Genomic DNA, 54,587 nt, shown 5'->3' with positions numbered 1-54,587 from the left:
CCATTAAATAAAAAGAAGATAAAAAACAGTATAAAAAAGAATACGAAATGAATTAAGCAAATACGTAATAATATTTATCCTATGGTATTTTATTTATGTTAGATAAATTTAAAATATAAAAAATTAAAATAAAAACTCGGCTGAATGTGACCACATTCAGCCGAATATGGACTATTTCCAGTCGGGATTATTCTCGAACTGTTGCTTCAACAGCGCCTTCATATCGTCGTTCGGTTTACCCAGCCACTGATATTTGGCGTATTTCTTCGGATGATCAACCGCTTCCGGCTTATCTGCCACCTCGACGCGCACGGCCCAGGCCTGTGATTTGTCTTCCTTAAACGCCACTATCATAAAGTTGTTGGCGCAATCATGCGGCTTGCACAAATTGCCCACCAGATAGTTCTGCCCCTTCCAGCTCAGGCTCTGTGCCGGGGTTGAGGTGCCCACCCCCTTGCGCGCCCAACCCGGCAGGCGAGCCTGGCCTTTCACCATATTCTGCCAGCTGGTCTGGTAACCCGGCTGCTGGATCACGTCAGAGGTAGTGACGATCTGCTGAGCGAAACCGCCCACGCTGAAGCTGAGTAACGCGCCGAAGATGGCGCCGCGAAGTGCGTTTTGTCCTGTCATGGCCTTCTCCCTAGAAAAATCGGTTGTACCCGGCCCAAGCCGGGTCTAGAACTAGTCAGACCACAAGGGTAGCAAAAAGTTGACTCACCACCAGGCATGAAAATGATGTACCGGCCCGATGCCGTGCCCCACTTCCAGCGTATCGGCCTGCAGCAGTGCCTGTTGCAAATAGTCCTTGGCGGCAGCGACCGTCCCGGCCCAGTCGTTGTGACGCGGCCGCAGCGCCGCCAGGGCGGCAGACAGCGTACAGCCGGTGCCATGAGTATGTCGCGTTGCCACGCGCGGTGCGGTAAACCGCTGCTCCTGCTCGGCCGTAAACAACCAATCCGGACTTTCGCTTTCGCTAAGGTGGCCCCCTTTCATCAACACCGCCTGACACCCCATCGCCAAAAGCGCCCGACCCTGCTCGCGCATCTGAAGCTCATTTTCTGCCGGGGCGCATGCCAGCAGCGCCGCCGCCTCAGGCAAGTTCGGCGTGATGATCGACACCAACGGCAACAGCTCGCGACGGATCGAGTCCACCGCTTCCGGCGCCAGCAGAGGATCGCCGCTTTTCGCCAGCATTACGGTATCCAGCACCACAAACGACGGCCGGTAATGGCGCAAACGCTCCGCCACCGCTTGCACGATATCGGCATTAGCCAACATGCCAATCTTGGTGCTGTCGATGCGCAGGTCGCTGAAGACGGAATCCAGCTGAGCGGCGACAAAGGCCGGATCTATGTTGTAGACCGACTGCACGCCACGGGTGTTTTGCGCCACCAGCGCGGTAATCACCGAGGCGCCATAGGCCCCCAACGCAGAAAAAGCTTTTAGATCGGCCTGAATGCCGGCGCCGCCGCTCGGATCGGTCCCGGCAATAGTCAGTGCGTTAATCCGTTTCATTGCAGTTCCTCCGGACGCAGCTGGTAAAGGGCGTCAAGGAATGCCGGGGTGAAACTGCCCGGTCCGGCGGCACGGCGCGTGGCCCGTTCACCGCAAAGCGACATCACCCGGCAGGCGGTTGCCACGTTATCCAGCCGATCGCCCGGCAGGCTGCAGAATGCCGCCACCACCGCCGAAAGTGCGCAGCCGGTACCGACCACGCGCGTCATCAGTACATCGCCGCCTGGGACCGCCCAGTCATGCTGACCGTCGGTGATGTAATCGACAACGCCGGTTACCGCTACCACGGCCCCGCTGTTTAGCGCCAATTCACGCGCCGCCGGCAATGCCGCCAGCGAGTCGTCTGCGCTGTCGACGCCACGTCCGTTAGCCTGCAGACCGCTCAGCGCCATGATTTCAGAAGCGTTGCCGCGGATCGCCGCCGGCCTCTCGCCCAGCAGACGATGGGCAAAGGCAGTGCGATAGACCAACCCGCCGACCGCTACCGGATCCAGCGTCCAGGGAGTTTGTGCCAGGTTGGCGGCTTCCACCGCGGCCAGCATGGATTCGGCGCGTGATGCATTGAGGGTGCCGATGTTGATCAGCAACGCATCCGCCAGTCGGCTGAACTGCGCCGCTTCGGTCGGTTCCACCACCATCGCCGGCGAAGCGCCGAGCGCCAACAGGACGTTAGCCGTCAGTTCCTGCACCACTTCGTTGGTCAGGCAATGGATCAGGGGCGATTGGCGTTTAAATTGAGTCAAACAGGCCGCGGCGCGAGCACCGGGTAAAACATCAGGTCGAGCGAGCATATTCCTCCCAACCGGCGTTCAAGAAGGCGGGTACCGGTTGGGGCACCGAGACTTCCCTACGCTGGCATAATCCAGATCAGGTAATACGGGTAAAATCTCAGCCACCACGCATCGCGCAGGGCACCCCGAGTCAAGACGGCCATTATTGGGGTTGCCGCCGGTGAGGTCAATCGCGCTATAGTGTCAAAAAATAAAAAGGAGGTGCCATGCAGATAAGAAAATACCAAGAGGCCGATCGCCCCTTCCTGCGCACCCTGTATCTGGCTTCGCGTAAAGCGGCGTTTCCGTGGCGTGATACCGAAGATTACCGGCTGGAAGATTTCGATCGCTCAACGCTGGGCGAGGACATCTGGGTGGCAGTAGATCAGGGAAAACGGCTGGGGTTTGTGTCGATTTATCGGCAGGACAACTTTATTCACAACCTGTATGTTGATCCGCATCTGCCACCGCTCGGCGTTGGCAGCGCACTGCTACAAGCCGCGGAACAGACCTTCACCGCCACCGGTTCGCTGAAATGCCTGGTGAAGAATGAGAAGGCGCTGGCGTTTTACCACAAGCACGGCTGGCGAACCATCACCACCGGCAATGACGGCGGTGAAGAATATTATCTGCTGTATTCTCCGGCCAAGTAAGGGCACGGCGCTAACCGTGCCCGTCCATTAATGCCCCCGGCTCAGGCGACAGAGGCTGCCGGGGTCAGTTTTGCGCGTGCGCGGATATTTCTGACCAACAGCCCCGACACTATGATCCCGGCACAGGCAAACGCGCCCATCAGCCCGAAGACGATCTTGTAGCCGGTCAGCCCAGGGAAAGCGTCGAGAATATGGCCGTACAGGCTAAAACAGAACATCGCCGGGGCATAACCGATAAAGCTGCCCAGTGCCATAGCCGCACCGGTATGTTCTTCGTCAATGCCGGCTTCACCGATGGGGGCAAAGAACACCGCCCGTTGGGTAAAGACCACCGCACCAAATCCCAGCGTACAGGCCATGCCCAAGTAAACCGGCATTTGCTCATGCGGTAACAGGATTAATAACGCCAGCGCAATGGCGCTAATAATGAAGGTATAAAATAAATATTTGCTGGGAGACTTTAATACTTTATCGGCAATAAGACCACCGATCGGCCCCCCAACCATTTTTAGGCAGTACTGATTAATGATCCCGTAAGCGCCCACCAGTGCAATCGGCAGCGCATAGACATGGCTAAGGAAAGGAATAAAGAACGTCAATCCGCAATACACTGCGTAAACACAGAAAACGCTGAAGGCAATCAGCCATACCGTTTTGTTTTTTAATACGCTGCCCATGCCCGGTTTTTTATTGACGGGGGCTTCTTCTTTCGCGGGTAATTTTTCCTCTGGGCTTTCTTTCATCACCAACAGAATAATAATCCCTACGCTGATGGCGATGGCCGAATAAAACAATATGCCGGCCTTAAACCCCAGGTAGCCACTGCCAAAAGCGGTAAACAGCGCCAGCGCAGAAAAGGCCACCACCGTATCGACAACCCCGCGCCCGGTTTCAAAAAAGCCGAACAACCGCCCCTGCTGAGTATTATCCCCCAGCATACTCACCGACTTGAGCAGCACCGGCCAATTCAGCATGTCGCAGGTTACGCCGAACAGCGCCCAGACAAACAGTATGCCCCAGTACCCCGGCATGCTGGAAAGATAGATGCCGAGCAGGCCAGTAGCAATCAGCGAAAACGACATGGTAAAACGTCGCGGCAGGCGATCGGAAAAATAGATTGATAAGAAGAAGCCAATGGTCGTCACAATCGAGTTAACCGACATGGCATTGCCTATTTCACCGTTACTCAAGTGAAAATACTGTTGCATCGGAACATAAAAAGCATCTTTAAGAGAAGGCAATTTATAGATTGTCCCTCCACATAAAACCAACAAGCTAAATAATGCCCATCTTTTTTTAGTTAACATAGTCCCCTCACAGCCGATAATTAATAAGCGGTGTTGTTTCCCCGTTGACGAGGCGAGCGTGCATCCACATCAACGAGAATGTGTTTTTTATAGGTTTATTTTTATATTATGCCGGGGTTAACAGTTCCCGGGCTTGTTGCATTAAACTTTCGATAATGGCGCGAACGTAGTGAATTTGATTTAAAGCATCCTGGGATTCTTTCTTTAATCGCTCTTCCAATCCCTGTGCCGGTAACGCTGTTTCACTCATTTCTCGCCATGGAATGGGAGGATTATCCCCTTCGTCGCTGAAACGAAACGGCGGTGCGTAATAATCCACCTCCTCTTCCAACCCATAGGCGGTGACCTGCGGTTGCTCTTCACCCAGACAGATCAGCCCCAATAACAGTTCTCTAAATGGCAAATCTCCCTGTCCGGAAATACAGGCACGATGCCCCATGCCCTTGTTCTCTCGCACAATAATTGCGTCCTTGATGTGCACCTGAGTGATTTCCCCACTCATTGCCGCCAGTGCCGGCAGCGGCTCTTCATTGGCGTTAATCATGTTGGCGAAATCAAACAGCAGGGAAAGTTGAGGGAAATCTGCCGCCCGGACCAGGCCGACCAATTCATGGCTCTTGAGATCTTCGTGCTGTTCCAAAGTAAAGCTCAGGCCACTGTGCTGATAACGTTGCTTAATGTACTGAATATCCGCACCGATACGCGCCAGCACTTCCTGCAATGCTCCCTGATAACGCGGATAAAAACGCACCGAACTGGCCCCGCATTTCAGCGCGATATTCACCGCCTGATCGATAGTTTGCGAGTCGGAGGCGCTGGTTTCGATATGAATATCCAATCCATAGCGACGAGCCTGTTCGCCAAACCGGCGCAATCGGGCATCATCAGCATGACAAAGCGCCTGACTTTCCCCATCCAGCACATGTACCTTAACCCCTCGCAACCGCTGCTGATGGGCGATGCTCAGCAAATCCTCGGGCAGGATCTTCTCCATACGCATATTGAGGTGAAAGGCGTACGCATGCAGGTAAAGGGGCAAGCTCTGCGCCCGTAGAAGGACTTTCTCCGCCGTTAAGCGATCCATGATATTCACCTATAAGTTAATAAAGAAATCTACCGACTCGAAGCGCCAGTGTTCGATATCCACCTGCACGATCCGGCGTTCGGCATCGGCACGATGCTTTTCGACCAAAATCGCAGGCGTGCTGGCGTTTCCGCCCATCATCTTGCAGGCCTCACCGGATAATCGAGTCGGTTTAAAGGCCAAGTGGCGGGTTCGTGTGGCAGTGTCATAAGCCTGTTCCCAGACCTCGGCAAATGAGTTCTCCCCCAGGCGTTCGATAAAGCCGGGCGCCACTCGCGGACTGATAAAGGTTTCGTGATAAAACACGATGTGATTGTCCAGCGCCCCCCAGCCAGAGATCTTGTAGATCTCGCTCCCCGCGTCGACCTGTAATAACTCTTTGATAAACTCCGGAGCTGCCAATACGCACTCTTTGGTCATATAACCCCAGGAGGGACAACGACCCTGCTCGATAGCCGCCTGTTTGAAACTGGTGGAGGAATTGGGGTTGTAGTTAAAACGCGGCAATGCCGCAAACCAACCCCGACGATCCTTGCGGAAGATCCTCGACTCGCTTTCCAGGAACAACAGCGCCTGACGTAACGTCATGCGCTTGATGTTCAGCAATTCTCCCAGTTCTCGCTCCGAGGGAAGCTTGTCACCCGGGGCTATTGCCCCCTGGCTCAGCCAGTTATTCAACCTGGCCTTTGCCAATTCAACGGTTGAGCTGTTTTCCATATCCACACCTAATTGGTTTAAACCAGATTACACAACAGTATCGCGGGGAATTATGACAAACAATGGGGGCATTGGATTTTATGTGTGACTTCGGTCTCAGAACAGAAGGGATCTGCCAATCTCGGGCAAGATCCCCCTCAGGTCATTTCTTTCTAAGGATTCAGCAATGGGCCGGCAGAATCAAACAGAGCGTCATTTTCCCGACGCCGTCGGCATCGCACGCAACGTCAGCCCCCAGAACACCAGGGCAATAAAGCTGACGCCCGCCCCCAGCCAGCACACTCCCTGCCACCCCGCCAGGGCGAATACGTGAGTGCTGACAAAAGCGCCGAGCCCGCTGCCAATGGCATAAAACAGCATGTAGACGCCTACTAACCGGCTATGCGCCTGCGGATGTGCGCTGAAAATCAGGCTCTGATTCAACACATGAATGGCTTGGCCTGCCAAATCAAGCAATACAATGCCGATAATCAACCACCCCAGGCCATAGCCCAGCATGCCGAGCGGCAGCCAGGCCAGCACCAACAGCAGCAGGCAGATGCCGCTCGCCAACTGCGCCAAGCCGCGGTCCGCCAGGTGCCCTGCTCGCACCGCAGCCAGCGCCCCTACCGCGCCCACCAGACCAAAGGCGCCAATCACCGAATGCGAAAAGTTGAACGGTGCCTGACTCAGCGGCAGCACCAATGCGCTCCAGAAAATACTGAACGCCGCAAACATCAGCAGCGCCAGCATGCCGCGAATTTGCAACGTGCGATCGCACAGCAACAGCGTCAGCATCGAACGCAACAAGGCGGTGTAGCCAAGCGTTGAAGGCGGTGTGTTCGGTGCAGGCAGCAAACGTGCCAGTATCGGCAGCAACACCAGCGTCACGCCGGCGGAAAAAAAATACACCGTACGCCAGCCTCCTGCGTCTGCCAGCGCGCCGGACAGGGTTCTCGCCAATAACAGACCCAGCACCACGCCGCCCTGCGCCGCTCCCACAACCCGACCACGCTCATGCGGTGCCGCCAGCGTGGCGGCAAAAGCGATGAGTCCCTGTGTCATCGCGGTACCCAATAACCCCACCAGCAACATGCCGATCAGCATAAGCAGGCTGCTGTTTGCCCAACCGACCATACACAATGCGGCAATCAACAACAGTTGCTGAACCGCTAACAGCCGATGGCGATTAATGCGATCCCCCAGCGGTACCACCAACAACAGCGCCAATGCGCAACCAAGCTGGGTAGCGGTGATCACCATCCCCACCGACGCCACGCTGATAGCAAATTCCTGGGCTATGGCATCCAACAACGGCTGGGCGTAATACACATTGGCCACGCTAAAAGCGCTGGCACCGGCCAGCAACAACACCAGCGAAGCCGGCAGCCGCCGCTGCCGCTGCGCCTGAGATACGCAGATCGGATCCAGTGTTTTGTCACTCATCGCTCACTCCAAAGTGGTTTCATTATTAAACTCAATGGACATTACGCGCAGAGGTTTTATAATGCAACCAGATCGTGCAACAGGAGGGATAACGTGAAACGTAAAAGCCTGGAAGATGCGCCGTGCCCCGTGGCACGCACGTTGGATGTGATTGGCGACTGGTGGTCACTGTTGATTGTGCGCGACGCTTTCGACGGCGTACGCCGCTTCAGTGAATTTCAAAAGGGGCTGGGGATGGCGAAAAATATTCTCTCCACCCGTCTGCGTACCCTGGTGGCACAGGGCATTCTGGAGGTCGCGCCGGCTTCGGACGGTAGCGCTTATCAGGAGTATATTCTCACCGATAAGGGCCGAGCCCTGTTCCCGGTGATTGTCGGCTTGCGCCAATGGGGGGAAGACCATCTGTTTGCCGATCAAGAGGCACATTCAACACTGGTCGAAAGCGACAGCGGCCAACCGATCCCACGCATGACGCCGACCGGAAGCACCGGGCAAACGCTCACCCCTCTGAATACTCAGGTGATCAAGGTGGGTGAGGAGTAAATCACATTAGTAGGACCTTATAGCCGCCGCGTCAGATGGTTAGCAGGAACGCGGCTTTGGTGCAAAACTGCAAGAATGGTAATTTCGCTGTTTGCTGTAGAGTAATAAATCATATGGCTAACGTAGGGAAAGCTATAAACACCGGTCCCTAAATCCTCGACTCGATGCTGCCCAATGCCTGGCATTTCCGCCAGGTTGGTTAACACTTGGCGCAGTCTTACAAGGTAATCTCTGGATTGCTGTATGCCCCAGTTGCTCAGTGTGTAATCGCGAATCTCCCGGATATCGCTTTGCGCCTCACCGGTCAGTCGGTAACTGGCCATTTATCCTTTATCCTGCTCCAGCAGTTCAGAGAAAAACGTATCGCCATCAACGGTATTGCCGATAGCCATATCATGCTGGGAACGCTGAATCTTCATTTGTAGCAGTTGGAGTTTCATCGCTTCAATTTGCTCGTAATCTTCGGCAGACACCACAACCGCAACGGGCTTGCCATTACGGCTGATCTGTACCGGTTCACGCTGAGCCTTAAGCAACAAATCGCCAAACTGGGTTTTGGCTTCATTAGCTGTCAGAATATGCATTTTCATTACCTTTCGACTGAATCGTTCGATTCGCTCATTCTATTCCTTGAACAAAAATTATTCACTCGATTTTACTGGGGGGCGATCTTTTTGTTTACGCATTACCCCATATGCCCCTTCGCAAGGCCTTAATGGTTACTGTATAGTCCCCGTTTTACGGGGAAACCATGCTGACTCAACCATCCATTCGCCTTAACAAATACATTAGCGACAGCGGCATCTGTTCACGCCGCTGCGCCGATCGTCATATCCAACAGGGCAACGTTTTCATCAACGGCAGGTTAGCCGCCTTGGCGGCGCAGGTATTTGTCGGGGACGTGGTGCAAGTTAACGGCCAGCGGATTGAGCCACGCGATGCGCAAGATTTGGTGCTTATCGCGCTGAACAAGCCGGTGGGCGTCATCACCAGCATGGGAAAGCACGTGCAAAATAACATCGGTGATTTCGTCAATCACAGCAAACGCACCTTTCCTATAGGCCGTCTGGACAAAGATTCCCAAGGGCTGATTTTCCTGACCAATCACGGCGAACTGGTCAATAAGATCCTGCGGGCCGGCAATAACCACGAAAAAGAGTATCTGGTTACCGTCGATAAACCGCTGACCGACGCGTTTATTCAAGGAATGAGCGCGGGTGTTCCCATCCTGGATACGGTAACGAAAAAATGCCGGGTGGAGAAAGTTGCGCCGCAGGTGTTTCGCATCACGCTGGTTCAGGGCCTTAACCGCCAAATCCGCCGTATGAGCAAATACTTTGGTTATCAAGTCACCAAACTTGAGCGTGTGCGCATTATGAATGTCGATCTGACAGGATTGCCGCTGGGCGAATGGCGAGATTTGACCAGTGACGAAAAGAGCGAGCTGTTTAAGCTGATTGAGCACTCATCTTGCGAGGATGTTCGCCAGCCCGATTTGCAAGCGCCAGATGTCAGCGAAAGTCTCGATAAGGAGTGAACGTTTTCTGGAGCAGAGATATCGCCAGGCAACCAGATAAAACTGCATGTTGCCCAACGACATCTCAATACCAAAGGCCCTTTTCCTCAGTGAATCAGAATGACCATCGGATGTTGGCATTGACCGAATTGACCTGGGTATCAGAACCGTACTGCCCCTGATAACCAAGATCTAACGAGGTGGAACGCGACAGTTTCACGCTCACCCCCACGTCTGCCACCAGCAGATTGTCATCTACAGCCTGCCCCTGCGTGATAAACGCATCGCTACCGGCAAACGCCATGCGCGATGACGTGTTTTTATCGCCGTAAGCATGCTGCCAGCCTAATGAACCGTAAAGGCTGACGTTTTTCGGCAGCTCGGTAGAACCCCGTACGCCCAGCGTCGAATAGAACGTATTCATCGTTTCATTACGGACGCTCAGCGCCGCCGCACCGCCTTTCTCCTGGAAGTTATCGGTATGCAAACGGATATAACTCAGGTTGACGAACGGTTCGATATTCGCGTCCAACTGGCCAAAACGGTAACCCGCTTCGGTGAACGCCAACAGTGAGTCTGCGTCATAGTCCGCCTTGAGCCGATCCGAGTAATTGCCGAAATTAACGTTGCGCTCATTTTCGAGTCGGTGCCAGGTATAGCCCAGCGCTCCGCGCAGGGAGAAAGCATCCTGCTGCCCTGCGGCATACAGACCCAGGTGGTAATTATCGCTGTCGGAACTGGAGCGACGGCTATCGACATCATAGTCGCCGCGGCTATAGCCCACGTATCCCCCAACGCGGATACTGTGGTCAGCGAGCTTACGATCGGCGCCCAACAGGAAACCGCTGGTGTGGCCGTCCAATTTTCCAACGTTGTCGTTACCGCTGTTTCTCATCCAGGAGCCGAACGTCTGCCCCCAAACGCCGTTGTTTTCAGCCTGAGCCGGTTGAACCAACGTCATTGCCAACGGTGGAACCGGTAATGCATCGTTATCAAATATGCGAAGCATGCGCTGATTCAACACGTTGAGCAGCATGTTATTGCCGGCGATCAAATTAGACTGGATGGAAGGGTAAACCTCGCCAGACAGTTGATTGAACGCATCACGCGCTTCCGGCGCGCTCAATAACAGCAGGGAGTTATACAGAGCCAGCGAAGGACCGCTTTGCGCTAACGTCGAGAGCGCACCGGCGGTATTCCACTGGTTACTGGTTTGCGTGACCGTCTGGAAAATACCGGGCTTGCCGCCTTCACCTGGGTTGCCGCCTTCACCTGGGTTGCCGCCTTCGCCTGGGTTGCCACCTTCACCTGGGTTGCCGCCCTCGCCTGGGTTACCGCCTTCGCCCGGATTGCCACCTTCGCCTGGGTTACCACCTTCGCCCGGATTGCCACCTTCGCCCGGATTGCCACCTTCGCCTGGGTTGCCGCCCTCGCCTGGGTTACCGCCCTTTTGCGCAATCGTCAGATCCACGGCGTTGGTGCTGTGGTTAAGTGCGACATCCAAAAATGCAGATTTTGAGACGGCTTCAGCGAACCGACCGTCAATCCCGCCGTCCGAGGTCAAAATGCGATAGCTTTGGCCGGTTTGATAGCTGGTTTGCGGATCCAACGCGGTCACCTGCACCTTGGCCAGATCGCTGATGGTGGTTTTGCCTGCAACGACCAGTTTGTCGCTGCTGCCATCACCGGCGATATCGACATCGTAGAAGGATTCACCCAGGAAATTCAGATAACGTTTCAGCGTCAGGGTGCCGATGTTGCCGTCGCCAGGGGAAATGTGGCCGCCGGACTGAATTTCAGTCTGCCCCAAGGTACCGTTACCGCCCAGCGTCCCGCCGGCTTTGATTGACGCGGCGCTGCTGTAACCCAGACCATTGCTGACGTCGGAGCCGGCAGTGGCGTTAAGGATCAGCGTGCCGCCATTCTCGGCGCTCAGCGTCTGCACATCGAAAACGTTGTCTTCTTGCTGCGTATTGATGTCGCTGGCAATGGTGATTTTCCCGCCGCGTGCGGTCACATTCGCCTGGAGTTGAGTCAGGTCGCCGCTCAGCGTCGTCTGACCGGCCGTGTTGATGACTTCGCCTTCGCCGACCATCTTGTTGCGGAAGTCGTAGTTATCTGAATTGTGATTAAAGTAAACGTAGCTGCCGAACAACCCGCCACGCAGATTGACCACCGTTTGGGCATCGACAATCCCCGCACCACCCGCCGCGCCGAGCGTAGGTTCGGTCAAGCCGGTGCCGGTATCCATATTGCCGCGGCTGCCGATAACCAACGCGCCGCGGTTAGAGCCTGATCCGGTATCCCCCAGCCGCAGCTCATTGCTGCCGGCAGAGAATGAGCCGCCATCAACAACCGACAGCACCCCGTTGCCATAATCCCCCACGTTGACATTGCCCGCACTGGTAAAGCGCGAACCGTTGCCGGCGATATAAAGCTCTGCGGTTTTTCTTGAGCCTGAAACACCGGCGATCTCCGCGCTACCGACGTTGACCGCGCCGCCGTTCAGCACGTCCACATCGCCATTGGCGGTGAGCGACTGGGTGATATTCCACAGAGAGTTATTGCCGGTTATCGTGGCTTTGGGGTTTAGCTTGTCAGCCTCGTCGGGACGGAAACCGCTGTCGATTCTGGCGGCGGCCGTGGTGGTCACTACCCCGCCATCTTCAATCAGCAAGGTTGAACGTGCGCCCTGTCCGAAGCCGAGACCGAGTCTTTCACTGATCACCTGGGAACCGGCCCCTTTGACATTAAGATGGCTGTCGTATCCCCCGGTGGTGCCGACGATAATCTCTTCCGCCGTCGCCAATCCCCCCTCTTCAACCCTTAACGTCCCCAGCCCCAGATTCAGACTGCCGTGCATAACGGATTGGTCATTGATCGCGTTTAATACGGCGTTCGGCCCTTTGACCGTGACCAAGCTTTCGTATATCTGACCATTAGCACGACGGCCGATATTGACGTTATAGGCATTGATTTGGCCATTATCGATCAACAGGTTTCCACTTTGATTACGGCCGACGTAAACATCCCCAGTGTAAGTCAAAGATTCTGTAATACGTGATTCACCATCAAAAATAGCATCATCGGCACGTGCCACGTCGGCGGGGCCAATCAATATCAACGGTGCGGAAAAAAGTGCGAGGTAAACTTTCGAAAGCGGTTTTCTTACCGCTAAGTCATGCGATGTTTTATCTTTCATGTTTTCTCTCCGGCCCAATTATCTTGATGCCATCAAAGTTATTATTTATATGAAAAACTCAATGCATTAGAGGATGCGCGGCGCGTTTGCGAGAACACAGGCTGATTTGTCATCGAGACACTAGCTTATTGCCCCCCAGCGCTAACGTCTCGATGCCAAAATTATGGGGACTGCGGATCGGTATTGATCATCCACCCTCGCTAAACGCGTCAGGTGAATTATTTATGCGTAACGACCGGGGTACAGCTTGGTGTGCTTAACGACGGGGCTGAACCTAAAATACCCGGCATCATCATCGAGGAGCAGTCAAAGATTCGTCCTTTCTCCGTGGTGGCACGGTAAGAAAGTTTTTGCCCGCCAAGGGCGTCAGGTTGGGCACCATTAACATTGGTGACGGTAATTTCATCCGATGAACCCAAGCCCAGCATTTTGGCCGTTTCCGCCTGCAACAGCGGTATTGCCTGATCGGTTTTCAAGGTGGAACAGCCAGCTACCAGAAGCGTAACAGTTAATGCGATAAGTGGTTTTCTCATAAATTGTCCTTTGTAACCAAACAGATCCAAATGCTGAATGGCTTTATGTTTTACCTTATCAAAATCCCTGAATAATATATTTCCCTTTCCTAACCGAAAAAACCCTCCTAAAGTAGGGAGGGTTGAAAATAACAAGTCATCAGACCAATCTGATAGGTTTTAGCAAAAGGAGATACCCTTGGGGCAGGATTATGCGTTGGTCGTTGATGACCATCCGTTGGTGGCAAGTGGCATCGCCAATTTCCTGAATACGCACTGTCGATTTAAACATGCCTACGTGATGACAAACGAGGAGAGTTGTTATCGGCACATTCTGGAAAATGGCGCCCCGCGTTTAATCGTCATCGACTTTTGGTTATCCGACGGCACGGCATTAAAATTACTCAAAGAGATCAGACAGCTTTACCCACAGGTAAGATTATTAGTGGTCAGCGGTGATGAGAACAACGAAATAGGGCAAAAGGTACGTGATGCCGGGGGGCATGGTTTCGTGCTGAAAAATGAGCCGCCAGAATTATTCGCCAAAGCCGTTGCTGCGCTGCTGGAAAATAAAAGCTGGTTCCCTATGGATAATTCTTTGGATGCCTCCACTGCCAAAACCCCTCTCCAAAATTTTAATTTAACGCCGAGACAAATTGACGTTTTGACCATGATGATGCGCGGCTTTCCTAATAAGAGAATAGCCACTCAGCTTGCTATTTCCGAACCCACGGTCAAAGAACACATCAGCAATATCCTTAAAAAAATAGGCGTAAACAGTCGGGTAGAAGCCATTACGTTACTGCATGGCAGGCAGGGGCCATCCGAATGAAACTAATTCAATCTTTACAAGATGATGGCATTTCGCCACGCGCACAAATCCGATTATTGAACAATACGTTTATTCGTTTGGTCTTTAGTTTCAGCGCCGTGCCCTGCGTCGGCATCCCCTTTGCCATTTGGATATATTTACTGAGGGAACCGCTGTGGCCGATCATCATCTGGATTGCGCTGTATTTATGCTGCGCTTTGGCTATTCGGTTATGGCACCGCAGATACCAACGTGAAGCTGAAAAAGAGGATGCTGGCGTTATTCTTAATCGCTGGCTCCCCCGAATTAACAAAGTCGCTTTCGTGCATGGAGTAGGCATATCCTCATTATATTTAATAACGCCACAAATAAATAATTTCGATTTCTTCCTGTTATTAAATATCAGCATCGCGGCCATCGTCGCGGCAAACGCGACCCATTTGACGCCCATCATCAGTACCTTTACCCTTTTCTTCTTTGCCTGCTGGGGCATGCTTAACATTGGCATCATCTGGCGTTTAAACGATGTCATGCTCATTGTGTTGATGCTCAACCTGCTTTACGGGTTCGCCATCTATCGCCACGCATTGAGTTCTCATAAGTTTTTTATTCAGCAAGCCCGTCTCGAAGAGAAGAGCTCCCGCCTTGCGGAGCAATTCCGCCAGGCCAAAGAGGAGGCGGAACAGGCCCTGCTCGATAAAAACCAGTTTCTGACCACCGCCAGCCACGACTTACGCCAGCCGGTACATGCCATGGGCTTCCTGATCGAGGCCATCATCCATAAAAATCGCGATGCCTCTTTAACCCCCCAGCTGTTGGATCTACAGCAGAGCGTGCGCTCCGTGCACCTGATGTTCAATTCTTTGCTCGATCTGAGCAAGATAGAGTCCGGCAACGTCAGCACCGCCACCACCCATGTCGACATTGGAATCCTGCTTGACTCGGTGATTACCCTGTTCCGTGAAGAAGCGAACAGCCGGGGATTATCCTTGCGGACATGGCGCCCCAAGCGACGCATTGCCGTGATGGGCGATCAGTTGCTCATCCGACAGTCGCTGATTAACCTGATACAAAATGCGCTACGCTACACCCAAAAAGGCGGTGTGTTGATCGCCATCCGTCCCCAAAAGGGAGCATGTCTGATCGAAGTCTGGGACACCGGCGTGGGCATCGCCGACGAAGAAAAAGGCAAAATCTTTTCCCCCTACTATCGCCCTGAACTGGCGTGGAAAATCGATAGCGCCGGTCACGGGTTAGGCCTTGCGGTAGTGGCCCGCTGCGCCAAATTGATGAAGGTGAAATACGGCATGCGCTCCGTGGAAGGTAAAGGATCGCATTTCTGGATGCGTTTTGCCCTCTATACCGGGGAAGTGAAAGCGCCAGAAAACCTCAACGCCTATAGCCACAGCCTGATCCCTACCCGCTATGAGTCATTGAGCGGCGCCTGCCTGGTGGTGGACGATGATCCGCTGGTCACCTCCGCCTGGTCCAGCTTGATGAGTACCTGGGGGATCACGGTGCGTTGCGCCGCCTCCGCCGAGGAGGCTTTTGCGATTATCGACGAAGGCTTTACCCCCTTCGCCGTACTTTGCGATCAACGGCTCCGCTCCGGCGAAAGCGGCTTCGATATATTGAAAGCGCTGTTCGAACGCCTGCCGGACACCAGCGGCGCCATGGTCAGCGGGGAATTCAACTCCCCCATTCTGCAAGAGGCCGAACAGGAAGGTTATCTGGTGTTAAGAAAGCCGCTGGAACCCGCAAAATTGCACGCCTTGCTTTCGCAGTGGTCATCCTGCTAGCCGGCACCTGGCCTGTTCGGGGTTTTACTCTGCCGGCGCTCCATTTCCGGCATCGGCAAGATTCAGACTGCCGCTTAAGCGCCAAGATTGCGCAACAGGCCTTCGAGGTGGCGCTCACCCATTTTGGTTTGAGCGCCCGCCTTAAGCCCACCCCGAATGAGTCTCTCCGCTGCAGGGCGTTCAAAAAGTCCCGCCCAGGCCTGATGCTCACGATAAAAACCTTCCCGCAGATCTGCCGCTGGCATCGCCTGCTTGGCCGCCGCGATAACCCCTTCGGGCAGTGCCGCAATGTTGTCCGCCAGGCGTGCGACAAACTCGTCGAGTTCGGACGCGGGCAAGGCGCGGTTAATCCAGCCATAGCATTCTGCGGTGGCGGCATCGATAAGATCGGCCCCCAGAACCACTTCAAGTGCGCGGCCACGCGTCATGCGATCCGTCAAATATTGCGTCGCGCCCCCTCCAGGCGTAATGCCCATCAAGGCTTCGCATTGAGCCAGCCCTGCCCGCCCTTCGGCGGCAAAGGCCATATCCGCCGCCGCAACGAATTCTGCGCCGCCCCCACGCGCCAGTCCGGCAAGCTTAACGATAGTGACCTGGGGTTGGCTGCGCAGCAGCTCGCCGAATGCCTGGAAGGGGTTGAGCCCTTCCGGCGCATTGCGCGCCAGATCGTCGAAAGCATGTGGTTCATCGATTAAGGTCATGTCGACATGAGCAATGAAGAACTCCGGATCCGCACTCTGGAAAACCAACACGCGAGTGTCCGGGTCGTCACGCACGGCAAGCAGTAAGCGGCTGATCTCCGACATCAAAGCCACATCAAGAACGTTGACCGGCGGATTATTGAGGGTGATCGTCAAGACCCCCTTTGCGTGAGACAAGCTGAGTTTGCTGAAATCGGTATCTTTCATGTCAATGTCCTTGTTTGCCTGGGATATCGGTGCTGGATTTTCGCGCCGTCGATCGAATGGTATACTTTGCATACCTGGCGTCAATTACGCACTTGAAGCATCCCAGGGATGCTGGAGGATACCGATGGAGACGAATGAAACTGTCTACCGTGCCGACTGCCCGAGCCGAATTATTCTCGATCAGATCGCGGACAAATGGTCAATGATGGTGCTGGAGGTGCTGCGTGAACCAAGACGCTTCAATGCGATCAAGCGTCGCCTTGATGGCGTCACTCAACGTGTGCTCACCCAAACGCTGCGCAAGCTGGAGCGTAACGGCATGGTGAACCGCAAGGTTTTGGATGGGCGGGTGCTCGGCGTCGAGTATTCGCTGACGCCGCTAGGCCAGTCATTGCAAGGGCCGTTCACTATCTTGTTTGACTGGACGATGGGAAATATGGAGGCGATTCAGGCCTGCCAGCGCAGCTATGATGAACAAAGCCAACAGCTTGAAAAGTGAGGCTACAGCCTCACTTTTCCTTGTTGTGAATGGCTGCGTACATCCAGTAATCTCGAGCCTGCCCGCGTACCCGGCGATATTGCCTTATCAGGCCTTCGCGTTGCATACCTACCCGCTCCAGCACGGCAATCGACAATAGGTTGCTCTCCAGGACCGTGGCCTGCACGCGCTGAAGGCCCAGAGCCGTATGCGCCCAATGTATAACGGCTCTCGCGGCCGCCGTCGCCAAACCTCGGCCACAGTGGCGCGGGTCAAGATCGTAAGCAATTTCAGCCCGGCCGTGATCGCGGGATATTTCGTTCAGCCCCACCGTCCCGAGCAAACTGTCATTCGCGTCCACGATAGCCCAACGAATCGCATCCCTGCCTTTGGCATAATCGGCGACGAGCTTCTCCAAATCCGTCGGCCCGACATCACCCCAACTGGTATGTTCCGTGACGCCAGGCTCACTCAAATACGCCGACCAGGCGTGAACATCATCCGGTCTCAGTGGCCTTAAAGACGCTTCGAGCTCGTCAGGTAATGCTATTCGTATTGGCAATGCCGTCACAGAACCTCCGTCGACCCTTGCAAAATCGGGCGGTGGGCTAACCACCGATACAAGGATATAAAGTACTGAGGTTTGCCGGCGTTGTGAACATATGAAAGATTATCTTTCCCAACCCAAACCGTAGAAATGAGTGAGTGGGAAGCGGTCAAAGATGGCGTGATATTCCCGAGATCAGCGTTCGGGAAAGCAGAGAAGTCGGGTCGGCCCACTCCATCAACACATCGAAGTGGTTGCAATGCGGCACCTCCAGCAGATCCGTTTCCGCACCGGCCGCCTTATACAATGAGGCATAGGCCGCAGACTGGCGTTTGAAACCGGGAGGATCGCCTCCAGCCCAGGCAACGGTGATGGGGCATCCCGGCGCAGGGATATGACGCATCGGGCTGTAATCGGCCACGCTGTCATCGGAGAGTGCCAGCCATTCCTGTGCGCGCGTCTTCATCAAGGGTGCAAGTTCAAAAAGCCCGCTAATGGGAAAAGCGAACTTCACCAGATCGTTCGGTACACCAAAGGCTGCATGCCAGCCAGGGGCTAGCAGGGTTGCCAGCAAATGGGCTCCTGCAGAACTGCCGCCTAACGAGATCCGATCCGGATCCAGCCCAAACTCATGTCCTCGCCGCCAAATGAACGCCACGGCACTGCGTACGGCATGGACAATGTCACCGATGCCGGCTGCCGGCGCGAGTGGATAATCTATAGCCACCGTGGCAATGCCATTTTCCGCCAATGTGCCCGCCATCATCGCGGAATCGTCTTTCGACAGCGCCCGCCAGTACCCCCCGTGAATAAAAATGAAAACGGGCAGCAGCGACCCATTCCCATTCCCCCTTGGCCCGTATATATCCAGAGCCTGGCCGCTCTCCTTACAATAGGTGACATCAAAATGGCGGCTATAGGAGGATTTCATCTTTTCGGACTGCGAGCGATAACGCGCCATTTCTCTGGCGAATCCTTCAACGCCCACCGTAGCGCGGGCATCGTAATCCTCATTGAGGCGTGTCGGATCCATAAATACTTCGTCTGCCAAAAGCGTCATTTTTCAACCTCCCTGATGAACACCGCCATTTCCCAAACGGCTCTGGCGTCAAAAACATGATAGATCCGCCCCTGTTCCCGGAACGGAACCAAAGATAGGCGTTGATGATCACGCCAAAGAGCCCGTAGGCAGGCTCAACGCCGTTTTCATACGCTCTGCGCCGATCTGCGCGCAGCGCCCGGTGATACGCAAAACGGCCGATCGAACGTCGTCCGGCCACAGGTTCATATGCCCCATGCGTTCCGCCGTGTCCTGCGTATGTTCGGTCAGCGGCCGTTCCTGCGCCTCCCAGACCGCCAGTGCCGCCGGGATATTCCGGTTATTTTCCAGACTGACCGCCAGCCCTAGGGCATTCATCAGAGCACAACCTCCCCCTTGGCCGAGGTAAGGCGGCATCGCATGGGCAGCATCACCGAGGATTGCTACCTGCCCTTTGCTCCAGGCTTTGAGCTTCAGCACCTCAAACGCATCCCAACGGCCGGCATCGCCAAAACGTGCGATCAGGCCGGAAAGGTGTGGGAAGGATTTGCACCAAAGTGCCGGGGCAATCGGCAGCTGATAGGCATCCACATCGTCCTCAGCGCAACACAACGCAACATACAGATCGGTCGCGCTGGCGGGCGTATAAAGTATCCGCCTTGTCCCCGAAAAGTACTCAATGTAGTTCGAACGATCTGCAGACGGTACGTCATCGTCATCGCGCTTCAACATCATTCTGACCGCGCCATAGTGCAGCGGCTTGCGGTACATCAGCAGGTCCAGCGACTCTCTGACGCGCGAATTGATACCGTCAGCGCCAATCACCAAATCTGCTGACAACGCCCGTTTGTCCGCCAGCAACAGCTTGCCGTCCGGTGTCGCCCCCACCGCCGCAGAATCACTGACGATTTCGGCCCCGGCGCGGCGAGCAGCATTGAGCAAAGACAGCAGTAACTGCTCACGCAGGATGGTAACCAGACGTGGGGCGCCACCGCTGTTGATCGGAATATCCTCCATGGTCACGTTGCAGCGATCGCGGGTCTGGAACAGGGCCCCTTCATGTGCCCCCACCATGGCCTCGTCATAGGCGCCAATCGCCTCGAGCACACGCAGCCCATTACTCCAGATATAGATGCCCGCACCAAAGGTGCGCAGGTGAGGTGAACGCTCGTGCACCCTTACGCTCCACCCACGCTGGGCTAACGCCGCCGCTGCCGTAAGCCCGGCGATGCCTGCCCCAGCAATTTCTGCATGCAGTTGCTTCATACCCTCTCCTCAGCCCTGTTTGTTTTTGATCGTTACCCGTCGTTAAGAACCCGCCTGTACCGCAAACAGATCCTTTCTCCTGGTCATGCAGAACAACGCCAAAGCGGCAATGAACGCGGGAAGCGCCATCCAAAAGAAAAAATTCTGCAAATCGCCCACCGCGGCATAAAGCCAAGAACCGAGATAAGCCCCGAGGATAGAACCAATATGACCCACGCCGATCCCCCATGACACTCCGGTCGCCCGCGCCATGGTGGGATACAGGCCCGCGCTCAAAATACTGATGTTGTTCAGTGCGCCGGTCAGCGTGAGCCCCACAAGAAATACGCAAACCAGCAAACCGGTCGAACTGCCAAGCTGGCTGCCGGTAACCAGCAACGCGAAGGAGGCCAAAAGCGCTAAAGGCGGGAGAATTCTGGCGATACCGATACGATCGATGAGCACAGCGGTGATTATGCCGCCGACAACGCCCCCCAAAGGCAGCATTGCGGCGACATATAAAGCAGTGTGAGCGTCAAAACCGCTACCGCGGAGTACCGTTGGCAGCCAATTGCTCAGCAGGTAAAACGAGAACAAGCAGCAGAAAAAGGTCAGCCAGAGTAGAAGCGTACGCTCGGTTCGCCCCTCAGAAAACAGAGCAACCACGGGCGATAGCTTCTGGCTTTTTTCTCCGGGCTTTCTGTCCATGCCGTCGGTAAAGACCACGGACTGCCAATTCTTCTGGCCACCAATCCGCTCGACGATCCGCAGTAATTTAGCCCGCTGTTGCGGCCTGTTGGCCAGGAAACAGATAGACTCTGGGAGCATGAAATACAGCACTGGCAACATCACCAAGGGGGCGATACTGCCCACAAACAGCAGGCCTCTCCAGCCCAGCACCGGCAGCAGTAAGTCGGCCACCCAACCGCCGAGCGCCATGCCCAGAGTAAAGCCGGAAAAGCTCAGGGTGACCAGCAGCATACGCCAGCGAACGGGCGAATATTCTGACACCAGGGTAATACAACCGGGCAATACGCCGCCTAACCCCATGCCGGTCAGCAAACGCAGTGCCACAAGCACGGCAATCGATGAGGAAAAGGCATAACCCAGGGTGCCTAAAGCGACGATAACCGAGCAGATCAGCAGCACCGTTTTGCGGCCATAACGATCCGCCGCAGGGCCGCAAATGAAACTGCCGAGTAGCATGCCGAACAGACCCGCGGCGAAAGCAGGCCCCAACTCGGCGCGATCTATCCCCCATTCTTGAGCCAATTCCGGCGCAATATAGCCCATCGCGCTGGCATCCAGACCATTAATCATCAATACAATAAAACACAAGACCAGCGTCATTATCTGCAAACCGCCAAGCGGGCTTTGATCGACAATGTCGGTGACGGATTGTTTGTTCATGGCAAAAATCCTCTTTTCTTGTTCTTTTATTAGCTTGCATCATGAAACGCACGCCACCACCGGCTGGAAAACTCGGGGTTAACCGGTAGATGAAATGGTATCAACATACTGATTAGTAATGAGTTACCTTCTGTCAGTTCCGGAGCTTATGCATAACCCTGGGCTTTACTGGGCAGCCTGCAGGGGCAGTTTTTTCCAGAGAACAAGGATTGATCGAGTATAGGGCTGGGCTGATATCAGGGAATAATCAAAAAAGGGATCTTTGGTATAACCAAAATGAATACAGGGAGGCGCGCAAAGGGAATATTTTGTGGGCATCGGAAAAAAGAAAACCCCCGCACAGTCTGCCTGTAGCGAGGGTTTTAAATCATCACCGATAGTCAGTGATCAGCCGTTTATCATTCCCACTCGATGGTAGCCGGTGGCTTACCGCTGATGTCATAAACCACGCGGGAAATGCCGTTGACTTCGTTGATGATGCGGTTGGAGACGCGGCCGAGGAAATCGTACGGCAGGTGCGCCCAATGTGCGGTCATAAAGTCGATGGTTTCCACTGCGCGCAGTGAAACAACCCAGTCGTATTTACGGCCATCGCCCATCACGCCAACTGAACGCACCGGCAGGAACACGGTGAATGCCTGGCTGACTTTGTTGTACAGATCGGCTTTGTGCAGCTCTTCGATGAAGATCGCATCGGCACGGCGCAGCAGGTCGCAGTACTCTTTCTTCACTTCGCCCAGTACGCGAACGCCCAAACCTGGGCCCGGGAACGGGTGACGGTAAAGCATGTCGTACGGCAGGCCCAGTTCCAGACCGATTTTGCGCACTTCGTCTTTGAACAGCTCTTTCAGCGGCTCGACCAGGCCCAGCTTCATCTCTTTCGGCAGGCCACCCACGTTATGGTGCGATTTGATCACGTGCGCTTTGCCGGTGGCGGAAGCGGCGGATTCGATCACGTCCGGGTAGATGGTGCCCTGCGCCAGCCATTTCACGTCGGTTTGCTTGCAGGCTTCTTCGTCGAACAGTTCAACAAACACGCGGCCGATGATCTTACGCTTGGCTTCCGGCTCATCAACGCCGGCCAACGCGCTCAGGAAGCGATCTTCCGCCGCCACGTGAACGATGTTCAGGCCGAAGTGGTCGCCAAACATTTCCAGCACCTGATCGGCTTCGTTCAGACGCAGCAGGCCGTTATCGACGAACACGCAGGTCAGGCGTTTGCCGATGGCGCGATGCAGCAGCATTGCGGTCACGGAAGAGTCGACACCGCCGGACAGGCCGAGGATCACGTGATCTTCGCCCACCTGCTCACGAATGCGCTCTACTGCATCTTCGATGATGGTCGCCGGGGTCCACAGGGCTTCACACTGGCAGATATCCAGCACGAAACGCTCCAGCATGCGCTGGCCCTGACGGGTGTGGGTCACCTCCGGGTGGAACTGCACGCCGTAGAAGCGTTTTTCTTCGTTGGCCATAATGGCAAACGGGCAGGTATCGGTGCTGGCAACGGTCACGAAGTCGGACGGGATAGCGGTCACTTTGTCGCCGTGGCTCATCCACACGTCCAGCAGCGGTTTGCCGGTTGGGCTCAGCGCGTCTTCGATGCCGCGAACCAGTGCGCTGTCGGTAGTGATTTCCACCTGCGCGTAACCGAACTCACGCTCGTTGGAACCTTGCACATGGCCGCCCAGCTGCATTGCCATGGTCTGCATGCCGTAGCATACGCCCAGCACAGGTACACCGGCGGTGAACACGTATTCTGGCGCACGCGGGCTGTTGGTTTCGGTGGTGCTTTCCGGGCCGCCGGACAGGATGATGCCGCTCGGATTGAATTCGCGGATTTGCTCTTCGCTAACGTCCCAGGCCCACAGCTCGCAGTAAACGCCGATTTCGCGCACGCGGCGGGCGACCAGTTGAGTGTATTGCGAACCAAAGTCCAGAATCAGAATGCGATGCTTATGGATATTTTTTGTCATGTGAGGCGAATTCCAGCAACAGAGAAAAAGAGCGAAAAAAGTGTTTTCGGGGTGAGGCTTCGGCCCCACCCCGGCCTCTCCCGCAGGAGAGGATAAAGCATTAACCCATGCGGTAGTTCGGTGACTCTTTGGTGATGGTCACGTCGTGCACGTGGCTTTCCTGGATACCGGCGCCGCTGATACGAACAAATTCAGCCTTGGTACGCAGGTCGTCGATGGTGGCGCAGCCGGTCAGGCCCATGCAAGAACGCAGGCCGCCCATTTGCTGGTGCACGATCGCTTTCAGCATGCCTTTGTAAGCCACGCGGCCTTCGATACCTTCCGGCACCAGTTTGTCGGCGGCGTTATCGGTCTGGAAGTAACGGTCGGAAGAGCCTTTGGACATCGCGCCCAGTGAGCCCATACCGCGGTAGGATTTGAACGAACGGCCCTGATACAGCTCGATTTCGCCCGGTGATTCTTCGGTACCCGCCAGCATGGAGCCGACCATTACGCAGGATGCGCCGGCCGCGATAGCTTTGGCGATGTCACCGGAGAAGCGAATGCCGCCGTCGGCGATGACCGGAATGCCTGTCCCTTCCAGCGCTTCAACCGCATCGGCGATGGCCGTGATCTGCGGTACGCCTACGCCGGTCACGATGCGAGTAGTACAGATGGAGCCAGGGCCGATACCCACTTTGACCGCGCTGACGCCGGCGTCAGCCAGCGCTTTGGCACCGGCTGCGGTAGCCACGTTGCCGCCCACGATCTGCAGATCCGGGTATTTGGCGCGCGTTTCGCGAATGCGCTGCAATACGCCTTCGGAATGGCCGTGAGAGGAGTCGATCAGCAGCACGTCAACGCCGGCGGCGACCAGCGCATCAACGCGCTCTTCGTTACCTGCGCCTGCACCCACCGCAGCGCCAACGCGCAGACGGCCATGCTCGTCTTTACAGGCGTTTGGCTTGCGTTCCGCTTTCTGGAAGTCTTTTACGGTGATCATGCCCAGCAGATGGAAGCTGTCGTCCACTACCAGCGCTTTCTCAACGCGTTTTTCGTGCATTTTCTGCAGCACGACTTCACGCGCTTCGCCTTCTTTCACCGTAACCAGACGCTCTTTCGGCGTCATCACGGCAGTAACAGGCTGGTTCAGATCGGTGACGAAGCGGACGTCGCGGCCGGTGATGATACCGACCAGTTCGTTCTCTTCGGTGACCACAGGGTAACCGGCGAAGCCGTTACGTGCGGTCAGCTCTTTCACTTCTTTCAGGGTAGTGGCGGGGGTTACGGCTTGTGGATCGGTCACCACGCCGCTTTCATGTTTTTTCACGCGGCGGACTTCTTCTGCCTGACGCTCGATAGACATGTTCTTGTGAATGAAGCCCAAACCGCCTTCCTGCGCCAGCGCGATGGCCAGGCCGGATTCGGTAACGGTATCCATGGCTGCGGACAGCATAGGGATATTCAGGCGGATATTTTTGGTCAGTTGGGTGCCGAGCTCAGCGGTATTAGGCAGAACCGTAGAGTGAGCTGGAACCAGGAGAACGTCGTCAAACGTCAGTGCTTCTTTTGCGATACGTAGCATGGGCAATATCTCACCAGAGTGGGCTGTGAAAAAGATAAAATATTGCCGCGGCATTATACAGAGCGTAATCGGTTGCCTCCAGCACTTTCTCACAAAAACTCTTGATTACCTTTTTCAGCCATGTAGTATCGACCAATTAAGTGCTTGTTTTGAAATTTGATCTGGGTCACATGTCGATACCTGCTTCGCCTTCCATTTTTACCGTAAGCCGCCTGAATCAGACGGTTCGACAGCTGCTGGAAATGGAAATGGGCCAGATTTGGCTCTCCGCCGAGATCTCCAACTTCTCCCAGCCGTCTTCCGGCCATTGGTATTTCACGCTGAAAGACGACCGCGCGCAGGTGCGTTGCGCGATGTTCCGCAACACTAACCGCCGCACCACCTTCCGCCCGCAAAATGGCCAACAGGTGCTGGTTCGCGCCAGCATCACGCTGTATGAGCCGCGCGGCGACTATCAGCTGATCGCAGAAAGCATGCAGCCTGCCGGCGACGGCCTGTTGCAACAGCAGTTCGATCAGTTGAAACAACGGCTGAGCGCCGAAGGCCTGTTCGACCAACAGTTCAAACAGCCGCTGCCCAGCCCGGCCAAACGCGTCGGGGTCATTACCTCCGCCAGCGGCGCGGCGCTGCACGATGTGCTGCAGGTGCTGCAACGGCGCGATCCTTCGTTGCCCATCGTTATCTACCCTACTTCGGTGCAGGGCGCGGAAGCCCCCCTGCAGATTGTGCGCGCCATCGAAACGGCCAACCGCCGTGACGAGTGCGACGTGCTGATCGTCGGCCGTGGCGGGGGTTCGCTGGAAGACCTGTGGAGCTTTAACGACGAACGCGTTGCGCGGGCGATTTTCGCCAGCCGCATTCCGATTGTCAGCGCCGTCGGCCACGAAACCGACGTCACCATTGCCGACTTTGTCGCCGATCTGCGTGCGCCAACCCCTTCTGCCGCTGCCGAACTGGTCAGTCGCAATCAGTTGGAACTGCTGCGTCAGTTGCAATCACAGCAACAGCGGATGGAAATGGCGATGGACTACTACCTGGCGCAGCGCCAGCAGCAGTTCACCCGCATCAACCACCGTTTGCAGCAGCAGCACCCGCACCTGCGTCTGGCGCGCCAACAAACGCTGTTGTTCAAACTGCAGCGCCGGTTGGAAGACGGCATGCAAAACCAACTGCGTCTGTCTTCGCGTCGCAGCGAGCGGGCTCAGCAACGGCTGGCGCAGATGCAACCGCAGGCGCGTATTCACCGCTACCAACAACGCGTGCAGCAACAGGAATACCGTTTGCAGCAGGCATGGGATCGCCAGCTTAACGGCCTGCGTCAACGTTTTGGCGTCGCCTGCAGCCAGCTCGAGGCCGTCAGCCCGCTGGCAACGCTGGCCCGTGGCTACAGCGTGACGCAAACCCCGCGCGGCGAACTGCTGAAAACCACCAAACAGGCCCAGGTTGGTGAACTGCTGAAAACCCGCCTGCAGGATGGCTGGGTGGAAAGCGAGGTGAAAACCATCACCGTCGCCAAAAAGCCTCGCAAGAAACGCGCGGCCGAATAATCCCGCTTACTCCAGCGTAAAACTGCTGCCCGGCACGCCGTTAATCCACAGTTCTCGCGTCTCACCAGTTGGCAAACTGCAGGTCAACGTCCGCCACGCCGGTTTGAACCGGCCTTCGGCAGTGATGTTCAGCATGATGCGTTGATTGTCGCTGAACATCTCCCAGCGCAGCCACAGCGCGTCGCCCTGCTGCCAGCCATAACTTTCCCCGTCATCTTCGAATAACAGCCCAGAAGCGCTGCCACTGCCTTTGAGCGGGTACAGCTTCAGCTCGCGCCGATCGTCTGCCGTTACGTCAACATGCGCCAATCGGGACGACAAAGGTATCGCGGCACCGGCACGCACCAGCAGCGGCAGGCGCTCCAGCGGTGCCTCAAGCAGCACCTCCTGGCCGCCGCTGAACCATTGCCCGCTGTAGAAGCAGTACCAGCCGTCGCCGTTATCCGGCAGATACACCGGCCGCTGACGCTGCCCCTGCTCCACCACGCTGGCCACCAGCAGATCGCGACCTATCATAAAATCATCGGTTTCGTTCAGCGTGCGCTCATCATGCTCGTGGTCGAGGAAGGTCGGGCGCAGCATCGGCTCGTCGTCGACGCTGGCCTGCCACAGCAGGGTGTAGAAATACGGCATCAGCCGATAACGCAAAGCAATCGCCTCGCGCACTGCCGGCGTCACCGCAGGGTACATCCAGGGTTCGTTAACCGTGGCGTCGTCGTTCCAGGAGTGAATGGTGAAACGCGGATGCATCACGCCATTTTGTACCCAGCGCACCAGCAGTTCGGCGTCCGGCCTGTCGCCGGAGAAACCGCCCACGTCGTGCCCAAGGTTGTACAACCCGGACAGGCTCATGCCCAGCCCCATGCGAATGTTGTAACGCAGGGTCTGCCAACTGGTGCGGTTGTCGCCGCTCCAGGTCTGCACATAGCGCTGCATGCCGGCGCAGCCGGAACGCGAAATCAGGTACGGCCTCAGTTCGGGAGCAAAGCGCTGTTGTGCCTCCATCGAGGCGCGCATCATCAACAGCGGCATCACCGGGCGAATATGCTTGATGGCGATCGGCCGGCCAAAACCGTGACAGCGCGCTTCGCCGTCCCACACTTCGTATTCGTTATTGTCATTCCAGGTGGAATCGATGCCCATTTCCAGCAGTTGCTCAGTCACGCCCTGCTGCCACCAGCGTACCGTCGCCGGATGAGTGAAATCGAGGTGCGATCCTTCATCGTCCCAAAAGCTGGAGCGCTCCGGCCGTTCGCTTTCTGAATCGCGAATAAACAACCCTTGCTGCGCCGCTTGTTGATACTGCGGGTGATCCTGCAGCAAGCACGGCTTGATATTGGCCGCCAGCTTCAATCCGGCATCGTGGAAAGCCTGGCTCAACTGCTTGGGTTGCGGCACCTTGTCGTGGTTCCAGTTGAACACGTAACGCTTGTTGCCGATTGAGGTGTAACCGGACGACAGTTGGAAAGAGTCGCAGGGAATGTCATGTTGACGGCAAAGCTCAATGAACTGCTGTAGCTGCTGTTGGGCATCCGGCGCGTCGGTGTAATGCATGGTGGAGCCGCTGTAGCCCAGGCTCCATTTTGGCCCGAAGTGTGTCTTGCCGGTCAGGCGCACAAACGCCTTGGTGACATCCAGCACCTTTGGCCCGAGGAACAGGTAATAATCCAGATCCCCCGCCTCGGCCTGATAGCGGCGATAGGCCAGGTGGTAATTGTCGATCTCGTTGCCCAGATCCAGCCAGCAACTGCTCAGGTTATCGTAAAACAGCCCAAAGCTGGCCTCTTCTCCACGGGTGATAGTGAAGGGAATGTGCTTGTACAGCGGGTCGGTGCTGGCGGCGTTGTAACCCATCGCATCCAAATTGCGCATTTCAAAACGGCGGCCGCTGCGTTCCAAATCACCGGCCTTCTCACCCAGGCCATAATAGCGCTCGGCGGCATGGCGACGTTGATAATGGGCCACGCCGTCACCGTGCGGATTAAGCAAATAGGCGCTGGTTGGCCGATCGGCTGCCAGCGGACGCCATTCGCCGGCGGCGTTGCAGTGCTCCCATTCCAGCCATAACGGCTGATGTACGGTCACGCGCAACGCGGAGGTGGTCAGCACCAGCCGATCCTCATGCTGTTGCAGTTGGTAACCCGGCAGGCTGAAACCGTCGACGCTCAGCCGATCGCGCCCTTCCCAGGGCACATCGGCCTGTGGCGCAATGCTCCAGGTGCGGTCCAGCGCCAGCTCTCCGTTGCGCTTGATCAACACGCGACACAGGTGGTTTTCCAACACGTACAGGCAAAACAGATGGCGTTCATCGACCAGCAGCTCAATACGATCGGCATACTGGCCTGCCAGCGTCCAGTTTTTCAAGGTTTTCATAGGCATCCAACTTAACTATTGAGTGTTTTTTTACCGCCGCGTTCGGCGATCAAAGCAATCAGGAACAGGGCACCGATCAGGTCGAAGAAGCCCATGGCGATAAACAGCGGGTTGAAACCGACGGTGTCGGAGACCGCACCGATCAGCAACGTAAACAGGAAGCTGGCGATCCAGGCGCTGGATCCGCGCATGCCGTTGACGGTCGCCATTTGGTTTTTATCGAACGACTCCACCACCAGCGCGCTGAGCATGCAGGAGATCACCTGGTGCCCGAAGCCGCCGATCGAGATCAGTGCGATCGCCACGTAGGGATCTTTGGTGATCGCCACAAATGCCAGCGAGACCATCATGAAGGCGCCCGTCACCGAGCTGGCGACCACCGAGTTAACGCGGCTGCAGCCGAACCATTTGCGGTACAGGGTGGTGAGATAACCGCTGGCGACGCTGCCGATGTCCGCCGCCAAAAACGGCAGCCAGGCGAACATGGCGATGTGCTTTAAGTCCATGCCGCGCTCGGTGGCCAGGTACAGCGGCACCCAGAAACTGAACACCGCCCAGGCCGGTTCGGCGAGAAAGGCCGGAATGGCGATGCCATAGAACTTTTTGTTGCGGCACAAAATCGCCAGAGACTTGAGGAACGGCAATCGGGGCAGTTCCGGCTCATTGTCTTCGCGGATCAAATCCAGTTCCTGCTGGCTCAGATTGGGGTGCTGCTGCGGCGAGTGATAGAACAGCCACCACAGCACCACCCAGATCAACGCCAGCGCGCCGGAGAACAAAAAAGCGCCCTGCCAGCCAAAGGAAACGTGAGCAATCACGATGATCGGCGGAGCCAGCATGGCGCCAATAGAGAAACCAACGCCAGCCCAACCGGCGGCGATCGGACGTTCCTTTTTAGGGAACCAGTCGGAAATCGCCTTGGCGTTGGCCGGCGTGGCCGCCGCTTCCGCCCCGCCCATAAAGAAACGCAGGATAGCCAGCTGAACCCAGCTCCCTGCCCCGGCATGCAGCATGCAAACTACCGCCCAGATACTGGCGCAGATCAAAAAGCCCATCTTCAGGCCGATAACGTCGATCAGCCAGCCGCAGATCGGCTGAAATACCGTATAGGCCAACTGGAACGACGCCACCACCCAGGAATACTGCTCGGTGGTCATGTTGAGGCTGGTTTTCAGTTCAGGTGCCAGAATGCCCAGCGAATTGCGGGTAATGTAGTTAACCGTCACGCCCAGCAAAAACAGCGCCAGCATCCACCAGCGCAGCGATTTGAATTTGCGCCGGCCGCTGGCGGCGACCCTTTGATTAATTTCAACACTCATCTGTCTTCTCTCCACGACGGCTGCCCGGTGAAACAGCGCGCCTTTTGGTAGGGTACGTTTTGGTATCGAAGGTATGAGCCGTGTAAAACTGCGGTATGTCTGAAAAAGACCAACGCATCACGATCACAACCGCATGATTTATTTTCGTTTTATTTGTAATTCAGCCCATTAATTGGACTGATAAATCTATAAAGTTGGTATACCAATTCAGACTAACCAGCCGGAAGCGTGAGCGAAACGAGGTTTTTTGCAAAAATTCTCATGCACAGAATAAAAGCTCGCCATAATGGCGACAGAAGCCTGACAGTACGCTGAAAAAACACCGTGAAAATATTTTCATTACCGAATTTGAAGGAGATCACAGAATGAACGGAAAGCTGAAAATACAGGAAATTGCCCGGCAAACCGGGCTGTCGATCAGCACCGTTTCACGCGTATTAGCCGGCAAATCCAACACCAGCGTCGAAGCGCGCCAAAAAGTGCTGGCCTGCGCCCAACAGAACGGCATTCTGCAAGGCATTTCCAGCGGCAGGTTGATGCTCAACAACGTGATGGTCTTCGCTCCGCAGCGTGCTTTTGATGTACGCACCGATATCTTCTACTACAAGGTGATCCAGGGGATCTCCGCCGCACTGGCTGAACATGAAGTGCGGATCCGCTATTGTGGGCTGGAAGAACTGCACAGTGACGGCGCGTTGTTTCTGGAAAAAATGAGCGATCCGCAAACTCAGGCGGCGTTGATTATCGGCATCGATGACGAACACATTCATCAGTTGGCCGCCGACCTGAATAAACCCTGCGTACTGATTAACTGCACCGACCGCCAGATGCGGCTCGACAGCGTGTCACCCGATCACCAGCTGATTGGCGAGTTTTCCGCCAACTATCTGATGCAACAAGGGCACAGCCATATTTTGAATCTGCAATGCCTGCGCCGGCACACTATGGAACTGCGGCTGGCGGGCATTAAACAAGCCTATGCGCGGAACAATATCGCCTTTGACGACGGCCGCCATCTGGTGACCACTTCCGGCTTCGGCAGCGAAGAAGCGGAGCAGGCGCTTACCACCTTTATCAACCGGGTGAGCCACCGTTCGCAGCTGCCAACGGCCATTCTTGCCGGTGGCGACTACATGGCGGTCGGCGCGGTCAAGGCGCTGAACAAACTGCAGCTGAGCGTGCCGGGCGATATCTCGGTGATGAGTACCGACGGCTTCAATCTGGCGGAAATTCACGACGTGCCGCTCACCTCGGTGCAGGTGCCGCGCGACGAGCTGGGTTATGAGGCGATCCAACTGCTGCAACGCCGCATGCTGCGCGCCGATGCGCCGCCTTGTAACCTGCTGCTACACGGCAAACTGGCGGTACGCGCCTCGGTCAAACGCATCAGCCCCCACAAAACCAGCCCGGCAGTCAGCACCCATGACCACCGCCTTTACGATGTCTGAACTACACTTAGTGGCAGAATATTTATAAATACCCGATAGCTTGAAAGATGAGGGCTAAATTTTTTGCCTAAGGAGAGCCACTATGCCGACCCTGACAGCACGCTCGGTCATTCCCCCTTATATGCTGCGCCGCATCGTTGAGCACGGCAGCCTACCGCAGCGCGACTGCGCATTACACACCCTGAACCACGTCCAGAGCCTGCTCGGCAACAAACCGTTGCGAGCACCCGGTGCGAAAACGTCCAGCGCCGGCGAGGTCATGCGTGATATCTACGACGCCGAAAACGGCACCCAACTGCCCGGCAAACAGGTGCGCAACGAAGGCCAGGCCAGTAATCATGACGTTGCGGTAGACGAGGCCTATGACTACCTAGGCGTAACCTACGATTTCTTCTGGCAGGCATTCAAACGTAATTCTCTGGACAATCGCGGTCTGCCGCTGACCGGCAGCGTCCATTACGGCAAGGAATACCAAAACGCCTTTTGGAACGGCCAGCAGATGGTCTTCGGTGACGGTGACGGCGAAATCTTTAACCGTTTTACCATCGCCATTGATGTAGTCGGCCACGAGCTGGCACACGGCGTCACTGAAAGCGAGGCCGGGTTGATTTACTTCCAGCAGGCCGGTGCGCTGAATGAGTCGCTGTCCGACGTGTTTGGTTCTTTGGTCAAACAGTTCCACCTCAAACAGACCGCAGATAAAGCCGACTGGCTGATTGGCGAGGGGTTACTGGCGAAAGGCATCAAAGGCAAGGGCCTGCGTTCCATGTCAGCTCCCGGTACGGCTTACGACGATCCGCTGCTGGGAAAAGACCCGCAACCGGCCAGCATGAAGGGCTACATTCAAACCAAAGAGGATAACGGCGGCGTACACCTTAACTCCGGCATTCCCAACCGCGCCTTCTATCTGGCGGCGACCGCACTGGGTGGCTTTGCCTGGGAAAAGGCCGGCTTCATCTGGTACGACACGCTTTGCGACAAGGCGCTGCCGCAGGACGCTGACTTCGCCACCTTTGCCCGCACTACGGTAAAACATGCGCAACGGCGTTTTGACGGAGACGTGGCGGATAAGGTGCAGCAGGCCTGGCATCAGGTGGGGGTGGAATAATGAAACCCTTGCCGACGCTCAATCAGGACACGGTCATTGAGCTGGCACGTGAAGGCGGCTTCGCCTTTATTCCCAAACTGGCTGGCCAGCGGCGCATTGCGCTGGCCGATATTACGCCGGAACAGCGGCAACGTCTGAATCAACTGTTGAACCAGACACTGCCCTACGCGCAAGAGGAGGGGCAGCCAGGTTCTCCCGGCTGCGGCGACCAGCGCTACTTCCGCGTGCAAATCAGCTATTACAGCCAAACGTTGAGCAGCGAAATCGTGCTGCTGATACCGGAAACCAGCGCCCCGCAGGCGTTGATCAACCTGTGGAAAACCGGTCAGGTCGATGAGTGAACCGTTCTAAAGTTAGGGAAACTACTGCGAGTTAATCGGGGCGAATCTATTCGCCCGCTACCCAAGGTGTATAGCTGAACAACACGCGCTTTTTCGATATCAGCCCATGGCCGTTTTGGCACAGATAATCCACCGCACCGCAGGCCTTCAATTCTTGCAGCGGCTGCCGGCACTCCGGACATTCGGCCAACTGCCGATAATCGCTGTGACAGGCTTCGCAATGATAGTGACCCTTCACCCACTGCATTGCCTGGTGACATTGCGGACATAGCGCTTCCATAGACTCTCCCGAGTTAGATTACGCCCCATGAGCGTAAGAAATAGATCCCCAGCGCGGTGGTGAAAAACGACCCGACGGTGGTGATGGCGATAATGTTCGCCGCCAGCGTGGCATTGCCGCCCATGGCGCGCGTCATGACATAACTGCCGGAGGCGGTTGGCGTGGCCGAGAACAGGAAGATAATCCCCAACGCCGCGCCCTGGAAACCGCATAGCCAGCCGCCCAACGTCATCAAGATCGGCACCAGAAACAGTTTGGCGCTGGAGGACAGAGCCGCCACGTTGGACGAGCGGAACATGGCGCGCAAATCCAGACTGGCACCGGTGCACAGCAGCGCCAGTGGCAACGACAACCCTGAGATATAGCTGCCGGTTTGCCGGATAACCTGTGGGATTTCCAGCCCGGTCTGGGCAAACAGCAACCCACACACCAGGCCGATAATCAGCGGGTTAGTAACGATACTGCGTAATAGCGACAGCCGGCTGATCTTCTTGCCCTCTCCGCCCTGCAGGCTGCGGGTCAGAGTCACCACCGACAGTACGTTAAACAGGATCACCGTGACCGTCAGGTATAACGACCCCAGCGCAACCCCTTCGCTGCCATAGGCAGTCATGGCATAGGCCAGGCCGACGATGGCAGTATTGGCTCGGAATCCGCCCTGTACAAAGACGCCGCGCTCACGCGGTTCCTTCACCAGCCAGACGGCGGCTATTTCCAGTAACAAGAAAGTGGCGACGGTGCCGACGGCGCCGTAAATCACCAGAGACAGGTTGCCCAACAGCTGCGGATGATTGGTGGCAATGCTGAAAAACAGCAGGCAGGGCAGCGCCAGATTGAACACCAACCGCGTGGCGCCATCAATAAAACGGTCGTCCATCATCCGCCAGTGGCGTAGCAGCACGCCCAGCAGCATCATTAACAGATTGGGTACGGTGACGCTGAACGCAAAACTCCAGGTTTCCCAGGACATGGTGTTCCTTCAGGCTGACGGCGGTAATCTTCAGATAATAAAACGATTTCGGCGCAATAAAAAAGGGGCGCGGTATGATTACCGCGCCCCTCGTACTGATTATTTGCTTTTCTTCAGGTGGCTCATCAGGCGTTTACGTTTACGCATCTGGTTCGGCGTCAGCAGGTTGCGCTTGCCAGCGAACGGGTTTTCACCCTCTTTGAACTGAATGCGAATTGGCGTACCCATCACCTTCAGAGAACGACGGAAGTAGTTCATCAGGTAGCGTTTGTACGAGTCGGCCAGATCGGTTACCTGGTTGCCGTGGATCACCACAATCGGCGGGTTGTACCCACCGGCGTGCGCATATTTCAGCTTCACGCGGCGGCCACGCACCAACGGTGGCTGGTGGTCATCGGCAGCCATCTGCATGATTTTGGTCAGCATCGAGGTGTTCACGCGACGGGTTGCACACTCGTAAGCTTCCTGTACCGACTCGAACAGGTTACCCACGCCGCTGCCGTGCAGAGCGGAGATGAAGTGCACACGGGCGAAATCGACAAAGCCCAGGCGCAGATCGAGCATCTCTTTGACGTGCTCACGATCTTCTTCGCTCATGCCGTCCCACTTGTTGACCGCAATCACCAGTGAGCGCCCACTATTGAGGATGAAGCCGAGCAGCGAGAGATCCTGATCGGAAATGCCTTCGCGCGCATCAACGACCAGCAGCACGACGTTTGCGTCTTCGATCGCCTGCAGGGTTTTGATTACCGAGAATTTCTCTACGGTTTCCGTTACCTTGCCGCGTTTACGCACCCCGGCGGTGTCGATCAGCACGTATTCGCGCTCGTCGCGGACCATCGGGATATAAATGCTGTCACGGGTGGTGCCCGGCATGTCGTACACCACCACACGCTCCTCACCGAGGATACGGTTAGTCAGTGTGGACTTACCAACGTTAGGACGGCCAACGATCGCCAGCTTGATCGGCAAATCTTGTGGGTTGAAGTCGTCTTCCGGCTCTTCTTCCTCGTCTTCAGGCAGTTCACCCTCTTGCTCGGCCCAATAAGCGGCATTAGCCTCTTCTTCGGTCAGCTCGACTTCTTCCGGTTTTTCACCGACAAACGGCACCAGCACGTGTTCGATCAGCTGCGCCACGCCACGACCGTGGGAAGCGGCGATCGCATGCACGTCACCCAGCCCCAGCGAGTAGAAATCGGCGGTGGCCATGTCCGGATCCATGCCGTCGGTTTTATTGGCGACCAGGAAGGTGGCTTTCTGGCGGTTGCGCAGATGCTGGGCGATGCCCTGATCGGCAGGCATCAGACCGGCGCGGGCATCGACCATAAACAGCACGATGTCTGCTTCTTCGATCGCCAACAGCGACTGGCCGGCCATGCGGGTTTCAACGCCGTCTTCGGTACCGTCAATACCGCCGGTATCGACGATGATGAATTCATTGCCCTCAACTTCTGCACGACCATACTTGCGGTCTCGCGTTAGCCCGGGGAAATCCGCCACCAGCGCATCGCGCGTATGTGTTAAACGGTTAAACAAGGTGGATTTACCCACATTCGGGCGCCCAACTAGCGCGACGACAGGTATCATTGTGAAGCCTCATTACTTAATAATCAATGCGTTACTGCACTATGGATAGACACCAGAAGTGCAGCTTATAAAAATACGAAACGGCCCCTGAACATTCAGGAGCCGTTGGCAATCCGTGCGACGGTCGGCGTTAGCGGGTGAAAGCGTAAACTTTTCCGCCCTTCGCCTGGATGACCAGCTTATCGCTGGCTACCATCGGCGCAGACAGGAAGCCGGAGCTATCCACTTCCTGCTGGGCAACAAAACGGCCGTCCGTGGTGTTAATCCAGTGCAGGTAACCTTCGGAGTCACCGGTCACCAGGTAACCATTATACATCACTGGCGGAGTCAGGTTGCGGTGCAACAGCTCGCTCTGCGTCCATACGGTGACGCCACCTTCGGTGCTCAGCGCTACCACGCGATCGTTCTGATCGACCAGGTAAATGCGGCCTGCATCAACGATAAAGTCGTTTACCGAGCCCAGTTCACGTTTCCACAAGATCTGGCCGGAACGCAGATCCAGCGCCGTCAGGTTGCCATTGTAACCTAATGCGTAGACAACGCCTTCAACAATCACCGGCGTAGTGTCGACATCGTTCAGACGATCGATTTCGGTCGCGCCGCTCGGCTGGGAAATACGCTGCTGCCAGATCAGTTGACCTTGCTGCATCAGCACGGCGCTGACGCGGCCGTTATCACCACCGACAATGGCTGCGCCAAAGGCAACGGCCGGAGCGGACTCGCCGCGCAATGACAGCGAAGGCATATCCAGGTTTACCGTCCACTTTACTGCGCCGTCAGTTTCGTTCAGCGCCTGCAATTGACCGTTGGAGGTATGGATCAGTACCATGCCGTCGCTGATCACCGGACGCGAAATCGCTTCACCGGCCACCTTGGTCTGCCAGGCTACCTTACCGTCAGCGGTGTTCAGAGCGTAAACGACGGCCTTCTCGCTGCCGACATACACCTTGTCCCCCGCAACGGCCATACCGCCCGACAGCAGCGCCGGCAGGTTGCTGGAGAAGAAGCCGGTCTTCTCGGAGAGATCAACCTTCCACTTTTCGTTACCGCTGTCGGCATCCATCGCTTTCACGAGGCCGTGGCGATCGGCAGCATAAATAGTGTTGTCCTGGAAAGCAGGACGCAGGTGAGAATAGAACTCACCGACGCCGTCGCCGACCGAGGTACTCCACGCCTTGCTTGGCGTGAACTGATTTTCAACTTTCGGCAGCGGCGACATGGTAACCACGTCTTCTTCACTGTTGAACAGTGAGCAACCACTCAGCAAGGCAACGGAAACCAGTCCGACCAAGAGTGTTTTACGCAATTGCATGGGAATTCCCCTTAGCTGGACAAGTTATTCAATTTCATGCGCAGCAGAACCTGCAGCGCCTGAGAAGCGTTAGACTCAATGCCTTTGCTGTACGCCTCGCGCGCACCTTTGGTGTCGCCTTTGGCCAACAGCACGTCGCCGCGCGTATCCTGCGCCATCGCCGCCCAGCCTTCGCCTTTCACGCCATCCAGCGTTTTCAGCGCTTCATCCAGCTTTTTCTCCTGCAGCTGCACACGGGCCAGACGCAGGTTAATCATCGAAAGCAGGTTTTCGTCTTTGGTCTGGCCCTGAGCCAGCACCAGCTGTTGGTCCGCTTTGGCAAAGTCGTTCTGCTCAACAAAATGCTTCGCCAGTTCCAGCGAGGCCAGCACGCCATAACTGTTGCTGTTGGCCTGAGCGAATTTCTCCGCGGCGGCCACGTCGTCCGGTTTACCGACCGCCAGACGATCGCTGGCTTCCTGATAGGACTGGGACGCCATCATCATGTTGGAGTTCTCGTGGCTCTGCCAGTAACGCCAGCCAACCAGGGCACCAATTCCGAGCACCACGCCCACTGCCAGCGCTTTGCCGTTTTCGGCAAAGAACCGACGCACGGCGTCGACTTGTTCGTTTTCAGTGGTATAGACTTCCACGGTGTCCTTCTCCTTAACCTAACATCAAAGCCAGACGCACAGCGACTTCGCTCTGCGCCAGCGTTTCTTGTTCACCACTGCGCAGGTCCTTGACGACCACCTGCCCGGCTGCAACTTCGTTCTCGCCCAGGATCAAGGCAACGCGCGCGCCCCATTTATCCGCACGGGTGATCTGCTTCTTAAAGTTACCGCCGCCGTAGTTGGTCATCAGTTTCAACTGCGGCGCGGCATCGCGCACGCGTTCTGCCAACTGCATCGCCGCACTCTGCGTACCGGCACCGGAAGAGATCACGTACACGTCAATGGTCGCCGGAGCTTTAAACTCTGGGTTAACCGCCTGAACCAGCAGCACCAAACGCTCCAGGCCCATCGCGAAACCGACCGCCGGCGTTGCACGTCCGCCCAGTTGCTCGACCAGACCGTCATAACGGCCACCGGCGCACACCGTCCCCTGAGCGCCCAGACTGGTGGTCACCCATTCGAATACCGTACGGTTGTAATAGTCCAGACCGCGCACCAGGCGTTCATTGATGGTATATGGGATACCTGCCTGCGCCAAAAGTTCACACAGACCTTCGAAGTGGGCTTTGGATTCTTCATCCAGATACTCGGACAGGCGCGGCGCATCGTTCAACAACGCTTGCACTTCCGGGTTTTTGGAGTCCAGCACGCGCAGCGGGTTGCTGTACATGCGGCGTTTGCAATCTTCGTCCAGCTTGTCTTGATGTTGTTCCAGGAACGCCACCAAAGCATCGCGGTAATTCGCGCGAGCTTCCAGTGAGCCGATGGAGTTCAGCTCCAGCTTAACGTGCTCGGCGATGCCCAGCGCTTTCCACCAGCGGGCGCTCAGCAAGATCAGCTCGGCGTCGATATCCGGGCCCTGCAGGCCAAACACCTCGGCACCCAGTTGGTGGAATTGACGGTAGCGGCCTTTTTGCGGGCGCTCATAGCGGAACATCGGACCGACGTACCAAAGACGCTGCTCCTGATTGTACAGCAGACCATGTTCGATGCCGGCGCGAACGCAACCAGCCGTCCCTTCCGGACGCAGCGTCAGGCTTTCGCCGTTGCGATCGTCGAAGGTATACATCTCTTTTTCTACGACGTCGGTCACTTCGCCGATCGCGCGTTTGAATAACGGGGTCTGCTCTACAATCGGCAAGCGGATTTCGCTGTAACCGTAGCCGCTCAGCACCTGCTTGAGGATGCCTTCAATACGCTGCCATAATGCCGTTTCTTCCGGCAGGTAGTCGTTCATGCCGCGAATGGCTTGAATGTTCTTTGCCACGTGAGTTCTCTGTCCGTTGTCTATAAAAATGAACCCGATTATAGGGACTTTGCCGTCCCGTATTCAACGCGAATGCAGAGTTCTGCTCCCGGGTTCATAAACAAGCGGGCTAAAAAGCCCGCCGTATCGGTATAATGCTTATTTTTCCAGCAGGTTGACCGAGATGCGATTGCTCTCATCCATCATCGACGCCTTGGCGCGAATTTTGGCTTCCAGCTGGTCAATCATCTGCTCGTTGTCGAAACGATCTTTCTGGCGCACGCCGTCTTCGTAGAAGCCGCTCTTTTTATGGCCGCCGGTAACGCCCAGCGTGGACACCAGCGCTTCGCCCGGGCCATTGACCACGCAGCCGATAATCGAAATGTCCATCGGCGTAATGATGTCTTCCAGGCGTTGTTCCAGCGCGTTCACCGTACCGATAACGTCAAACTCCTGACGTGAGCAGGTCGGGCAGGCGATGAAGTTAATGCCGCGGGCGCGGATGCGCAGCGACTTCAGAATGTCGAAACCGACCTTCACTTCTTCCACCGGATCGGCCGCCAGAGAGATACGCAGGGTATCGCCAATGCCTTCCGACAGCAGCAGACCCAGGCCAATTGCCGACTTCACTGAACCACTGCGTGCGCCACCGGCTTCGGTGATGCCCAGATGCAGCGGTTGATCGATTCGGGCCGCCAACAGGCGATAAGATTGCACTGCCAGGAATACATCGGAGGCCTTGACGCTGACTTTGAACTGGTCGAAGTTGAGGCGGTCGAGGATATCAACGTGGCGCATGGCGGATTCGAGCAGGGCTTCCGGCGTAGGTTCACCGTACTTTTCCTGGATGTCTTTTTCCAGCGAGCCACCGTTCACCCCAATGCGGATCGGGATGTTTTTATCGCGTGCGCAGTCCACAACTGAACGGATACGCGACTCGTTACCGATATTGCCCGGGTTGATACGCAGGCAGTCTACGCCGTATTCAGCCACCTGCAGCGCAATGCGGTAATCGAAGTGGATATCGGCGACCAGCGGCACGTTAACCTGTTGCTTGATCAGCTTGAATGCCTCGGCGGCATCCATGGTGGGGACTGAAACGCGGACGATATCGACGCCGACGCGCTCCAGCGCTTTAATCTGATTGACCGTGGCTTCGACATCGGTAGTACGGGTGTTAGTCATCGACTGCACGGCAATCGGCGCACCATCACCAATAGGCACATTGCCGACGTAAATTCGCGTTGATTTTCGACGGATGATGGGCGATTGGTTATGCATTACTTACTCTCCATTGTTGCTCTGACTTAACGACAATGGCCGCGCAATTACTGCGCGGCAACGGTCAGACGAGCAACACGGTTTGACTTAACAAACCGGCTTAAATCAACCGGCTTACCTTGATATTGAATCTGTACTGCGGCCGGTGCGCCAATGGTCAGTTTATAGGGCGCGGTGCCCGCCAGGCTCAGCTTGCCGCCGTTCTTCTGGCTACCGCTGTACAACGTTTTGCCACTGGCGTCGGTGACCTGCAGCCAGCAGTCGGCGGTGAAGTCCATCACCAGCGCGTTAGGATCAACCGCCGGTGCAGCTACGCCCGCATCCGCCGTCGGCAACGGTGCGGTTGGCGCCGCAGGCGTTGTCTCAGGCAACGTGGTTTGGCTTGGTGAAACCACCGCAGGCTGCTGCGCGGTTGCACTGCCGGTCACGGCCGGAGTCTGTGATTGCTGTGCTGCGGCGCCCGCGCCGGTGTCAACCGGCGTGGAGCCATTGTCGGCCAAAGGAGCGCTGTTGTCGGCATTGCTGTCGGTCAACGGCACGGATTGGCCTTCATTGTTCTGTGAAAGCTGGGCGGAAGATTGATCGGCCATCGTGGCGATCTCTTCCTGCTGAGCCTTGTGGTTTTGCCACCACCAGGCACCGGTCAAGCCGACTACCACGAACACGATCAGCCAGGTGAAGCTCATCAGCCAGCCATCACGCTTTTTGCGACGCTTGCCCAGAGAGAAGCTTTGCATCGGTGCCACTTTCGCGACCTTCAACGGCGCCTGCTTGGCCAGCATCGGCAGCAGTTCATCCTCGGGTAAACGCACCAGCTTGGCATAGGAACGGATATAACCACGCACGAAGGTTGAAGCCAGATCTGCGGACAGATTGTCTTCTTCGATATCGCGCACGGTAGACATTTTGAGGCACAGGCGTTCTGCAACGGCCTGTTGACTCAACCCGAGTTGTTCACGGGCCTGACGCAGACGTTCGCCTGTCGTCATTGATACGGTTTTATCTTGGGAGGCTTCAGTATTCATTAGCTAAGAACTGCTGGTACTGTTTGGATTGTGGAAAACTTCGCGCTAACTGCTTGCCATAACGTTGCACGCTATCTTGGCGCCCGGCTAACGCGGCGAAACGAATCTGTAACCATAAGCTGTCGGCGCTGGCCGGCAGAACATGTTGATAACTATCCAATAAAAGTTGCGACTGTGCGCGCTTCCCTTCTCCAAATTGCTTTTCTGCCTCCACCAACAGTGGAGTGCCCTTGTCCGGATCGACCTTCAATGCACGGGTTAACAAAATACGTGCTTCGTCGTTTTGTCCGGCTTTGAGAAAACAGTAACCTGCGTTTTCCAGGCTGTCGGCAACCTGACCGTAATCCGGTGCCACTGCCGCAGCGCTAAACTGCTGTTGTGCCGGTACATACTGCCCTAAACTGCAAAGAAACGCACCGTAATTATTCAGCACCGTGCCATTGTTCGGCGCAAGTTTGAGCGCCTGCTGATAACGCTGTTCGGCTGCGCCGTTTTCGCCCGTCCGCTGCTCAACGAGCGCCATGCCCAATTGGGTACGGTAATCCTGTGGGGCGGCGTCCGCCGCTTTCTCCAGATTCTGGCGTGCAGCGTTTAAATCGCCCTGCTTCAGATATTCCAGACCCAGTTGCAACCGCGTCTGACCGGCTTCAGACAGCACGTCTTTTTCTTCCGGCGCTGAACCGGAACAACCGGCCAGCAGCCCGGCCGCCAGCAACGTCCCCCACAGAATCAGCTTCATGCCTGCATTCATTTCCTTGTCTGATGTTACCTTGACGTCCTTTCACATAACAGACTGTAAGATAACAAAAATCATGCTTTAGGATTCAGACCGCACGCACGGTGATAGGTTCCCCGGCCATTTTCTTTTTCAGGGTACGCTTGGTACGGTCGATCACTTCACCCGCCAGTTGCCCGCAGGCGGCATCGATATCGTCACCGCGGGTTTTACGAACAATAGTCGTAAAGCCGTATTCCATCAACACTTTGGAAAAACGATCCACGCGGCTGTTGGAGCTGCGGCCGTAAGGTGCGCCCGGGAAGGGGTTCCATGGGATCAGGTTGATCTTGCATGGCGTGTCCTTGAGGACTTCCGCCAGTTGGTGCGCGTCGTCGGTGCTGTCGTTGATATGATCCAGCATCACGTACTCGACCGTCACCCTGCCCTGATTGGCGTTGGATTTTTCCAGGTAGCGGCGTACCGCAGCCAGGAAGGTCTCAATGTTGTATTTGCGGTTGATCGGCACGATGTCGTCGCGGATCTTGTCGTTCGGCGCATGCAGCGAGATCGCCAGCGCGACGTCGATCATATCACCCAGCTTGTCCAGCGCAGGCACTACGCCAGAGGTCGACAGGGTCACGCGGCGTTTTGACAGGCCAAAACCGAAATCATCCAGCATGATTTCCATCGCCGGCACCACGTTGGTCAGGTTGAGCAAGGGCTCCCCCATGCCCATCATCACCACGTTGGTGATCGGGCGCTCGCCAGTGACTTTCAGTGCACCGATGATTTTCGCCGCACGCCACACCTGGCCGATGATTTCCGACACGCGCAGGTTGCGGTTAAAGCCCTGCTGAGCGGTCGAACAGAATTTGCATTCCAGCGCGCAACCCACCTGGGAAGAGACGCACAGGGTCGCACGGTCACCGTCCGGGATATACACGGTTTCGACCTGCTGATCGCCCACCTTGATAGCCCATTTAATGGTGCCGTCGGCTGAGCGTTGTTCTTCCGCCACTTCTGGCGCACGGATCTCGGCGACGCTCTGCAATTTATTGCGCAGGACCTTGTTGATATCGGTCATCTGCTCGAAATCGTCGCAGCAATAGTGGTACATCCACTTCATCACCTGATCGGCGCGGAAGGGTTTCTCGCCCATTTTGGCGAAGAACTCACGCATTTGCTGACGGTTCAGATCCAGCAGATTAATTTTGGCCGCAGCCGGTTTTTCCGCGTTAACGGATTGAGTAGTCAGCGAATTATTTTCAGACACGATGTGCTCGGACGTGATGGGTTCTAACATAATTGATCTCTGGCCTCGTTGTTACACTTTATGGCGCGAAAGAGTGGAAAGTAAGTGCGTCGCTCAGCCCATAGAAATCGGGCGACGGCGCTAAAAGCGCGCCCCTGACAAGATGACTCATCAGGGGCGCGGCATTGTACAAATTTTAGTAGTAGCTTTCCACGTCTGAAAGGCATTCAGGGCATTTTTATTGTTTCAGCCGGTGAATGCCTTACTTCAGCGTCGAAATGACAGCAATTAACGCGGGCAGATTTCGCTTTCGTTGAAGAAGTAAGCGATTTCGCGCTGAGCAGATTCTACTGCGTCAGAACCGTGCACGGCGTTGGCAGTGAAGCTGTCCGCGTAGTCAGCACGCAGGGTGCCGGCCAGAGCGTTGTCTGGGTTGGTTGCGCCCATGATGTCACGGTTGCGCTGTACTGCGTTTTCCGCTTCCAGAACCTGAACCACGATCGGGCCAGAAGTCATGAATTCAACCAGACCATCGAAGAATGGGCGGCCTTTGTGCTCAGCGTAGAAGCCTTCGGCTTGTTCGCGAGTCAGACGCAGCATTTTGGATGCGATGATTTTGAAACCGGCACGCTCAAAACGAGCATAGATTGCGCCGATGTCGTTGTTAGCTACAGCGTTTGGTTTAATGATGGAAAAGGTACGTTCTACGGTCATGATGGCCTCTGTATAACTTCCAAAACAGGCCGGTCTGAAAACAGGGTGCCGGCCTTCTCAAGTGGCGCAGATTATATGTGCGCCGTTAACGCTTGCCTACGGGAAAATCAACATTTCATTAAAAAATTATTATCCTGATTCTTCACTTTGCGGCCCAGAGCACAGGTTGTACGAACTCACACGGACCGAATCTTAAAATGCGCAGCGCTTATCGACCTTTCCCTGCTTCACAACGAACTGCCATGCCGATCACAGTGCGTGACAGCCCAGGTTGAGTTTGTGACTATATTCTTTTAAAACAAAAAGATAATAAAAATCATCCAGACTTGGCCCCGCCAACTTCGGCAGCCGCAAAACCAGCAGGAAATGATATGGCCACCATGAAAGACGTTGCCCAGCGCGCGGGCGTTTCCACCGCCACCGTCAGCAGGGTGATCAACAGTACCGCTTATGTTGAACCCGTTACTCGCGAACGCGTTGAAAAAGCCATGCGCGAGTTTAACTATCACCGAAATGCCGCCGCGCTGGCGCTGGCGAAACGCAGCGGCAATATGCTGGGGTTGCTGACCGGTAACCTCGACGATCCGTTTTTCTCGCGACTGGCCCGAGGCGTGGAAGATATCACGCGCAAATGCGGCGTAAAATTGATGGTCTGTAGCGGTGGTCATCAGGCCGAACTGGAGAAAAACGGCCTGGATTTCCTGATTAATCAGGGGTGCGAATCAATCGTTGCTCACGTCACTCGCATGAGCGATGCCGAGATTTTGCGCTATGCCGCCCATACTCCAGCGATGGTGGTGATCAACCGTTATTTGCCCGCCATCGCCAATCGCTGCATCTGGCTGGACAACGTCAGCGCTTCTCAGGCCGCCACCCGGATGCTCATCGAGCGCGGGCACCGCAATATTGCCTGCATCACTACAGATCTGCCGATCGATGACCGCAAGCAGCGTCTTGAGGGCTATCGAACCGCAATGGCCGAAGCCGGGATTGCGGTACCGGGTGACTGGATCATCAGCGTCCCCTTCAATGAGCAAGGGGGCGAAGCCGCGGCAGAGAAAATCCTCGCCAGTACGCAGGCTTTTACCGCCGCGCTAACATTCAACGACGTCATGGCCGCCGGCATGATGCGCACCTTTCGCCAGCGGCGGATGAACCTGCCCGAAGATATCTCGATTGTCGGCTTCGATGACATAGCTCTGGCAAAATACCTTCATCCGCCGTTGACCACCGTGCATTATCCGATTGAGAAAATGGCCCGACGCGCCGCCAATTTGGCGCTGCAACTCAATTCAGGCACCGCCGTCACGCCGCAGAACAATCGATTTTCCGCAGAGCTGATCCTGCGGGACTCGGTGGCCTTTCTGGAAAAAAATCCCCCGATTGAAGAAAACAAGGCCGCCAAGTGAGAGATCACTCACATATCGCACCTTCATGTAACCGATTACATCGCCAATGGCCCGTGCTCACACCTCATTCACTGCAAATTCATTAGGCTTGCGTCACTTCCCCATCCTTAACCGGAGTTGTAAATGAATGACAAAAAGAAGCTCAACCTGGGGTTAGCGATGCTCCCCATTGTGGCCATGCTGTTGCTGCTTATCATAGGCTACGGCCAGCTGGGTCTGCGGATCGAACCGCTGCTGCTGGCATCCGCCGGCATCGCCGCTGCGCTGGCCTACTGGCAGGGTTACCGCTGGGACGACATCATTGATTCCATCGTCGCCAAGCTGGCCAAAGCCATGCCGGTGATTATGATATTGATTTGCGTGGGCGGGCTGATCGGCACCTGGATGTTCAGCGGCACCATTCCCTATATGGTGTACTGGGGCCTGAAGCTGATCAGCCCTCAATATATCCTGATCGCCGCGTTCTTCATTACCAGCGTGATCTCGGTTTGCACCGGCACCTCCTGGGGCGCGGCAGGCACCGTCGGCGTCGCGCTGATGGGCGTAGCCGCCGGGCTGGATGTGCCACTGGCCGCTGCGGCCGGCGCCGTCGTTTCCGGGGCCTATTTTGGCGACAAGATCTCCCCACTGTCCGATTCTACCAATTTCGCGGCGATCGTCGCGGAGACCGACCTTTACAGCCATATCCAGCACCTGATGTATACAACGCTCCCGAGCTTCATTCTGGCGGCAGTGGTGTATCTGATCGCCGGACATACCGGCGCGGTCGGCAGCGTGGCCACACCGGAAAAAGTCATCGAGATCGTGACGGCGCTCGAGGGCCTTTATCACTTCAACCTGTTGTTAATCCTGCCCCCGGTGCTGGTGCTGTGGGGTGCGGTGACCAAACGCCCGGTGATCCCGGTGATGTTGGCTGCCTGTGTCCTGGCTATCGCCATCGGCGTGCTCCTGCAGGGGTTCAGTCTGCAGCAAGGCTTAAATGCGCTGATGGACGGTTTTAACCTTTCGATGTTTACCACTCAAGGGCACGGCATCAACGGTATCGTCGAAGATGTGCCTCGCCTGCTCAACCGGGGTGGAATGTTTTCGATGATGAGCACCATCTTGCTGGTCTTCTGCGCCTTTTCCTTTGCGGGCGCATTAACCCTGACCGGTGCATTGACCGTCATCATTAATCGGCTGCTGAAGGTGGTTCACACCACAGGCCAACTGATCGCCGCAACGGTAGCTACCACCATTCTGGTTACCGGCGCCACCAGCGACGGTAAATTGGCGCTGCTGATCCCCGCCGAACTCTTCAAAGGCGCCTACCGCCGCATGGGCCTGGACAATAAAAACCTGTCGCGGACCGTAGAAGATGCAGGCACCGTCATCGAACCGTTAATTCCGTGGACCGCCGCAGGCATTTATATGGCGACCACCCTGGGGGTCAGCACGCTGGATTTGCTGCCCTGGGCCATCCAATGCTACGCCGCCGTGGTATTCGCCCTGATTTACGGATTTACCGGTTTCGGCATTGCCAAGATACAGCCACAACAAGATTTACAGCGTAAGGAAGCCTGACGTGAAACAAACCGATTTTAACCAGATCATCAACCGCCACCACACCGGCTCGGTGAAATGGGACTTTATCGATCGCTATCTGCAGCTCGATGAAACCGACCTGCTGCCGATGTGGGTGTCCGATTTTGACTTCCAGTGTCCGCTGGAAGTCCGGCAGGCGCTGCATCACCGCGTTGAACACGGCATATTCGGTTACAGCGAACGCGATGACCAGTATTACCAGGCGGTGATGGACTGGTTCTCGAAACGGCACCAGTTGCCTTTGCAGCGGGAGTGGTTCACCTCCATCGAAGGCGTAGTTCCCGGTCTGGCGATCCTGATCCAACTGCTTAGCCAGCCCGGAGATCCGATCGTGATCCAGGGGCCTTACTACGGATCTTTTGCCAAGATCGTCACCATGAACGGCAGAGAGGTGCTCGAAAATCCTTTAATCGCCGGCCCGCAAGGCTATCAATTCGACTTCGATCATCTGGAAGCCTGTTTTGAGCAACGCAAGCCGCCGTTGCTGCTGCTGTGCAATCCCCATAACCCAACGGGCCGCTGCTGGACCCACGACGAACTGACGCAGTTGATGACGCTGTGCAGCCGCTATGGCGTAACGGTTATCTCCGATGAAATCTGGGCCGATCTGCTGCTTCCCGACGAGACCTTCACCTCCGTGCTGCATCTGGACGAGAGCTGGCAAGACCATGTGATTTCTGCGACCTCCGCCAGCAAGAGCTTCGGCCTGTCGTCACTGCGCATCTCAAACTTCCTGATCCCCAATGTTCACACCCGGAATGCGTTTGTCGAACGCCTCAATGCCCATGGGTTGGATGTCTTCAATGCGCTGTCAATGACCGCCGCCACGGCCGCCTATCAGCAAGGGGAAACCTGGCTTGATACTTTACAACAGCATCTGGCAGACAACCGGCGCTGGTTTGAACAGGCATTGGCCTATGCCGCGCCCTGGTGCAAAATGACCCGGGCCGAAGGCACCTATCTCGCCTGGCTGGATTGTCGCGCTTTGGGCCTGGATGATAATGCGCTTCAACAGGCTCTGATCCACCAGTCAAAAATTGCCGCGTCGATGGGCATCAGCTTTGGCGAACAGGGAAAAGGGTTTATCCGCCTCAATCTCGGCTGCCCCCGTCAATATCTTGAAAGCGCCATTGCAGGGCTTGCGCGATTAAAACCCTGAGCAACAATTACAGATAATGGAAGGCCCCTGACGGGGTCTTTTTTTGAATAATATCTGGCGGAAATGGTTGAACGAATTTACCGCAACCTGACGGTATAGCTTTGAAATTAAAGCTTCTGTTAGACTGCGGATGGGCGCTTGAAGCTTTCTGCTTCAGGCCCTGGGTGGGAAGCAGAAAGAAGAAAGCCCCAAACTGACTCTTAATCAGAATGAGGCTTCACCATACTGCATGAACACCAGCATGGTAGCCTCTTAACCGCAGAAATGCAACGGAGGGCTGACATGTCGCGAAAACTGTTTTTACCAGGTTTTACAGTAGGTTGTGTAACATTCCTGGTATTCATCTGGCTTATACGTGGTTCAGTTTGCGAGCTTACATTTAAACAGGGAAATACGGAGGTAGCGGCAGTGTTGTCCTGTAACGTTAAACGTTAAATGGCAACCTGAAGGCGGGGTTCGCCCCGCCTGTTTTGGTGTCACGCAGTGGTTTTCCAGCGCCCATTGTTGTATCCGGCCAGCCTTTCGAGGCTGGCCGCTCTCTTCAGCCAACGGTCGCAAAAACAGAACTACTGGGTTTTGTCGGTCGAAGGAATGATGTTACGCAGCCAACTGCCCCAGCGGCGCTGGTAGAAGGGTTGGGTATGGGTGATCAGGTAATGGCTGACCCCGCGCTCCTTTTCCGAGACCAGACAAAAATCTACCGGCTCGTCGTCGGGCGCCGTTTCGCTGGCCACGCTTCCGGCCTCGTTGATCAGCGCTTCGATCTCCGCCAGCTCACCGTCCACCTCCAGTCCCACCAGCAGATTAGGCTTTTCGTCGACCGCCTGATCGTGCATCAGCGCCAGGAATGCGCGGCGCACCGGCTTGCGCTGGCTGAACAGCGTGGTCAAGGCATCGACCATCGCCGACGGGTATTCCTCCGGCTGACCTAACAGGATCTGGGTATCCTTGTCGATATAACGTTCCGCCGGTTTGGCTACGCCACCGGTCGCCAACAGCATCGCCACTTCTTCAGGATAAAACTCTTTGCCGTACTCGGCCTTAGGGTTAAGGAACAGATCCGCCCCCTGAGTGATTTCGAACAATACCCGCGCCGGCATGGCGATAAACGGCTGTTCGTCTTCAACGGCCTTTTGCAGCGCTTCCACCGAACTAAAAAACGGAATGATGCTGCCGCCGTCCTGTTTTTCCCAGTGCTGAATATTCACCGGCGTATCGGCGTTCAGCGTGATGTCACCGCCATGCTGCACCTGTTCGCTGTCACCGAGGATCAACACCGTCGCGTCGAGCAACTCACGGAAAAAAGCCGGGCGATGGGCCGGCTCGGTCACCGCCAGCTTCAGCAGGCGTTCAAGTTCGTTTTCGCCTGTGGCGGTATCGTGATGGTGAGAACTCATGACAAACTCCAGCAATCAAATAACGGGGCCCAGCATGCTGGGCCCCGACAATAAAACGACGTTCAAGCCGCCCGCCAAGGCGGGCATGCCATTATTTGGCTTTGCTCAGCAACAGGTTGGCCAGGGCACGTACACCCAGACCGGTCGCACCGGCAGACCATTGATCCACCGCACCCTTACGGTAAGTGGCGGAGCAGTCAATGTGCAACCAGCCTTTCTGATAATTCTGCACAAAATGCGACAGGAATGCAGCCGCGGTGCTGGCACCGGCAGTGTAGGCCGGACCGGCAATGTTGTTCAGTTCAGCAAAGTTGGACGGCAGCTGGCTGCGGTGGAACTCAGCCAACGGCAGGCGCCAGAAAGGCTCTTGCTCGGCAGCCGCGCTGGTCAGCAGTTCCTGTGCCAAAGCATCATCGAAGCTGAACAACGCATGGTAATCGTTACCCACCGCGGTTTTCGCCGCACCGGTCAGGGTGGCGCAGTCGATGATCAACTCAGGGTTTTGTGCAGAAGCATCAATCAGACCGTCAGCCAGCACCAGGCGCCCTTCGGCATCGGTGTTCATAACCTCAACGGTTTTGCCGTTACGATAACGGATGATGTCGCCCAGTTTGAAGGCGTTGCCGCTAACCATGTTATCGGCGCAGCACAGATAGAGTTTCACGCGCTGTTTCAGACCACGGGCCGCCGCCAGCGCCAGTGCGCCGGTAATAGTGGCTGCACCGCCCATATCCGCTTTCATGGAGTCCATAAAGGCGCTTTGTTTCAGGCTGTAGCCACCGGTGTCAAAGGTGATGCCTTTGCCCACCAGGCAAGCAAATACCGGCGCTTCCGGGTTGCCGGTCGGGTTGAAGTCCAGTGCCAAAAGCACAGGTGAACGATCGGAACCCCGACCCACGGTGTGAATACCGGCGTAGTTTTGCTCGCGCAGGTCTTCACCCTTGGTAATACGATAGCTGACGGCATCGCAGCCCACGTCACACATCAGATCAACCGCGCGCGTAGCCAGTTGCTCCGGCCCCAGCTCTTCCGCCGGCATATTGATGGTGTCGCGTACCCAGTCAACGATCTTCAGGCGCTGTTCCAGCTCTTTGCGCTCCGCTTCCGGCAGCTCTGCCCATTCAACGCTGCGCTTGCCTTTCGGCCCGCGGAAACCTTGCCAGAACGCCCAGCTGTTCTCCAGATCCCAGCCATCGCCTGCCAGCTTGACGTTCTTGACGCCTTGGCCGTCAATCTTGCGGGCGGCACGCTGGATGCCCCCCAGCTTGTCGTTGCCGGTCAGGTGAATGGTCATTCCTCGATCGTCGGTGCTCAGCAGCGCTTTCTCACCCCAGCGAGCGTCGGCAGGTTGGTTCGACAGCGTTACCAGCATGAATTCAGTTGTCATAGCCTTCTTACTCCGGATTATTCTTTTATTAATCGTGTCGGATACAAAATAAACGGGCCGCCTATGGCAGCCCGTTACGCTATTTACTCCGCTTCATCTAACCAGACCAGCAGGATCGCTTCCAGTATTTTCTCATTGGAAGCCTGTGGATCGTCGTCAAAATCTTCCAGATCGCAAATCCACTTATGCATGTCGGTAAAACGTACGGTTTTCGGATCGGTATCCGGGTATTGGTCGTACAGGGCTTCGCCGATTTCACGGCTATCGGTCCACTTCAGTCCCATTATTATCTCCAGCTCTGCGCCGCGGCTAGCAATTAATGCTCACGCGCATGGTTAACGGTATAACGCGGCATTTCGACCACCAAATCTTCGTCGGCCACCAGCGCCTGGCAGCTCAGGCGGCTTTCCGGCTCCAGACCCCAGGCCTTGTCCAGCATGTCGTCTTCCAGCTCGCTGCTCTCTTCAAGAGAGTCAAAACCTTCGCGCACGATGCAGTGACAGGTGGTGCAGGCGCAGGATTTCTCGCAGGCGTGCTCAATTTCGATACCGTTGCGCAGTGCAACGTTGAGGATTGACTCCCCTTGCTCAGCTTCCAGTACCGCCCCCTCCGGGCATAAATCTTGATGGGGCAGGAAAACAATTTTAGGCATGATTAAACCTCATCCACAGAATGGCCAGCCAGCGCACGGCGAATGGAAGCATCCATGCGGCGCGCGGCAAAGTCTTGCGTTTGTGCATCTAATGTTTTTATTGCGGCTTCGATAGCGGCAGGATCGGTGCCCTGCGTCGCCTGTTGCAAAGCTTCCACCGCCGCGGCGATCGCCGTACTTTCGGCCTCGCTCAGCAACGCGGCATCGCTGGCCAGTGCGCCCTGCAGGCTTTCCAGCACCCGAGACGCCTCAACCCGTTGTTCCGCCAGTTTACGCGCGCCAACGTCGCTCTGCGCATTGGCCATCGAGTCCTTGATCATCCCGGCGATTTCGGCGTCGGAAAGGCCGTACGACGGTTTAACCTGAATCGAAGCCTCAACGCCGGTGGATTTCTCCATCGCGGTAACGCTCAACAGGCCATCGGCGTCCACCTGGAAGGTCACGCGAATGTGCGCGCCACCGGCAGGCAGCGGCGGTAAGCCGCGCAGCGAGAAACGCGCCAGCGAACGGCAATCCTGCACCAGCTCACGCTCGCCCTGCAGCACGTGGATCATCATCGCGCTTTGGCCGTCTTTAAAGGTAGTGAACTCCTGGGCACGCGCCACCGGAATGGTGGTGTTGCGCGGGATCACTTTTTCGACCAGACCGCCCATGGTTTCCAGACCCAGCGACAGCGGGATCACGTCCAGCAGCAGCATGTCGCTGTCCGGCTTGTTGCCCACCAGAATATCGGCCTGAATGGCGGCACCGATGGCGACCACTTTATCGGGATCAATCGAGGTCAGGGGCGTGCGGCCAAAGAAGGTGCCCACCTGCTCACGCACCAGGGGCACGCGAGTGGAACCACCAACCATCACCACTTCCAACACGTCTTCAGCACTGACGCCGGCGTCTTTCAGCGCGCGGCGGCAAGCCATTAGGGTGCGTTTAATCAGCGAGGCAATCAAGGCGTCGAACTGCGCCCGCGTCACTTCCCCCTGCCAACCGGCAATCTCAACGCTGACGCTGTCGGCATCGCTCAGTGCTATCTTGGCGGCAATGGCCGCGTCCAGCAGTTGACGCTGAACGCCGTGATCGCTGCGATCGGCCACGCCGGCCTGTTCCCGCAGCCAATCGGCCAGCAGGTGGTCAAAGTCGTCGCCGCCCAACGCGGAATCGCCGCCGGTGGCTAACACTTCGAACACGCCGCGGCTCAGCCGCAGAATGGAAATATCAAAGGTGCCGCCGCCCAAATCGTAAACCGCGATGATGCCTTCCTGCCCGGAATCCAGGCCATAGGCAATCGCTGCCGCCGTAGGTTCGTTCAGCAGGCGCAGCACGTGCAGCCCGGCCAGACGCGCTGCGTCCTTGGTGCCCTGGCGCTGTGCATCGTCAAAATACGCGGGAACGGTGATCACCACGCCGTCCAAATCCCCTTCCAGCGCGGTTTGCGCACGCGCGGCAAGCGCTTTGAGGATATCGGCGGAAACGCCTACCGGGTTAACCGGACCGGCGGCGGTAAGGATCATCGGCAAGCCGTTATCGCTGGCCTGGAACTGGTACGGCAGGTTCGGGTAACGCTGCTGTACGTCGGCCAGAGAACGGCCCATCATGCGTTTGATTGAGCTGATGGTGTTGGCGGGATCCTGTGCGGCCTGCTGGCGCGCATCCCAGCCGACACGCAAGGTGTCAGCCTGATAGTGCACCACCGAGGGCAGTAAATCGCGCCCCTGGGCATCGGCCAGCGTTTCCGCCTGCCCGCTGCGGACAGTGGCGACCAGAGAGTTGGTGGTGCCTAAATCAATACCGGCAGCCAGACGGCGCTGGTGCGGCGCGGCGCTGAGGCCGGGCTCACTAATTTGTAATAAGGCCATATTGAAGCTTCCACAATCAGAAGGTGTACCCGTCGCCTTTCAAGTTATAGCGTTGTTAGCTGCTTACAAGGCCCATCCATGGTCCTTGCCCTTTCAGGGCCGCTGCAAGCAGCGTTCAAATCTGTTCCCGACAGATTTGTCGCTCACCCCGGTTACTTACTTAAGTAAGCGCCCGGGGATGAGCGAGTTGGCCGTACCTCGAAATTCATAGGGTTTTACTCAAAACCCAGCAGTTTTTCTTCGAGTTGTTCAACCTGTTGCTGGAGTTTGTCCAAAAAGCGTAGCTTGCGCACGGTATCGGCGGCCTCGGGCCACTGCTGGTTATCCAGCTGCTGCACCATCAGCGCAGTGCGCTGTTTGACCGTTTCGTTCACCCGCGCGCCAAAGTCGGCCAGCAGGCTTTCCGCCTCCGCTTTACGCTCTATGGCGTCGAGCTCTTCACGCAATTCCAGCTGTTCCATCAGGAAAGCGGTATCTCGCAAGGTATGCTGCTCGTTGCCCAAATCAAAACCGTGCAAAGATAACATATACTCTGCGCGTTTTAATGGGTGCTTCAGCGTTTGGTAGGCTTCATTGATAGTCGCCGCCTGTTGCAACGCCATCAAGCGTTCGCGTTCCGGCTGGAGAGCATTGCGATCGGGATGGAATTGACGTTGCAGATCCTGATAGCGAGATGCAAGCAGGCTGCCGTCCACGAGATAGCGAACTGGCAGCCCGAATAAAGTAAAGTAATCCATAGCGTGCTCTGGGCTTTATCGGATGAAGTTCCCCCGCGCCGGCGGGGGAGCTTGACGGACTGTCAGACGTTGAAACTTTCGCCGCAGCCGCACTCGCTTGAGACATTGGGGTTGTTGAACTTGAAGCCTTCGTTCAGGCCTTCCTTAACGAAATCAAGCTCGGTGCCGTCAAGGTAGACCAGGCTCTTGCCGTCAATGATCACCTTAACGCCTT

52 protein-coding genes and 1 riboswitch (1 of these 53 only partly in view) are annotated in these 54,587 nt (G+C 56.2%); of the genes, 14 read left to right on the top strand and 38 right to left on the bottom strand.

The genetic code is table 11. From position 1 onward, the window contains the following. Positions 1 to 171 precede the first annotated feature (171 nt). From H5P17_RS16610 to thiM, 3 genes are all read right to left on the bottom strand, one after another. On the bottom strand, positions 172 to 630 hold the full coding sequence (locus H5P17_RS16610) for an inhibitor of vertebrate lysozyme family protein (RefSeq protein ID WP_182824081.1): 459 nt from the start codon (positions 628 to 630) through the stop codon (positions 172 to 174). Positions 631 to 714: 84 nt separating this feature from the next. Beyond that, the gene (gene thiD / locus H5P17_RS16605) at positions 715 to 1,515 is read right to left on the bottom strand and encodes a bifunctional hydroxymethylpyrimidine kinase/phosphomethylpyrimidine kinase (RefSeq protein ID WP_182824079.1); all 801 of its coding nucleotides are present in this window, start codon (positions 1,513 to 1,515) and stop codon (positions 715 to 717) included. Further along, positions 1,512 to 2,306, bottom strand: a complete 795-nt coding sequence (gene thiM / locus H5P17_RS16600) for a hydroxyethylthiazole kinase (RefSeq protein WP_182824077.1) — start codon at positions 2,304 to 2,306, stop codon at positions 1,512 to 1,514. The genes thiD and thiM overlap by 4 nt, the downstream gene beginning before the upstream one ends. Positions 2,307 to 2,342: 36 nt before the next feature. Beyond that, positions 2,343 to 2,444, bottom strand: a riboswitch (TPP riboswitch). A gap of 68 nt (positions 2,445 to 2,512) precedes the next feature. On the opposite strand from thiM, the gene H5P17_RS16595 reads away from it, so the two are divergent. Beyond that, a complete protein-coding gene (locus H5P17_RS16595; protein WP_044554612.1) occupies positions 2,513 to 2,938 on the top strand; it encodes a GNAT family N-acetyltransferase in 426 nt (141 codons plus the stop codon). 41 nt (positions 2,939 to 2,979) lie between these two features. Here the strand turns inward: H5P17_RS16595 and H5P17_RS16590 are convergent, their stop codons facing one another. The 4 genes from H5P17_RS16590 to H5P17_RS16575 form a co-directional block, all read right to left on the bottom strand. After that, positions 2,980 to 4,245 (bottom strand): MFS transporter, encoded by a 1,266-nt coding sequence (locus tag H5P17_RS16590; protein WP_044554611.1) that lies wholly within the window; start codon positions 4,243 to 4,245, stop codon positions 2,980 to 2,982. 106 nt (positions 4,246 to 4,351) lie between these two features. Further along, positions 4,352 to 5,329 (bottom strand): sugar phosphate isomerase/epimerase, encoded by a 978-nt coding sequence (locus tag H5P17_RS16585; RefSeq protein WP_182824075.1) that lies wholly within the window; start codon positions 5,327 to 5,329, stop codon positions 4,352 to 4,354. 9 nt (positions 5,330 to 5,338) lie between these two features. Next, positions 5,339 to 6,046 (bottom strand): GntR family transcriptional regulator, encoded by a 708-nt coding sequence (locus H5P17_RS16580; protein WP_182824073.1) that lies wholly within the window; start codon positions 6,044 to 6,046, stop codon positions 5,339 to 5,341. 192 nt (positions 6,047 to 6,238) lie between these two features. Next, entirely contained in the window at positions 6,239 to 7,471 is a 1,233-nt protein-coding gene (locus tag H5P17_RS16575; protein WP_182824071.1) for an MFS transporter, read from the bottom strand. Between the two features lie 93 nt (positions 7,472 to 7,564). Between H5P17_RS16575 and H5P17_RS16570 the strand changes: the two genes are divergently transcribed. Next, complete coding sequence (locus H5P17_RS16570) at positions 7,565 to 8,014, top strand: helix-turn-helix domain-containing protein (RefSeq protein ID WP_182824070.1); 450 nt, start codon at positions 7,565 to 7,567, stop codon at positions 8,012 to 8,014. Positions 8,015 to 8,031: 17 nt separating this feature from the next. On the opposite strand, the gene H5P17_RS16565 is transcribed toward H5P17_RS16570, so the two are convergent. Together H5P17_RS16565 and H5P17_RS16560 are read right to left on the bottom strand one after the other, a co-directional pair. Continuing rightward, positions 8,032 to 8,337, bottom strand: coding sequence for a type II toxin-antitoxin system RelE/ParE family toxin (locus H5P17_RS16565; RefSeq protein ID WP_044554606.1), 306 nt, complete (start codon positions 8,335 to 8,337; stop codon positions 8,032 to 8,034). Beyond that, positions 8,338 to 8,598, bottom strand: coding sequence for a type II toxin-antitoxin system Phd/YefM family antitoxin (locus H5P17_RS16560; protein ID WP_044554605.1), 261 nt, complete (start codon positions 8,596 to 8,598; stop codon positions 8,338 to 8,340). Between the two features lie 167 nt (positions 8,599 to 8,765). On the opposite strand from H5P17_RS16560, the gene rluF reads away from it, so the two are divergent. Then, positions 8,766 to 9,551 carry a 23S rRNA pseudouridine(2604) synthase RluF gene (gene rluF / locus H5P17_RS16555; protein WP_182824068.1) on the top strand — a complete coding sequence of 262 codons (786 nt, stop codon included), beginning with the start codon at positions 8,766 to 8,768 and terminating at the stop codon, positions 9,549 to 9,551. A gap of 94 nt (positions 9,552 to 9,645) precedes the next feature. Here rluF and H5P17_RS16550 read toward each other — a convergent pair whose 3' ends face one another. Then, positions 9,646 to 12,732 carry an autotransporter domain-containing protein gene (locus H5P17_RS16550; RefSeq protein ID WP_182824066.1) on the bottom strand — a complete coding sequence of 1,029 codons (3,087 nt, stop codon included), beginning with the start codon at positions 12,730 to 12,732 and terminating at the stop codon, positions 9,646 to 9,648. A gap of 218 nt (positions 12,733 to 12,950) precedes the next feature. After that, a complete protein-coding gene (locus tag H5P17_RS16545) occupies positions 12,951 to 13,265 on the bottom strand; it encodes a lipoprotein (protein WP_041414827.1) in 315 nt (104 codons plus the stop codon). Positions 13,266 to 13,443: 178 nt separating this feature from the next. Between H5P17_RS16545 and H5P17_RS16540 the strand changes: the two genes are divergently transcribed. Further along, the gene (locus tag H5P17_RS16540; RefSeq protein WP_182824064.1) at positions 13,444 to 14,076 is read left to right on the top strand and encodes a response regulator transcription factor; all 633 of its coding nucleotides are present in this window, start codon (positions 13,444 to 13,446) and stop codon (positions 14,074 to 14,076) included. After that, positions 14,073 to 15,854, top strand: a complete 1,782-nt coding sequence (locus H5P17_RS16535) for a hybrid sensor histidine kinase/response regulator (RefSeq protein WP_182824062.1) — start codon at positions 14,073 to 14,075, stop codon at positions 15,852 to 15,854. The genes H5P17_RS16540 and H5P17_RS16535 overlap by 4 nt, the downstream gene beginning before the upstream one ends. A 74-nt stretch (positions 15,855 to 15,928) precedes the next feature. On the opposite strand, the gene H5P17_RS16530 is transcribed toward H5P17_RS16535, so the two are convergent. Further along, the gene (locus tag H5P17_RS16530) at positions 15,929 to 16,762 is read right to left on the bottom strand and encodes an enoyl-CoA hydratase/isomerase family protein (protein WP_182824060.1); all 834 of its coding nucleotides are present in this window, start codon (positions 16,760 to 16,762) and stop codon (positions 15,929 to 15,931) included. 124 nt (positions 16,763 to 16,886) lie between these two features. On the opposite strand from H5P17_RS16530, the gene H5P17_RS16525 reads away from it, so the two are divergent. Further along, entirely contained in the window at positions 16,887 to 17,261 is a 375-nt protein-coding gene (locus H5P17_RS16525) for a helix-turn-helix domain-containing protein (RefSeq protein WP_182824058.1), read from the top strand. Between the two features lie 10 nt (positions 17,262 to 17,271). Here H5P17_RS16525 and H5P17_RS16520 read toward each other — a convergent pair whose 3' ends face one another. The 6 genes from H5P17_RS16520 to guaB form a co-directional block, all read right to left on the bottom strand. After that, positions 17,272 to 17,811 (bottom strand): GNAT family N-acetyltransferase, encoded by a 540-nt coding sequence (locus tag H5P17_RS16520; RefSeq protein ID WP_044554598.1) that lies wholly within the window; start codon positions 17,809 to 17,811, stop codon positions 17,272 to 17,274. A gap of 145 nt (positions 17,812 to 17,956) precedes the next feature. Further along, positions 17,957 to 18,847, bottom strand: a complete 891-nt coding sequence (locus H5P17_RS16515) for an alpha/beta hydrolase (RefSeq protein WP_182824057.1) — start codon at positions 18,845 to 18,847, stop codon at positions 17,957 to 17,959. 108 nt (positions 18,848 to 18,955) lie between these two features. Further along, positions 18,956 to 20,092: an NAD(P)/FAD-dependent oxidoreductase gene (locus H5P17_RS16510; protein ID WP_182824055.1), complete on the bottom strand. Its 1,137-nt coding sequence runs from the start codon at positions 20,090 to 20,092 to the stop codon at positions 18,956 to 18,958. Positions 20,093 to 20,134: 42 nt separating this feature from the next. After that, on the bottom strand, positions 20,135 to 21,481 hold the full coding sequence (locus H5P17_RS16505; protein ID WP_182824053.1) for an MFS transporter: 1,347 nt from the start codon (positions 21,479 to 21,481) through the stop codon (positions 20,135 to 20,137). Positions 21,482 to 21,879: 398 nt separating this feature from the next. Further along, positions 21,880 to 23,457, bottom strand: a complete 1,578-nt coding sequence (guaA, locus tag H5P17_RS16500; RefSeq protein ID WP_182824051.1) for a glutamine-hydrolyzing GMP synthase — start codon at positions 23,455 to 23,457, stop codon at positions 21,880 to 21,882. A 100-nt stretch (positions 23,458 to 23,557) separates the two neighbouring features. Continuing rightward, entirely contained in the window at positions 23,558 to 25,021 is a 1,464-nt protein-coding gene (gene guaB, locus H5P17_RS16495; protein WP_020828138.1) for an IMP dehydrogenase, read from the bottom strand. Positions 25,022 to 25,191: 170 nt separating this feature from the next. Here guaB and xseA point away from each other — a divergent pair, with 170 nt between their 5' ends. After that, a complete protein-coding gene (gene xseA, locus H5P17_RS16490) occupies positions 25,192 to 26,568 on the top strand; it encodes an exodeoxyribonuclease VII large subunit (RefSeq protein WP_182824085.1) in 1,377 nt (458 codons plus the stop codon). 6 nt (positions 26,569 to 26,574) lie between these two features. On the opposite strand, the gene H5P17_RS16485 is transcribed toward xseA, so the two are convergent. Both H5P17_RS16485 and H5P17_RS16480 read right to left on the bottom strand, forming a co-directional pair. Then, complete coding sequence (locus tag H5P17_RS16485) at positions 26,575 to 28,941, bottom strand: TIM-barrel domain-containing protein (protein ID WP_044554587.1); 2,367 nt, start codon at positions 28,939 to 28,941, stop codon at positions 26,575 to 26,577. An 11-nt stretch (positions 28,942 to 28,952) separates the two neighbouring features. Beyond that, positions 28,953 to 30,260, bottom strand: a complete 1,308-nt coding sequence (locus H5P17_RS16480) for an MFS transporter (RefSeq protein WP_044554586.1) — start codon at positions 30,258 to 30,260, stop codon at positions 28,953 to 28,955. A 365-nt stretch (positions 30,261 to 30,625) separates the two neighbouring features. Here H5P17_RS16480 and H5P17_RS16475 point away from each other — a divergent pair, with 365 nt between their 5' ends. The 3 genes from H5P17_RS16475 to H5P17_RS16465 all read left to right on the top strand — a co-directional run bounded on the left by H5P17_RS16475 (position 30,626) and on the right by H5P17_RS16465 (position 33,157). After that, entirely contained in the window at positions 30,626 to 31,708 is a 1,083-nt protein-coding gene (locus tag H5P17_RS16475; RefSeq protein ID WP_182824049.1) for a LacI family DNA-binding transcriptional regulator, read from the top strand. 82 nt (positions 31,709 to 31,790) lie between these two features. After that, a complete protein-coding gene (locus tag H5P17_RS16470; RefSeq protein ID WP_182824047.1) occupies positions 31,791 to 32,816 on the top strand; it encodes a M4 family metallopeptidase in 1,026 nt (341 codons plus the stop codon). After that, positions 32,816 to 33,157, top strand: coding sequence for a protealysin inhibitor emfourin (locus H5P17_RS16465; protein WP_182824045.1), 342 nt, complete (start codon positions 32,816 to 32,818; stop codon positions 33,155 to 33,157). Before H5P17_RS16470 ends, H5P17_RS16465 begins: the two co-directional genes overlap by 1 nt. A gap of 46 nt (positions 33,158 to 33,203) precedes the next feature. Here H5P17_RS16465 and H5P17_RS16460 read toward each other — a convergent pair whose 3' ends face one another. From H5P17_RS16460 to ndk, 11 genes are all read right to left on the bottom strand, one after another. Further along, positions 33,204 to 33,437, bottom strand: a complete 234-nt coding sequence (locus H5P17_RS16460; RefSeq protein ID WP_182824043.1) for a zinc ribbon domain-containing protein — start codon at positions 33,435 to 33,437, stop codon at positions 33,204 to 33,206. Positions 33,438 to 33,450: 13 nt separating this feature from the next. After that, the gene (locus H5P17_RS16455; RefSeq protein WP_020828147.1) at positions 33,451 to 34,407 is read right to left on the bottom strand and encodes an AEC family transporter; all 957 of its coding nucleotides are present in this window, start codon (positions 34,405 to 34,407) and stop codon (positions 33,451 to 33,453) included. Positions 34,408 to 34,506: 99 nt separating this feature from the next. Beyond that, a complete protein-coding gene (gene der / locus H5P17_RS16450; RefSeq protein ID WP_020828148.1) occupies positions 34,507 to 35,994 on the bottom strand; it encodes a ribosome biogenesis GTPase Der in 1,488 nt (495 codons plus the stop codon). A 130-nt stretch (positions 35,995 to 36,124) separates the two neighbouring features. After that, complete coding sequence (gene bamB, locus H5P17_RS16445; protein WP_182824041.1) at positions 36,125 to 37,306, bottom strand: outer membrane protein assembly factor BamB; 1,182 nt, start codon at positions 37,304 to 37,306, stop codon at positions 36,125 to 36,127. Between the two features lie 11 nt (positions 37,307 to 37,317). Next, on the bottom strand, positions 37,318 to 37,938 hold the full coding sequence (locus H5P17_RS16440; protein ID WP_044554581.1) for a YfgM family protein: 621 nt from the start codon (positions 37,936 to 37,938) through the stop codon (positions 37,318 to 37,320). Between the two features lie 13 nt (positions 37,939 to 37,951). Continuing rightward, positions 37,952 to 39,226, bottom strand: coding sequence for a histidine--tRNA ligase (gene hisS, locus H5P17_RS16435; RefSeq protein WP_044554580.1), 1,275 nt, complete (start codon positions 39,224 to 39,226; stop codon positions 37,952 to 37,954). 138 nt (positions 39,227 to 39,364) lie between these two features. After that, entirely contained in the window at positions 39,365 to 40,486 is a 1,122-nt protein-coding gene (ispG, locus tag H5P17_RS16430; protein ID WP_020828152.1) for a flavodoxin-dependent (E)-4-hydroxy-3-methylbut-2-enyl-diphosphate synthase, read from the bottom strand. A 47-nt stretch (positions 40,487 to 40,533) separates the two neighbouring features. Further along, positions 40,534 to 41,511, bottom strand: a complete 978-nt coding sequence (rodZ, locus tag H5P17_RS16425) for a cytoskeleton protein RodZ (RefSeq protein WP_044554579.1) — start codon at positions 41,509 to 41,511, stop codon at positions 40,534 to 40,536. Then, complete coding sequence (gene pilW, locus H5P17_RS16420; protein ID WP_044554578.1) at positions 41,501 to 42,250, bottom strand: type IV pilus biogenesis/stability protein PilW; 750 nt, start codon at positions 42,248 to 42,250, stop codon at positions 41,501 to 41,503. The genes rodZ and pilW overlap by 11 nt, the downstream gene beginning before the upstream one ends. A gap of 85 nt (positions 42,251 to 42,335) precedes the next feature. Beyond that, on the bottom strand, positions 42,336 to 43,532 hold the full coding sequence (locus tag H5P17_RS16415) for a bifunctional tRNA (adenosine(37)-C2)-methyltransferase TrmG/ribosomal RNA large subunit methyltransferase RlmN (RefSeq protein ID WP_182824039.1): 1,197 nt from the start codon (positions 43,530 to 43,532) through the stop codon (positions 42,336 to 42,338). A 237-nt stretch (positions 43,533 to 43,769) separates the two neighbouring features. Further along, a complete protein-coding gene (ndk, locus tag H5P17_RS16410; protein ID WP_004952077.1) occupies positions 43,770 to 44,195 on the bottom strand; it encodes a nucleoside-diphosphate kinase in 426 nt (141 codons plus the stop codon). A gap of 371 nt (positions 44,196 to 44,566) precedes the next feature. Between ndk and H5P17_RS16405 the strand changes: the two genes are divergently transcribed. The 4 genes from H5P17_RS16405 (at position 44,567) to H5P17_RS16390 (ending at position 48,782) form a co-directional block, all read left to right on the top strand. After that, positions 44,567 to 45,604 (top strand): LacI family DNA-binding transcriptional regulator, encoded by a 1,038-nt coding sequence (locus tag H5P17_RS16405; protein WP_182824037.1) that lies wholly within the window; start codon positions 44,567 to 44,569, stop codon positions 45,602 to 45,604. A gap of 123 nt (positions 45,605 to 45,727) precedes the next feature. Then, complete coding sequence (nhaC, locus tag H5P17_RS16400) at positions 45,728 to 47,167, top strand: Na+/H+ antiporter NhaC (RefSeq protein ID WP_044554576.1); 1,440 nt, start codon at positions 45,728 to 45,730, stop codon at positions 47,165 to 47,167. Position 47,168: 1 nt separating this feature from the next. After that, on the top strand, positions 47,169 to 48,347 hold the full coding sequence (locus H5P17_RS16395) for a MalY/PatB family protein (RefSeq protein WP_182824035.1): 1,179 nt from the start codon (positions 47,169 to 47,171) through the stop codon (positions 48,345 to 48,347). 264 nt (positions 48,348 to 48,611) lie between these two features. Beyond that, complete coding sequence (locus H5P17_RS16390; RefSeq protein WP_314727644.1) at positions 48,612 to 48,782, top strand: Hok/Gef family protein; 171 nt, start codon at positions 48,612 to 48,614, stop codon at positions 48,780 to 48,782. A gap of 131 nt (positions 48,783 to 48,913) precedes the next feature. Here the strand turns inward: H5P17_RS16390 and sseB are convergent, their stop codons facing one another. From sseB to iscA, 7 genes are all read right to left on the bottom strand, one after another. Beyond that, positions 48,914 to 49,744, bottom strand: a complete 831-nt coding sequence (gene sseB, locus H5P17_RS16385) for an enhanced serine sensitivity protein SseB (protein ID WP_182824033.1) — start codon at positions 49,742 to 49,744, stop codon at positions 48,914 to 48,916. A 91-nt stretch (positions 49,745 to 49,835) separates the two neighbouring features. Continuing rightward, a complete protein-coding gene (gene pepB / locus H5P17_RS16380) occupies positions 49,836 to 51,131 on the bottom strand; it encodes an aminopeptidase PepB (protein ID WP_182824031.1) in 1,296 nt (431 codons plus the stop codon). Positions 51,132 to 51,214: 83 nt separating this feature from the next. After that, complete coding sequence (iscX, locus tag H5P17_RS16375; protein WP_044554572.1) at positions 51,215 to 51,415, bottom strand: Fe-S cluster assembly protein IscX; 201 nt, start codon at positions 51,413 to 51,415, stop codon at positions 51,215 to 51,217. 32 nt (positions 51,416 to 51,447) lie between these two features. After that, entirely contained in the window at positions 51,448 to 51,783 is a 336-nt protein-coding gene (gene fdx, locus H5P17_RS16370; protein ID WP_004952086.1) for an ISC system 2Fe-2S type ferredoxin, read from the bottom strand. Between the two features lie 2 nt (positions 51,784 to 51,785). Further along, entirely contained in the window at positions 51,786 to 53,636 is a 1,851-nt protein-coding gene (gene hscA / locus H5P17_RS16365; protein WP_182824029.1) for a Fe-S protein assembly chaperone HscA, read from the bottom strand. A 215-nt stretch (positions 53,637 to 53,851) separates the two neighbouring features. Continuing rightward, complete coding sequence (gene hscB / locus H5P17_RS16360; RefSeq protein ID WP_020828163.1) at positions 53,852 to 54,373, bottom strand: co-chaperone HscB; 522 nt, start codon at positions 54,371 to 54,373, stop codon at positions 53,852 to 53,854. A gap of 62 nt (positions 54,374 to 54,435) precedes the next feature. Continuing rightward, positions 54,436 to 54,587, bottom strand: partial view of an iron-sulfur cluster assembly protein IscA gene (iscA, locus tag H5P17_RS16355; RefSeq protein WP_004952089.1) — the 3' portion only. It continues 172 nt past the right edge of the window; only the last 152 of its 324 coding nucleotides appear in the window; its start codon lies beyond the right edge, outside the window — the gene reads right to left on this strand; it ends in the stop codon at positions 54,436 to 54,438.

The sequence above is a fragment of the Serratia sp. OS31 genome (assembly GCF_014164835.1).
In the GTDB taxonomy this organism is placed as follows: domain Bacteria; phylum Pseudomonadota; class Gammaproteobacteria; order Enterobacterales; family Enterobacteriaceae; genus Serratia; species Serratia liquefaciens_A.
The sequence above is the reverse complement of the archived record's forward strand: the minus strand, read 5'-3'. Positions and strand labels throughout refer to the sequence as shown.

Excerpts from the sequence above, each read along its gene's own strand:
- H5P17_RS16535 (WP_182824062.1), top strand. The coding sequence starts at position 14,073 with ATGAAACTAATTCAATCTTTACAAGATGATGGCATTTCGCCACGCGCA.
- H5P17_RS16530 (WP_182824060.1), bottom strand. The coding sequence starts at position 16,762 with ATGAAAGATACCGATTTCAGCAAACTCAGCTTGTCTCACGCAAAGGGG.
- hscA (WP_182824029.1), bottom strand. The coding sequence starts at position 53,636 with ATGGCCTTATTACAAATTAGTGAGCCCGGCCTCAGCGCCGCGCCGCAC.
- H5P17_RS16545 (WP_041414827.1), bottom strand. The coding sequence starts at position 13,265 with ATGAGAAAACCACTTATCGCATTAACTGTTACGCTTCTGGTAGCTGGC.
- H5P17_RS16550 (WP_182824066.1), bottom strand. The coding sequence starts at position 12,732 with ATGAAAGATAAAACATCGCATGACTTAGCGGTAAGAAAACCGCTTTCG.
- H5P17_RS16460 (WP_182824043.1), bottom strand. The coding sequence starts at position 33,437 with ATGGAAGCGCTATGTCCGCAATGTCACCAGGCAATGCAGTGGGTGAAG.
- H5P17_RS16575 (WP_182824071.1), bottom strand. The coding sequence starts at position 7,471 with ATGAGTGACAAAACACTGGATCCGATCTGCGTATCTCAGGCGCAGCGG.
- H5P17_RS16470 (WP_182824047.1), top strand. The coding sequence starts at position 31,791 with ATGCCGACCCTGACAGCACGCTCGGTCATTCCCCCTTATATGCTGCGC.
- H5P17_RS16580 (WP_182824073.1), bottom strand. The coding sequence starts at position 6,046 with ATGGAAAACAGCTCAACCGTTGAATTGGCAAAGGCCAGGTTGAATAAC.
- H5P17_RS16505 (WP_182824053.1), bottom strand. The coding sequence starts at position 21,481 with ATGAACAAACAATCCGTCACCGACATTGTCGATCAAAGCCCGCTTGGC.
- H5P17_RS16485 (WP_044554587.1), bottom strand. The coding sequence starts at position 28,941 with ATGAAAACCTTGAAAAACTGGACGCTGGCAGGCCAGTATGCCGATCGT.
- thiM (WP_182824077.1), bottom strand. The coding sequence starts at position 2,306 with ATGCTCGCTCGACCTGATGTTTTACCCGGTGCTCGCGCCGCGGCCTGT.
- sseB (WP_182824033.1), bottom strand. The coding sequence starts at position 49,744 with ATGAGTTCTCACCATCACGATACCGCCACAGGCGAAAACGAACTTGAA.
- H5P17_RS16480 (WP_044554586.1), bottom strand. The coding sequence starts at position 30,260 with ATGAGTGTTGAAATTAATCAAAGGGTCGCCGCCAGCGGCCGGCGCAAA.
- H5P17_RS16565 (WP_044554606.1), bottom strand. The coding sequence starts at position 8,337 with ATGGCCAGTTACCGACTGACCGGTGAGGCGCAAAGCGATATCCGGGAG.
- H5P17_RS16515 (WP_182824057.1), bottom strand. The coding sequence starts at position 18,847 with ATGACGCTTTTGGCAGACGAAGTATTTATGGATCCGACACGCCTCAAT.
- H5P17_RS16590 (WP_044554611.1), bottom strand. The coding sequence starts at position 4,245 with ATGTTAACTAAAAAAAGATGGGCATTATTTAGCTTGTTGGTTTTATGT.
- pepB (WP_182824031.1), bottom strand. The coding sequence starts at position 51,131 with ATGACAACTGAATTCATGCTGGTAACGCTGTCGAACCAACCTGCCGAC.
- iscX (WP_044554572.1), bottom strand. The coding sequence starts at position 51,415 with ATGGGACTGAAGTGGACCGATAGCCGTGAAATCGGCGAAGCCCTGTAC.
- H5P17_RS16595 (WP_044554612.1), top strand. The coding sequence starts at position 2,513 with ATGCAGATAAGAAAATACCAAGAGGCCGATCGCCCCTTCCTGCGCACC.
- nhaC (WP_044554576.1), top strand. The coding sequence starts at position 45,728 with ATGAATGACAAAAAGAAGCTCAACCTGGGGTTAGCGATGCTCCCCATT.
- fdx (WP_004952086.1), bottom strand. The coding sequence starts at position 51,783 with ATGCCTAAAATTGTTTTCCTGCCCCATCAAGATTTATGCCCGGAGGGG.
- H5P17_RS16405 (WP_182824037.1), top strand. The coding sequence starts at position 44,567 with ATGGCCACCATGAAAGACGTTGCCCAGCGCGCGGGCGTTTCCACCGCC.
- guaA (WP_182824051.1), bottom strand. The coding sequence starts at position 23,457 with ATGACAAAAAATATCCATAAGCATCGCATTCTGATTCTGGACTTTGGT.
- H5P17_RS16585 (WP_182824075.1), bottom strand. The coding sequence starts at position 5,329 with ATGGATCGCTTAACGGCGGAGAAAGTCCTTCTACGGGCGCAGAGCTTG.
- H5P17_RS16510 (WP_182824055.1), bottom strand. The coding sequence starts at position 20,092 with ATGAAGCAACTGCATGCAGAAATTGCTGGGGCAGGCATCGCCGGGCTT.
- rluF (WP_182824068.1), top strand. The coding sequence starts at position 8,766 with ATGCTGACTCAACCATCCATTCGCCTTAACAAATACATTAGCGACAGC.
- der (WP_020828148.1), bottom strand. The coding sequence starts at position 35,994 with ATGATACCTGTCGTCGCGCTAGTTGGGCGCCCGAATGTGGGTAAATCC.
- ispG (WP_020828152.1), bottom strand. The coding sequence starts at position 40,486 with ATGCATAACCAATCGCCCATCATCCGTCGAAAATCAACGCGAATTTAC.
- H5P17_RS16415 (WP_182824039.1), bottom strand. The coding sequence starts at position 43,532 with ATGTTAGAACCCATCACGTCCGAGCACATCGTGTCTGAAAATAATTCG.
- thiD (WP_182824079.1), bottom strand. The coding sequence starts at position 1,515 with ATGAAACGGATTAACGCACTGACTATTGCCGGGACCGATCCGAGCGGC.
- H5P17_RS16475 (WP_182824049.1), top strand. The coding sequence starts at position 30,626 with ATGAACGGAAAGCTGAAAATACAGGAAATTGCCCGGCAAACCGGGCTG.
- guaB (WP_020828138.1), bottom strand. The coding sequence starts at position 25,021 with ATGCTACGTATCGCAAAAGAAGCACTGACGTTTGACGACGTTCTCCTG.
- bamB (WP_182824041.1), bottom strand. The coding sequence starts at position 37,306 with ATGCAATTGCGTAAAACACTCTTGGTCGGACTGGTTTCCGTTGCCTTG.
- xseA (WP_182824085.1), top strand. The coding sequence starts at position 25,192 with ATGTCGATACCTGCTTCGCCTTCCATTTTTACCGTAAGCCGCCTGAAT.
- H5P17_RS16525 (WP_182824058.1), top strand. The coding sequence starts at position 16,887 with ATGGAGACGAATGAAACTGTCTACCGTGCCGACTGCCCGAGCCGAATT.
- H5P17_RS16610 (WP_182824081.1), bottom strand. The coding sequence starts at position 630 with ATGACAGGACAAAACGCACTTCGCGGCGCCATCTTCGGCGCGTTACTC.
- pilW (WP_044554578.1), bottom strand. The coding sequence starts at position 42,250 with ATGAAGCTGATTCTGTGGGGGACGTTGCTGGCGGCCGGGCTGCTGGCC.
- H5P17_RS16455 (WP_020828147.1), bottom strand. The coding sequence starts at position 34,407 with ATGTCCTGGGAAACCTGGAGTTTTGCGTTCAGCGTCACCGTACCCAAT.
- H5P17_RS16390 (WP_314727644.1), top strand. The coding sequence starts at position 48,612 with ATGCAACGGAGGGCTGACATGTCGCGAAAACTGTTTTTACCAGGTTTT.
- ndk (WP_004952077.1), bottom strand. The coding sequence starts at position 44,195 with ATGACCGTAGAACGTACCTTTTCCATCATTAAACCAAACGCTGTAGCT.
- H5P17_RS16560 (WP_044554605.1), bottom strand. The coding sequence starts at position 8,598 with ATGCATATTCTGACAGCTAATGAAGCCAAAACCCAGTTTGGCGATTTG.
- hscB (WP_020828163.1), bottom strand. The coding sequence starts at position 54,373 with ATGGATTACTTTACTTTATTCGGGCTGCCAGTTCGCTATCTCGTGGAC.
- rodZ (WP_044554579.1), bottom strand. The coding sequence starts at position 41,511 with ATGAATACTGAAGCCTCCCAAGATAAAACCGTATCAATGACGACAGGC.
- H5P17_RS16465 (WP_182824045.1), top strand. The coding sequence starts at position 32,816 with ATGAAACCCTTGCCGACGCTCAATCAGGACACGGTCATTGAGCTGGCA.